This is a genomic window from Streptomyces sp. NPDC050508 (assembly GCF_040655155.1).
Lineage (GTDB): Bacteria > Actinomycetota > Actinomycetes > Streptomycetales > Streptomycetaceae > Streptomyces.
The window spans coordinates 1-57,671 of the sequence record NZ_JBFAJJ010000016.1; the positions used below are offsets into that span (position 1 = coordinate 1).

Annotated in this window: 46 protein-coding genes and 8 pseudogenes (1 of these 54 running past the window's edge); 35 read left to right on the forward strand and 19 right to left on the reverse strand. The window is 69.2% G+C overall.

Annotation, left to right across the window (positions count from 1 at the left end):
* The first annotated feature begins 328 nt into the window (after positions 1-328).
* On the forward strand, positions 329-1,519 hold the full coding sequence (locus AB0I69_RS35995) for an IS110 family transposase (protein WP_363099941.1): 1,191 nt from the start codon (positions 329-331) through the stop codon (positions 1,517-1,519).
* A gap of 17 nt (positions 1,520-1,536) precedes the next feature.
* Positions 1,537-2,049, forward strand: a pseudogene (locus AB0I69_RS36000) (transposase); the annotation flags it as partial.
* A gap of 22 nt (positions 2,050-2,071) precedes the next feature.
* Here AB0I69_RS36000 and AB0I69_RS36005 read toward each other — a convergent pair.
* On the reverse strand, positions 2,072-2,392 hold the full coding sequence (locus tag AB0I69_RS36005; RefSeq protein WP_363099942.1) for a hypothetical protein: 321 nt from the start codon (positions 2,390-2,392) through the stop codon (positions 2,072-2,074).
* Between the two features lie 742 nt (positions 2,393-3,134).
* Between AB0I69_RS36005 and AB0I69_RS36010 the strand changes: the two genes are divergently transcribed.
* From AB0I69_RS36010 to AB0I69_RS36035, 6 genes and pseudogenes are all read left to right on the forward strand, one after another.
* Positions 3,135-4,118, forward strand: coding sequence for a LacI family DNA-binding transcriptional regulator (locus tag AB0I69_RS36010; RefSeq protein ID WP_363100143.1), 984 nt, complete (start codon positions 3,135-3,137; stop codon positions 4,116-4,118).
* Positions 4,115-4,240, forward strand: a complete 126-nt coding sequence (locus AB0I69_RS36015; RefSeq protein WP_363099943.1) for a hypothetical protein — start codon at positions 4,115-4,117, stop codon at positions 4,238-4,240. Before AB0I69_RS36010 ends, AB0I69_RS36015 begins: the two co-directional genes overlap by 4 nt.
* Positions 4,241-4,300: 60 nt before the next feature.
* Positions 4,301-5,815, forward strand: coding sequence for a cytosine permease (locus AB0I69_RS36020; RefSeq protein ID WP_363099944.1), 1,515 nt, complete (start codon positions 4,301-4,303; stop codon positions 5,813-5,815).
* Positions 5,812-8,574: a hypothetical protein gene (locus AB0I69_RS36025; protein WP_363099945.1), complete on the forward strand. Its 2,763-nt coding sequence runs from the start codon at positions 5,812-5,814 to the stop codon at positions 8,572-8,574. The genes AB0I69_RS36020 and AB0I69_RS36025 overlap by 4 nt, the downstream gene beginning before the upstream one ends.
* Positions 8,567-9,055, forward strand: coding sequence for an RbsD/FucU domain-containing protein (locus tag AB0I69_RS36030; RefSeq protein WP_363099946.1), 489 nt, complete (start codon positions 8,567-8,569; stop codon positions 9,053-9,055). The genes AB0I69_RS36025 and AB0I69_RS36030 overlap by 8 nt, the downstream gene beginning before the upstream one ends.
* Before the next feature lie 14 nt (positions 9,056-9,069).
* Positions 9,070-9,471 (forward strand): annotated as a pseudogene (locus tag AB0I69_RS36035) (cytosine permease); the annotation flags it as partial.
* Positions 9,472-9,654: 183 nt separating this feature from the next.
* On the opposite strand, the pseudogene AB0I69_RS36040 reads toward AB0I69_RS36035, so the two are convergent.
* Positions 9,655-9,753: pseudogene (locus tag AB0I69_RS36040) on the reverse strand (IS5/IS1182 family transposase); the annotation flags it as partial.
* 535 nt (positions 9,754-10,288) lie between these two features.
* On the opposite strand from AB0I69_RS36040, the gene AB0I69_RS36045 reads away from it, so the two are divergent.
* Positions 10,289-10,885, forward strand: coding sequence for a hypothetical protein (locus AB0I69_RS36045; RefSeq protein WP_363099947.1), 597 nt, complete (start codon positions 10,289-10,291; stop codon positions 10,883-10,885).
* Between the two features lie 619 nt (positions 10,886-11,504).
* On the opposite strand, the gene AB0I69_RS36050 is transcribed toward AB0I69_RS36045, so the two are convergent.
* Entirely contained in the window at positions 11,505-12,392 is an 888-nt protein-coding gene (locus tag AB0I69_RS36050; RefSeq protein WP_363099948.1) for an arylamine N-acetyltransferase, read from the reverse strand.
* Positions 12,393-12,494: 102 nt separating this feature from the next.
* Entirely contained in the window at positions 12,495-13,430 is a 936-nt protein-coding gene (locus AB0I69_RS36055; protein WP_363099949.1) for a nitrilase-related carbon-nitrogen hydrolase, read from the reverse strand.
* A gap of 304 nt (positions 13,431-13,734) precedes the next feature.
* Between AB0I69_RS36055 and AB0I69_RS36060 the strand changes: the two genes are divergently transcribed.
* The 4 genes and pseudogenes from AB0I69_RS36060 (at position 13,735) to AB0I69_RS36075 (ending at position 18,538) form a co-directional block, all read left to right on the forward strand.
* Complete coding sequence (locus tag AB0I69_RS36060) at positions 13,735-14,310, forward strand: IS607 family transposase (protein ID WP_363099950.1); 576 nt, start codon at positions 13,735-13,737, stop codon at positions 14,308-14,310.
* A pseudogene (locus AB0I69_RS36065) lies at positions 14,303-15,949 on the forward strand (IS200/IS605 family accessory protein TnpB-related protein). The gene AB0I69_RS36060 and the pseudogene AB0I69_RS36065 overlap by 8 nt, the downstream one beginning before the upstream one ends.
* 550 nt (positions 15,950-16,499) lie before the next feature.
* Positions 16,500-16,934 (forward strand): DUF485 domain-containing protein, encoded by a 435-nt coding sequence (locus tag AB0I69_RS36070; protein WP_363099951.1) that lies wholly within the window; start codon positions 16,500-16,502, stop codon positions 16,932-16,934.
* Positions 16,931-18,538: a cation acetate symporter gene (locus AB0I69_RS36075; RefSeq protein WP_363099952.1), complete on the forward strand. Its 1,608-nt coding sequence runs from the start codon at positions 16,931-16,933 to the stop codon at positions 18,536-18,538. The genes AB0I69_RS36070 and AB0I69_RS36075 overlap by 4 nt, the downstream gene beginning before the upstream one ends.
* Positions 18,539-18,601: 63 nt before the next feature.
* On the opposite strand, the gene AB0I69_RS36080 is transcribed toward AB0I69_RS36075, so the two are convergent.
* The 4 genes from AB0I69_RS36080 to AB0I69_RS36095 form a co-directional block, all read right to left on the reverse strand.
* Positions 18,602-19,441, reverse strand: a complete 840-nt coding sequence (locus tag AB0I69_RS36080) for a lysozyme (RefSeq protein ID WP_363099953.1) — start codon at positions 19,439-19,441, stop codon at positions 18,602-18,604.
* Between the two features lie 105 nt (positions 19,442-19,546).
* A complete protein-coding gene (locus AB0I69_RS36085) occupies positions 19,547-20,491 on the reverse strand; it encodes a C45 family peptidase (RefSeq protein ID WP_363099954.1) in 945 nt (314 codons plus the stop codon).
* Between the two features lie 293 nt (positions 20,492-20,784).
* Complete coding sequence (locus AB0I69_RS36090; RefSeq protein ID WP_363099955.1) at positions 20,785-21,252, reverse strand: GNAT family N-acetyltransferase; 468 nt, start codon at positions 21,250-21,252, stop codon at positions 20,785-20,787.
* Positions 21,253-21,427: 175 nt separating this feature from the next.
* Complete coding sequence (locus AB0I69_RS36095) at positions 21,428-22,366, reverse strand: MerR family transcriptional regulator (protein ID WP_363099956.1); 939 nt, start codon at positions 22,364-22,366, stop codon at positions 21,428-21,430.
* Between the two features lie 169 nt (positions 22,367-22,535).
* Between AB0I69_RS36095 and AB0I69_RS36100 the strand changes: the two genes are divergently transcribed.
* Positions 22,536-22,757 carry a helix-turn-helix domain-containing protein gene (locus AB0I69_RS36100; RefSeq protein WP_052067739.1) on the forward strand — a complete coding sequence of 74 codons (222 nt, stop codon included), beginning with the start codon at positions 22,536-22,538 and terminating at the stop codon, positions 22,755-22,757.
* Positions 22,754-23,461 (forward strand): Clp protease N-terminal domain-containing protein, encoded by a 708-nt coding sequence (locus AB0I69_RS36105; protein ID WP_363099957.1) that lies wholly within the window; start codon positions 22,754-22,756, stop codon positions 23,459-23,461. Before AB0I69_RS36100 ends, AB0I69_RS36105 begins: the two co-directional genes overlap by 4 nt.
* Positions 23,462-24,178: 717 nt before the next feature.
* Here AB0I69_RS36105 and AB0I69_RS36110 read toward each other — a convergent pair.
* Positions 24,179-24,334, reverse strand: coding sequence for a hypothetical protein (locus AB0I69_RS36110; protein ID WP_363099958.1), 156 nt, complete (start codon positions 24,332-24,334; stop codon positions 24,179-24,181).
* Between the two features lie 331 nt (positions 24,335-24,665).
* On the opposite strand from AB0I69_RS36110, the gene AB0I69_RS36115 reads away from it, so the two are divergent.
* Together AB0I69_RS36115 and AB0I69_RS36120 are read left to right on the forward strand one after the other, a co-directional pair.
* Positions 24,666-25,040, forward strand: coding sequence for a hypothetical protein (locus tag AB0I69_RS36115; RefSeq protein ID WP_363099959.1), 375 nt, complete (start codon positions 24,666-24,668; stop codon positions 25,038-25,040).
* Positions 24,931-25,367: pseudogene (locus AB0I69_RS36120) on the forward strand (pyridoxal-phosphate dependent enzyme); the annotation flags it as partial. The gene AB0I69_RS36115 and the pseudogene AB0I69_RS36120, both read left to right, overlap by 110 nt.
* Here AB0I69_RS36120 and AB0I69_RS36125 read toward each other — a convergent pair.
* Entirely contained in the window at positions 25,353-26,000 is a 648-nt protein-coding gene (locus AB0I69_RS36125) for a hypothetical protein (RefSeq protein WP_363099960.1), read from the reverse strand. The pseudogene AB0I69_RS36120 and the gene AB0I69_RS36125 sit on opposite strands and share 15 nt — an antisense overlap.
* Positions 26,001-26,344: 344 nt before the next feature.
* On the opposite strand from AB0I69_RS36125, the gene AB0I69_RS36130 reads away from it, so the two are divergent.
* Positions 26,345-27,790 carry a NucA/NucB deoxyribonuclease domain-containing protein gene (locus AB0I69_RS36130; protein ID WP_363099961.1) on the forward strand — a complete coding sequence of 482 codons (1,446 nt, stop codon included), beginning with the start codon at positions 26,345-26,347 and terminating at the stop codon, positions 27,788-27,790.
* On the opposite strand, the gene AB0I69_RS36135 is transcribed toward AB0I69_RS36130, so the two are convergent.
* Positions 27,780-28,193, reverse strand: coding sequence for a DUF397 domain-containing protein (locus tag AB0I69_RS36135; protein WP_363099962.1), 414 nt, complete (start codon positions 28,191-28,193; stop codon positions 27,780-27,782). The two genes, AB0I69_RS36130 and AB0I69_RS36135, sit on opposite strands and share 11 nt — an antisense overlap.
* Between AB0I69_RS36135 and AB0I69_RS36140 the strand changes: the two genes are divergently transcribed.
* The gene (locus AB0I69_RS36140) at positions 28,081-28,380 is read left to right on the forward strand and encodes a hypothetical protein (RefSeq protein ID WP_363100155.1); all 300 of its coding nucleotides are present in this window, start codon (positions 28,081-28,083) and stop codon (positions 28,378-28,380) included. The genes AB0I69_RS36135 and AB0I69_RS36140 overlap by 113 nt on opposite strands.
* A 101-nt stretch (positions 28,381-28,481) precedes the next feature.
* Here the strand turns inward: AB0I69_RS36140 and AB0I69_RS36145 are convergent, their stop codons facing one another.
* Complete coding sequence (locus tag AB0I69_RS36145; RefSeq protein WP_363099963.1) at positions 28,482-29,789, reverse strand: DUF6348 family protein; 1,308 nt, start codon at positions 29,787-29,789, stop codon at positions 28,482-28,484.
* A gap of 309 nt (positions 29,790-30,098) precedes the next feature.
* Between AB0I69_RS36145 and AB0I69_RS36150 the strand changes: the two genes are divergently transcribed.
* Genes AB0I69_RS36150 through AB0I69_RS36160 form a run of 3 tightly spaced genes read left to right on the forward strand, consistent with a single transcriptional unit; the run spans position 30,099 to position 32,489 of the window.
* A complete protein-coding gene (locus tag AB0I69_RS36150; protein ID WP_363099964.1) occupies positions 30,099-31,019 on the forward strand; it encodes a hypothetical protein in 921 nt (306 codons plus the stop codon).
* Positions 31,016-31,693 (forward strand): glycerophosphodiester phosphodiesterase, encoded by a 678-nt coding sequence (locus tag AB0I69_RS36155; RefSeq protein WP_363099965.1) that lies wholly within the window; start codon positions 31,016-31,018, stop codon positions 31,691-31,693. Before AB0I69_RS36150 ends, AB0I69_RS36155 begins: the two co-directional genes overlap by 4 nt.
* Positions 31,677-32,489, forward strand: coding sequence for an inositol monophosphatase family protein (locus tag AB0I69_RS36160; RefSeq protein ID WP_363099966.1), 813 nt, complete (start codon positions 31,677-31,679; stop codon positions 32,487-32,489). Before AB0I69_RS36155 ends, AB0I69_RS36160 begins: the two co-directional genes overlap by 17 nt.
* A gap of 288 nt (positions 32,490-32,777) precedes the next feature.
* Here AB0I69_RS36160 and AB0I69_RS36165 read toward each other — a convergent pair whose 3' ends face one another.
* The 3 genes from AB0I69_RS36165 to AB0I69_RS36175 form a co-directional block, all read right to left on the reverse strand.
* On the reverse strand, positions 32,778-33,761 hold the full coding sequence (locus AB0I69_RS36165) for an NAD(P)-dependent alcohol dehydrogenase (protein WP_363099967.1): 984 nt from the start codon (positions 33,759-33,761) through the stop codon (positions 32,778-32,780).
* Positions 33,762-34,012: 251 nt separating this feature from the next.
* Complete coding sequence (locus tag AB0I69_RS36170) at positions 34,013-35,215, reverse strand: hypothetical protein (RefSeq protein ID WP_363099968.1); 1,203 nt, start codon at positions 35,213-35,215, stop codon at positions 34,013-34,015.
* Positions 35,216-35,342: 127 nt separating this feature from the next.
* Positions 35,343-36,719 (reverse strand): MFS transporter, encoded by a 1,377-nt coding sequence (locus tag AB0I69_RS36175; protein ID WP_363100144.1) that lies wholly within the window; start codon positions 36,717-36,719, stop codon positions 35,343-35,345.
* 337 nt (positions 36,720-37,056) lie between these two features.
* On the opposite strand from AB0I69_RS36175, the gene AB0I69_RS36180 reads away from it, so the two are divergent.
* The 11 genes and pseudogenes from AB0I69_RS36180 to AB0I69_RS36230 all read left to right on the forward strand — a co-directional run.
* A complete protein-coding gene (locus AB0I69_RS36180) occupies positions 37,057-37,794 on the forward strand; it encodes a fructosamine kinase family protein (protein ID WP_363099969.1) in 738 nt (245 codons plus the stop codon).
* Positions 37,795-38,154: 360 nt separating this feature from the next.
* Positions 38,155-38,850 (forward strand): hypothetical protein, encoded by a 696-nt coding sequence (locus AB0I69_RS36185; protein ID WP_363099970.1) that lies wholly within the window; start codon positions 38,155-38,157, stop codon positions 38,848-38,850.
* A gap of 513 nt (positions 38,851-39,363) precedes the next feature.
* A complete protein-coding gene (locus tag AB0I69_RS36190; protein WP_363099971.1) occupies positions 39,364-40,383 on the forward strand; it encodes a DNA-directed RNA polymerase subunit alpha in 1,020 nt (339 codons plus the stop codon).
* A gap of 313 nt (positions 40,384-40,696) precedes the next feature.
* Entirely contained in the window at positions 40,697-41,416 is a 720-nt protein-coding gene (locus tag AB0I69_RS36195; RefSeq protein WP_363099972.1) for a helix-turn-helix domain-containing protein, read from the forward strand.
* Between the two features lie 94 nt (positions 41,417-41,510).
* The gene (locus tag AB0I69_RS36200; RefSeq protein ID WP_363099973.1) at positions 41,511-42,065 is read left to right on the forward strand and encodes a dihydrofolate reductase family protein; all 555 of its coding nucleotides are present in this window, start codon (positions 41,511-41,513) and stop codon (positions 42,063-42,065) included.
* Positions 42,066-42,702: 637 nt separating this feature from the next.
* Positions 42,703-43,134: an acyl dehydratase gene (locus tag AB0I69_RS36205; protein ID WP_363099974.1), complete on the forward strand. Its 432-nt coding sequence runs from the start codon at positions 42,703-42,705 to the stop codon at positions 43,132-43,134.
* A gap of 336 nt (positions 43,135-43,470) precedes the next feature.
* The gene (locus AB0I69_RS36210; RefSeq protein ID WP_363099975.1) at positions 43,471-44,037 is read left to right on the forward strand and encodes a dihydrofolate reductase family protein; all 567 of its coding nucleotides are present in this window, start codon (positions 43,471-43,473) and stop codon (positions 44,035-44,037) included.
* Between the two features lie 108 nt (positions 44,038-44,145).
* Positions 44,146-44,589, forward strand: a pseudogene (locus AB0I69_RS36215) (glycosyl hydrolase); the annotation flags it as partial.
* Positions 44,590-45,402: 813 nt separating this feature from the next.
* Complete coding sequence (locus tag AB0I69_RS36220; RefSeq protein ID WP_363099976.1) at positions 45,403-48,267, forward strand: ABC transporter substrate-binding protein; 2,865 nt, start codon at positions 45,403-45,405, stop codon at positions 48,265-48,267.
* Positions 48,268-48,505: 238 nt separating this feature from the next.
* Positions 48,506-50,257: a hypothetical protein gene (locus AB0I69_RS36225; protein ID WP_363099977.1), complete on the forward strand. Its 1,752-nt coding sequence runs from the start codon at positions 48,506-48,508 to the stop codon at positions 50,255-50,257.
* 409 nt (positions 50,258-50,666) lie between these two features.
* Positions 50,667-51,005 (forward strand): annotated as a pseudogene (locus AB0I69_RS36230) (sodium-dependent transporter); the annotation flags it as partial.
* A gap of 4 nt (positions 51,006-51,009) precedes the next feature.
* Here AB0I69_RS36230 and AB0I69_RS36235 read toward each other — a convergent pair.
* Together AB0I69_RS36235 and AB0I69_RS36240 are read right to left on the reverse strand one after the other, a co-directional pair.
* Positions 51,010-52,872 carry a phosphatidylglycerol lysyltransferase domain-containing protein gene (locus tag AB0I69_RS36235; protein WP_363100145.1) on the reverse strand — a complete coding sequence of 621 codons (1,863 nt, stop codon included), beginning with the start codon at positions 52,870-52,872 and terminating at the stop codon, positions 51,010-51,012.
* Positions 52,873-53,273: 401 nt separating this feature from the next.
* A complete protein-coding gene (locus AB0I69_RS36240; RefSeq protein ID WP_363099978.1) occupies positions 53,274-53,711 on the reverse strand; it encodes a hypothetical protein in 438 nt (145 codons plus the stop codon).
* A 238-nt stretch (positions 53,712-53,949) separates the two neighbouring features.
* Between AB0I69_RS36240 and AB0I69_RS36245 the strand changes: the two genes are divergently transcribed.
* Positions 53,950-55,287, forward strand: a complete 1,338-nt coding sequence (locus tag AB0I69_RS36245) for a hypothetical protein (protein ID WP_363100146.1) — start codon at positions 53,950-53,952, stop codon at positions 55,285-55,287.
* A 243-nt stretch (positions 55,288-55,530) separates the two neighbouring features.
* Here the strand turns inward: AB0I69_RS36245 and AB0I69_RS36250 are convergent.
* Positions 55,531-55,836 (reverse strand): annotated as a pseudogene (locus tag AB0I69_RS36250) (GtrA family protein); the annotation flags it as partial.
* Positions 55,837-56,190: 354 nt separating this feature from the next.
* On the opposite strand from AB0I69_RS36250, the gene AB0I69_RS36255 reads away from it, so the two are divergent.
* Entirely contained in the window at positions 56,191-57,384 is a 1,194-nt protein-coding gene (locus AB0I69_RS36255; RefSeq protein WP_363099979.1) for a hypothetical protein, read from the forward strand.
* A gap of 43 nt (positions 57,385-57,427) precedes the next feature.
* Here the strand turns inward: AB0I69_RS36255 and AB0I69_RS36260 are convergent, their stop codons facing one another.
* Positions 57,428-57,671: the 3' end of a HAMP domain-containing sensor histidine kinase gene (locus tag AB0I69_RS36260; RefSeq protein ID WP_363099980.1), read on the reverse strand. 1,079 nt of this gene lie beyond the right edge of the window; the window shows 244 of its 1,323 coding nt (coding positions 1,080-1,323); its start codon lies beyond the right edge, outside the window; the stop codon is at positions 57,428-57,430.

Genomic DNA, 57,671 nt, shown 5'->3' on the forward strand with positions numbered 1-57,671 from the left:
CCTCCCGCGGAAGCTCCGCTCCAGCACCAACCGAATCACCAACGTAGTGAAGGCCGTCCTCGTCCTTCACCACCCATCAGCGTGAGGTTGGAAAAAGCTCCCTACGTTGCTCTGCGGGCCGTGGTGAGCCCCTCGTATGGTTCACCCACCCAGGGGCGCCGGGTGTGGTTCAAAAGGCTTTGCCGCTTGTGGCTTCCATTGATTGGCCGCCCGGCGCCCCACGACGACTCGGCTGCCAATTAGGAATTGCGAATGATCGCTGAGTAGGGAATCGACAGCGAGGTCGTCCGTCGGGAGGCACCAGCGGCACACCGCACGGAGGCACCACATGACCATGATCTGGGCCGGCGTCGACGCCGGTAAAACCCATCATCACTGCGTCGCGATCGACGAGAGCGGCCGCAGGCTGCTGTCACGACGCGTCGCCAACGACGAACCCGAACTCCTCGAACTCCTCGCCGATGTCCTGGCCTTGGGCAACGAGGTGACCTGGGGCATCGATCTAGCCGACGGCGGCGCTGCCCTGGCCATCACCATCCTGTTCAACCACGACCAGCCGGTGCACTACATCTCCGGCCGGGCCATCCACCGCGCCTCCGAGAGCTACCGCGGCGAAGGCAAGACCGATGCCAAGGACGCTGCCGTCATCGCCGACCAGGTCCGCATCCGGCGCGACCTGCACCCGTTACGCACCAGCGACGAGACGGTCACCGACCTCAAGATCCTCACGGGCCGTCGCACGGACCTGGTTGCCGACCGCACCCGCACCGTCAACCGCCTCCGCGCCCAGCTCACCGGCCTCTTCCCCGGCCTGGAACGGGCACTGGACCTCACCAATACCGGACCACTCGTGTTGCTGACCGGCTACCAGACCCCGGCGGCTCTGCGCCTGACAGGCAAGAAGAGGCTCGAGACCTGGCTGCGCAACCGCAAGGTCCTGCGCGCCGACCAGCTCGCCGCGACAGCTTGGGAGGCCGCCGCATGCCAGCACACAAGCCTTCCCGGCGAGAAACTCACCGCCCAGATGGTGCACACGCTCGCGCGGGAGGTGATGGCCCTCAACCAGCAGGTCGCCGAACTCGACAAGGCGATCGAGGCCCGGTTTCGTGAACATCGGGACTTCGAAGTGATCACCAGCATGCCGGGCCTGGGTGTCATCCTCGGCGCCGAGTTCTTGGCCGCGACCGGCGGCGACATGACCGCCTTCGGCACCGCCGACCGCCTCGCCGGCTTCGGCGGGGTCGCACCCGTTCCCCGCGACTCCGACAAGATCAGCGGCAACCTCCGCCGACCACGACGCTACAACCGCAGACTCCAACGAGTCTTCTACATCTCCGCGTTGTTCAGCATCCGCCACTGCGACGAGTCCCGCCGGTTCTACGACCGCAAACGCTCCGAAGGGAAGCGTCACATCCAGGCTGTCCTGGCCCTGGCACGCCGCCGCGTCAACGTCCTCTGGGCACTCCTCCGCGACGGACGGACCTACGAAGCCGTGCCACCCACCGCTCACGCGGCTTGACAGACCGCATTAGGAATCAGTGGGCCGCACTCGGCGACAAAGGCAAGAACCCCGACCGCGAACCGCGCCCGCGCCGCCGCGCGACCTACACCCGCCCGCACGGAGTCAGGCACCTGTTCGCCGCCTACGACCTGGGCAAAGACCAGCTCTACGGCCACATCAAGAAGACCAAGAACCGCTCCAAGTTCCTGGAGTTCTGCCGCTATCTGCGCTCCCTCCACCCGGTCGGCAAGCGCATTGCGATCATCTGCGACAACTACTCCCCGCACCTGACCACCAAACGCCGCCGCCGAGTCGCCGACTGGGCCGAGGCTAACAACGTCGAGATCGCCTACACCCCGACCAACAGCTCCTGGCTCAACCGGATCGAGGCCCAGTTCACTGCCCTGCGCTACTTCGCCCTCGACGGCACAGACCATCCCACCCACAAGGCCCAGGGCAGCATGATCCGCCGTTACATCATCTGGCAGAACAAGAACGCCACCGACAAGCGCCACAAAGCCCTCGTGAGCAGGGCCAACGCAGCCTGACCTGCAACGGCAACAGGCAGCGTCACCACAGGTGCAGGAAACTCCGGACGTCGTCATAGCCGTCCTGGGCCCGACCGTCTACGTCCGCCGGGTCCGCCTCGGCCCGCGCCGCCAGCGACTCCGCCAGAGCCAGGGCTTCACCACTGAGACGCCCGAAGCGCCGAGCGGTGTGTCCCAGGCACAAGCTGGCCAACCCAAGCAGCGGACTACCCGACACTGCCTGCGTCCCGACCTGCACACACCAGTGCTCGATGAACTCCGCGTCGTCGTCGTTCAACGCGGTCCCGACCAGGACTCCCGCCGCCTCGCCCTCCGCCGAGCGGTCACGCAGAGCCCGCTCCATCGTCTCAACCACCACCTCGTGAGGCAGCGCAGGAGGGTTCTCGAAGCTCAGATGAGAATGCACCCCGCGAGACTACGCGGACCGCATCCAACAGGTGCCTGCCACCGACCGTCCGGCAAGACAGGGCGAACGTTGCCTGATGCGGCACTAGATAAGTCCCATCGTTGCAGGCCAGGAACGCTCTCCGCATATTTGATCAAGGCATGGACGAGCACTCTCATGAAAGCGCGAGGCTAGGGGCCCGGCCGTTGCACCGGGTGGGCCTCCAGGTGCCCACCGACGCGTGGAGGAGCAGAAACCAGAGCCCGGCCGTCAAGCAGTCGAGCGAGCAGACACCCCGCCTGTGCCCGATCGTGACGGCGTGGCCCATGCGTGGCTGCGTTGTCACCGTGAATCCCGGGGTACGTATGCCGGACCTCTGGCGTCCCGGCAGTCGGATCACCGGACGGCCCCGCACCAGTCGGGGCACCTGCCAGGGCGTGCCGCTTCCCCGAGGCCGCGTCGATCTGCCGGCCACTGTCACGGAGGTGTGCCGGGGGCCCGTCTTCGGGGAGAGGCAGCCCGGCGAGGGCACCAAAACCACCTCTCCGGTCAACTCGGGGCACTCCACAGTCTCGATCGGACCCGGAACGGCCACTGCGGAAATTGGTGCTGCGTAACCGGTTGCGCACATACCCCGGACGCGCCTACTTTGACCTGCGCAACCGGTTACGCAACCTCTGGAGGAAGCGAATCCCACGTGGTGAACATCCGTGACATTGCGACTGAGGCCGGTGTGTCCGTGGCGACGGCGTCGCGTGCGCTCACCGGCAAGGGGCGGGTCGCAGCGGCGACGGTGGAGCGGGTGCGCGCCGTCGCGGATCGGCTGCAGTTCCAGCCGAACGAAATAGCTCGGAGCCTCTCCTCGGGCCGTTCACACTCCCTCGGCCTGATCGTTCCGGACATCACGAACCCGTTCTTCCCGGAGCTCATGGCCGGTGCGGAGAGCGCGGCGAAGGAACGCGGACAGACCATCCTGCTCGCCGCATCGCCGGGGGCGGAGTCGGCGCGGGAGGATCTGCGACTGCTGCGTGCGCGCGGGGTCGACGGCTTCATCGTCGTAGGAAATCCGTTCGACTCCGCCGCGCGGCTGCGGGAGGCGGCCGGGACGCGACCGCTCGTTGTCGTCGACCGGGCGGAGTCGATCACCGACATCTCGACGGTCGTCACGGACCATGTCGAGGGCGCCGCACTCGCGGTGCGCCACCTGCTGGCGCTGGGGCACACCCGGATCGCCCACATCAGCGGCCCGTCCGAGCTCGATGTCACCGCGCTGCGTGTCCGCGGATACGAGAGCGAGATGCGCAAGGCGGGCCTCGAACCGACCGTCGTCGAGGGCGGTTTCACCGCGGACTGCGGAGCAGACGCTGTGGGCCGGCTGCTTGACGGGCCCGAGCCCCCGACGGCCGTCACGACGGCGAACGACATCGCCGCCATCGGTGCCATGAACGCCGTGTTCGCCCGGGGCATGCGGGTGCCGGAGGATCTCAGCGTCGTCGGCTACGACAACATCGCCCTGGCGGCGCTCGTCCGTCCCGCCCTGACGACCGTCGCCCAGGAGATCGGGGAGCTGGGTTCGCGCGCCGTGGCGGAGCTCGACCGGCAGATGTCCGGCGATCACACGGCACGGACGGTCCTGCTCGGCACCCGTCTCGTCGAGCGCGGTACGACGAAGGCGGCGTCATGAACTCGGTGCGGGCCGTGGGAAGTGTCGACGAGACCTCCGGCCCGTGGTTGTCCCGCACGTGCGGTACCGGCCTCGGCAACCTCACCACCTGTCTCGCCGAGGACTGCCCCCATGCCCGCTGACCAGCTCGATCACGCCTGACGTTCACAGGAGAACGACATACAGACGAAGGAGTCCGAGGTATGAGCGTCGATGAGAAGAAGGGCCGCACGATCGAGACGAACGGGGTCAATCCCGTTTCGCTCGACGAGCGCCGGGGGAAGCCGAGCGGGCTCTTCGCGGTCTGGTTCGCCTGGAACGTCTCGATCCTGGGAATCAGCTACGGGATCTATGTCTTCGGCCTGGGCCTGAACGTCTGGCAGACCATCGTGGCCGGAACCCTCGGGTACGCGATCTCCTGCACGATGGTCGGCGTGCTCGCCGTCGGTGGTCCGCGCACCGGCCTTCCGACCCTGGTGCAGACGAGGTTCGCCTTCGGTATCCAGGGCAACCGCATACCGGCGTTCTTCGCCTATCTCTCCAACATGGGCTGGAAGATCACCATCATCACGCTCGCCTCGACCACGGGCGCGAACCTCTTCGGGAAGTTGTGGCCGGGCGTCTTCGCGGACTCCGACGGGTCGAGCTCGACCTTCACCATCGTGATCTGGTTCGTCCTCGTTCTGGCCGTCACGATGACCGTGTCCGTGCTGGGGCACGAGTTCATCATGCGGATCGAGGTGTGGGTCTCGTGGGTGACGGGCGTCATGACCGTCGCGTTCCTCGGGTTCGTACTCCCCGAGGTGCACTGGTCCCATCTCGGTGACTCGCCCGCGGGCGGACCGTTCGTCTTCGTCGGCGGTGTCGTCATGGCGATGACGATGGTCGGCCTCGGGTTTCTCAACTACGGCGGGGATTTCGCCCGTTACCTGCGGCAGGACACTCCGGCGCGCGGTGTCGTCGGCTGGACCGCCACCGGACTCAGCCTGCCCGTCGTGCTGCTGCTGATCGTCGGCGCCCTCCTGGTCGGCAGTGACCCCAAGCTCGGAGCGGCCGCCGCGGCCGATCCGATCGGCGCGCTCACCGATCTGCTGCCCATGTGGTTCTTCGTCCCCTTCTCCGTCGTCATCGTCGTCTCCCTCGTCTCCGCCGCCATTACCGGCATCTACAGCTCCGGGCTCGCCCTGATGGCCGTCGGTGTCCCCCTGCGCCGCTCGGCGACGACCGCGTTCAACGCGGTGGTCATCGCTCTGGGCGCGTTCTACCTGCTGTTCATCTCGAACTCGTTCCTGGACACGTTCCAGTCGTTCCTGTCGCTGATCGCCGTGATGATGGGGACCATGGGCGGCATCCAGCTGGTCGACTTTGTACGCCAGCGCCGGATGGGGTGGAACACGGACATGGCGCTGCCGGCCGGATACGGCGGGCGCAACGGCCGCTGGACGGCCCTGGTCAGCCTCGGCGTCGGGACCGTCGTAGGGCTCGGCCTCGTCACCAGTGCCGACCCCAACTTCGCGAAGCTGACCGGCTTCCTGCTCACGAAGGCGGGCCGCGACGGAGTGTTCGGCGCCAGCAGTCTCGGCGTCGTCATCGCGATGGTGATCGCGGCGTCGCTCTACGCCGTGCTCACGTACACGCTGGGGCTCGACCCGAAGCCCGACTATTCACGTGCGTCGGCCGATGGCCGCGCCAAGAAGCCCGCGGCGGTGGAGAGTTGACCGGCGCGACGGCACGCGGGCAGGGCACGTTCGCCGACCCGGACGCCTGGCACCGGCCGGCCGCGTACTGGTTCTGGCACGAGCCGCCCGACCCGGCACTGATCCGGCGTCAGGTGCACGAGATGTACGACGCGGGCATCCACAGCTTCCAGATCCAGGCCCGCCTGTCGTACCCGCGCGAGGGCTATCTGGACGAGGACTTTCTCGCGGCGTGCCGGCTCGCGGTCGATTCGGCGAGTGGGCTCGGCATGGTCGTCGGGCTCTACGACGACTACAACTGGCAGAGCGGCCACGCGGCCGGCCGAGCCGTCAGCGGCCATGACGAGCTGCGGGAACGCCATCTGTTCTGGATCCGGCTCGCGCCGGGCTCCCGCGCGGGCGGGGTGAGCGGCATCCGCTCGGCGACGCAGTCCCTCGGCCGGGCGGCGATGGAGTGGCACTACGAGGGCGGCAACGTCGCCTGGACGGACTGGCGTTGCGAGTACGTGGTGGCCGGCGGCGTCGAGCGCGACGCCGCGAGCGTCCAGGTGAACGGGCAGGCACAGGGCTGCCGGGTCACGCTGGAGGACACGGCGCCGGCCGATGCCGAGGTCGTGGTGTTCGTGTCCGCCCGCTGTGCGACGTCGCGACTGGTCAACCCGATGGATCCCGTCGCCGTCGACCGTTTCATCACGGCCGGCTACGAACCGTTCGCCCGGGCCCTCGGCGACCGCTTCGGCTCGACCGTCGCCTACCTGTTCTTCGACCAGCCGCACGCCGTCTTCTACGACTGGGCGGAGCGAACCGGTCAGCAGCGATCGGCGATCCCGTACCACCACAGCCTCGGCCGCGCATTGCGCAAGGAACTCGCCGATGACCTGCCGCGCGCCCTGACCGCCCTGCTCGGCGGCGCCGACACGGAAGCGCGCAGCCTGCGCACCCGCTTCTACGACCACTTCAGCCGGCACGCGCAGGAGACGTTCCTCGGACGCGTCCGGGACTGGTGCCACGGCCACGGGCTCCTCGTGTCCGGACACGAAGTGCTCGGACACGTCGGCGGCTGGAACCTCGACACCGCCTTCTCGCACTGGGACCTGCGGGTCAACTTCGGCCTCGACCACTTCGGCGTCGACGGCTACCGCGACGTGACCGCGGTGGACGCGCAGGACGCCGTAGACCAACTCAGCCCGGTCTTCGGCGACTCGGTGGCCCGCCACCACGGGCGCAGCGGCACGCTTGTCGAGCAGTACTTCCTCACCCCGCCACCGGGCGGCACGCCGTGGTCGGGGCACTGGGGCCTGAGTCTGCGGGAGCTGCGGGCCACCGCGATGACGCATCATCTGCGCGGCATGCGGCAGATGATCTTCCACGGCTTCTACCAGACCCATGGGCACGGCCACGACCACGAGTCCCTCGCCAACCCCCGGTTCGACTTCCCGCCGGGCATCAACTTCGAGCCGTGGTTCACCGGCCATCACGCCCGCTTCGCGCTGGAGAGCGCGCGGGTGAGCGAGTTCCTCGAACCCGTACGTCCGCGTACCGATGTCGCGGTCCTCTACCCGCTCCGTACGGTGTGGTCGGAAGGGCAGTGCGCACGGCAGGCGCGTGAACTGGGCCAGTGGGCGGCCGGGTTGTCCGCGGCGGGCGTGCCCTTCCTGCTCATCGACGAGCGTGATCTCGCCGCAGCGGAAGCCAGGGACGGCGCCCTGCGCATCGGCGACCGGAGTTTCGGCGCCCTCGTCCTGCCCGCGACGACCACACTGCGGTCGAGCAGGACGATGGACGCACTGCGCGACCTGCTCGCGGCGGGCGTACCAGTGGTGGCGAGCGGGCCGAAGCCGGAGGTTTACGAGTACGGTCCGCAGACGGCGAGCACGGACTGGGCGCGCCTCGGCGCGTCGGTCACGAGCTTCGACACGGTCCCCGTTGCCGCCGAGTTGTCCGGCCTCTTCCCGGCGCCGGCACAGGAGTTGTCGGTGCGGGCGCCTTCGGATTCGGTTCCGTCGGACTCCGCACTGCGTGTCCGCGCGGGGACGGACGGTCTCGGGGCGCTGCGCGTCGCGCTCTTCGCGACCGCCGGTACAGGTACGGAGGCGACGGTCGACCTCCCACCAGGAGACTGGATCGTCGAGGACTGGGAGCCGGCCACCGGACAGCGGCAGACGATCGGCACCGCCTCGTCCACGCTCACGATCGCCCTCGCCGACCAGGAGGTACGGCTGCTCCGCCTGCACGCGGCTGCCGACGTGCCCAGCACCGGGGCTAGCGGACCGGCGCACATCCCGTCGCCTTGCGAAGGGCCCTCGCTGACAGCCGCCACCGTGCTCGATTCGGGCTGGCACCTCGAACTCCCTCAGGAGGCCCACACAAGCCCGGGCACCAGCCGCCCCATCGCCGTGACCGCGGGATGGGAACAGCAGGGCCTGGACACCTTCGCCGGCATCGCGGACTACGTACGCGAGATCCCCGCCAGCGGGACACCACGCCACCTCGAACTACCGGCCGTCGCCGGCGCGGTGGAGGTTCTCGTCGACGGCATGAGCGTCGCAGCCGCCGGCTGGCCCCCGTACCGCTTCATCCTGCCCGGCCTGCCATCGCCCGGCGCCGAGCGCTGCGAACTGCGCGTACGCGTGGCGCCCCCGGCGGCAAACCGCTACTACGCCGGCACCGGCCTGCGAGCAGGCCCAGAGCCGTGCGGCCTGCTCGCACCGCCGGTCCTCGCCGACGCCGCCACGGAATCCGCCATGACGAACGACGACTCAGAGAGCCACCATGCTTAAGGGACTCAACCCGCTCATCACCCCGGACCTGCTGCACGCCCTCGCCGAGATGGGGCACGGCGACACGATCGCGATCGTCGACCGCAACTTCCCGGCGTACTCGCTGAGCGATCGCGTCATCCACCTGGCCGCGGCGGATGTCGTCGAGACCGGCGAGGCCATCTTCAGCCTGCTGCCCCTCGACACCTTCGTGCCGTCACCGCTCGCGCGGATGGAGATCGTCGGCGACCCGGACACGATTCCCGATGTGCAGGCCGAGTTCATCCGTGCCGCCTCGCGGTCCGCCGATCGCTCTCTTGATGTGGAGCCGATCGAACGCCATGCCTTCTACTCCCGGACGAAGGGCGCATTCGCGGTCGTCCAGACCGGCGAGACACGGCCGTACGGCTGCTTCCTGGCCGTCAAGGGCGTACTGCCGGAGCCAGTGCGCCCACCCGAGAGCTCTACCGGCCCATCGACCACGACTCCGTACAGACCCTGAAGAAAGGCAGGTCGATGTTGACGGAATTTCCGGGCAACGCGACCGACGGCGGCACCTCCGGCAGGCAGCAGCTCCAGGTGGAGGTGCACGGCCTCGACGTGATCGGGGACGCCGAGCGCAAGGGCACGCCACGCACGCTGTTCTGGCCCTGGTTCGGGGCCAACGTCGGGGTTCTGGGCCTCAGTTACGGCGCTTTCGCGCTCGGCTTCGGCATCTCCTTCTGGCAGGCACTGGTGGCCGGATCGCTCGGCATCGTGTTGTCCTTCCTGCTCTGCGGGTTCATCGCGGTCGGGGGCAAGCGTGCGTCCGCGCCGACGATGGTGCTCGGCCGCGCCGCGTACGGCGTCCGCGGCAACCGGCTGCCCTCGGCGATCTCGTGGGTGCTGACCGGCGGCTGGGAGATCGTGCTCGTCTCCAGCCGCACGTGCACACCAGGTCACCGTCTCCGGACCGCTCCGGAGCAAGCCCACCCGCCAACACCGCCGCCACGAGGGCTGCTGCTGCTTCGTCCAGCTGGAAGCGGGCTTCTTCCTCGTGAGCCGCCTGCCCATGAGGGTGATGAGTGCCCAGTTCAGGTGGGCTTCGCCGTGCTGGGGAAGGCGTTCGTAGTCCCGCGCGTTGCGGCGGGCGTTCATGATCCATCCCAGGGTGCGTTCGACGCGCCAACGGCGCGGGAGTACGACGAAGCCTTTGGCGCCTTTGGGTGGGAGACGGTGTTGAGGGTGATGTGGAGGAAGTCCTCGGCCCAGATGACGAGTTGACCGGTGTAGGCAGAGTCGGCCCAGACCTGGGTAATCTGCGGGTGCGTGGGGCGAAGGCGCCAAAGCAGTTCGCGGGCGGCGCCCCGGTCCTCCCCGCGGTATTCCTTCCGAACCGCTTGTAGTAGAGCTGAACGCGGAGGGTGGCTGGCGCCGAAGCGCTCGGGTGGTCTGGCAGCAGAGTGCGCATCGTCAGGTCCACGGCGTCGTAGCAGGAGTGCGTCGCCGCGCCGAAGATGGCGCCTGGATGACCGGTAGCCTCCGTAATCTATTGGCGCATCGCACCGATACCTATGCTGTGCCGGTGGACGAGCGAGATCGCGGGTGGCAGCAGGTCGAGACCGAGTTGGCCCGCAGCCGTCGACTCCTGGCGCGTGCCACACGCCGCACTAAACGCCGCTTGGCCGCCGTTGCTGTCCCTGGCCTCGTGGCGGCGTCAGACGCCCGCCGTCGGAAGCTGCAAGGAGCGTGCGGCGTGTCGGCAGCCTGGGCGATCGTGGTGCTCGTTGACGTGATCTTGATCCGTGCCCATGTGTTGAAGGACACCTACACGGGGATATCCACGCTGACCGGTGCCGTCGCTGGCCCCCTGCTTCTCGGCATCCACTATGGATGGGCCGGGCGTCCGTCTCTCGCCGTACGAAATGGTCAGCGCCTGGTGTCCGCCAGGACGCTCACCGGCGTGCGCACCTTGAATCTCAACGACCTGGTCAGCGTGCGGCGGTTCGAGACGATCCAGCGGACCGGCGGCTACCTCGACGAGTTCCACCTTCACGACCGGCATGGGATCCGGCTGACAGTCACCAATGAGCACGCGCTCAACGCAGCGCTCCGCCGGGCCGTCCCGTCGCCAGATTCACGCCTGGGCCATAACGGTTTGGCGACCGTGCAGGTGACCCGTCACGCCCGCACCGCACTTGGCACGGCACGTGGCTCCCGGTTCCCCAGGGCGATGCACAGGTTCTGGGGCTTTTGGATGATGATGGCAACGATGGGCGTCCCTGCTCTGCTCAGTTACGTAACAGCCTGCGTGCTCGCAGGAACAGACATACTCGGCAGGCCGGGACACTGAATTGTCGGTGCGTTGCAGTTAACGCAACATCGTTGAGTTGGTTACGCGGCCCACGTCAGAGCTCGCGCAGGGTCCCGGCCGAAAATGGACGTCCCTACCGAGCAGCACCGGGGCCGCGGAGAACTCACACCGCACGTTGCATTCGATGCAATACCGCCCGTTTGAGACAAGAGTGGATCGCCAACTTTCTGCCGGACAGGTCTGACCCGTCCGACGTGATGTGTCGCCAGAAACTGCCCTCCGGGTCAACGCCGCTGGACAACGGGCCGATCGGCGCCGAGGCCTCACCGCCCGGCCGGTCCGGGGCGACTGCTGGTACAGACAATGCGGTTGAGTGAACCTCCACATCCCCCACCACGGCCGCCCCCACGCCGTCGCCGGTCCGGCCCGGCTCGTGGGGACAAGGCCCTGCTTCACCCTGCCCTCGTCGGGGTGCGGCCGTGCTCCACACGAGGAGTTGACCCCGTGTCGATCTGTGCCCACTGCGCGTCAGTCAACGGCACACCCGAACCAGCGACCGGGTGATCCAAACGGAACTACCCAGCTCGGGGTGCCCGTCTGCGACCAGGGGGCTCGGCCAGGGGCAGGAGCAGCCCGCGACGCCGGAGTCGCCCGAACCTCAGCTCTGGGAGGTCTGCGACTCCTCCCAGCGGCGGTGGGCTGAGAGGACGTTCATCCAGAGTCGCTCACGCGTCTCAGCGGGCATCGTGTGCAACCGCAGATCGAACAGGTCGGCCAGCAGGTCGAACCATTCCGCGCGGCGAGTGACGGGCTCATCCGTGTGTGCGCCGTCGCCGATCCGGCTCAGCACCAGGCCGCGGATGACGTCCACCCCAGTCGCGTCGCGACGTTCGGCCATGGCCACCTGGACGAACCCCGACTCCGGCGACGTCGACAACCACTGATGCTTCGCCTCGAAGTCGGCCAGGCGTGCGTGAGCCATGGTCCAGGTCATTCCGGTGAATCCGCCGCCCGGGTCATGGGTCAGGTGCCACTCCGACCGCTCAGCGGCCTGCTCCAGACTGAGCACAAACGGTGGCTGATCATGCGTTCCCGCGACCAACGGCAGTGGATCGTGCAGAGCATCGCCCAACCCGTTGTCGACGTACCAGACACCGCCGGGATTCGTGTCGCTCGGCAACTGCTCCACCGTCAAGACCAGGTGGTTTCCCATCGCGGCGACCTGAGGGCTTTCCGGGCCGTGCACTCCCCCGACGTGGCCGCGTACCGCGTAACCGAGCGAACTGAGCAGCAAGCCCAGCGCCCCGTTCATGTGATAGCAGTAGCCGCCTCGGCCATCGAGAGCGATGCGCGCCGCGGACTCGTACGGGTCGATGTTCCAGGCTTCGCAGGCCTGAATCCACAGGGTTTCGTACGGCACGCGCTCAGCATGACGCCGCACCAACAGGTGCATGGCTTCCACCGACGGTGGTGCCGACTCGACGCCGAGACGCGCAAGGTACGCACGCTGGACATCCAGGTCCAATCGGTCCATCGACTCGAACATGGACCCATTGTTTCTTAGCCTGGCCGGCATTGGAGACGCTGTGCAGGACCGGAGGCGGCGGGGCCGGGCGCCGTCTGCCTGGCGGTGTCGGCGGTGGGGGTCTCAGCGGGCGGGCTGCAGGGTGGGGTTGAGGGCGAGGCGGTTGTCGGTGGGGTGGTGGCCTTCAGGGCTGAAGGGCGGGACGGCGGCGGGGATGCAGTCGGCGATGAGCAGGCAGTCGTGGTGGCGGTCTTCGGCGGTGGCGGCGATCAGGGGCTCGCCGTCGGGTGCCCAGATGCCGGAGTTGCCCTGGTATTGCCAGGCGCCGGCAGGGACTTGTTCCCAGCCGCGGCGGTTGGCGTAGGCGATGAACAGGCGCCAGATGCCGGCCATTGCGGGGATGATGTGGCGGGTGGCGTCCTGGTAGGGGACCTGACTCATGGTGCCGTCGGCCAGGCGGAAGTGCCCATCAGCCGCGGTGGGCCCGAGCACGACCTGGGCCCCGTGCCCGGCCAGGTACTGGTACAGCGGCGGGAACTCGCACTCGTAGCAGTTCAGCACGCCCACCCCGATGCCGTTCAGGCTGACCACGGGCGGCAGATCCTGACCGAAGGAGTAGTTGCGCCGCTCGGCGGCCCCGTACAGGTGGGTCTTGCGGTAGTTCGCCGCCACCAGCCCGTCTGCGGCGATGATGCTGATCGAGTCGTAGAACGTCTCCCCGTCCCGTTCGGGGTAGGGCAGCACCACTGCCAGGGCGTTCTCCTTGGCCGCCAGCCGCGCACGCTCGACGGAGGGGCCCTCGCGGTGCTCGGCCAGCTCATGGCACTGCTCGGGGCCGATCGCGTAGCCGGTGGTGTACTTCTCCGGGAAGACCACCACCTGACAGCCGTAGTCCGCCGCCAGCGCGGTGACCTCGACCAGACGCTCCAGGTTCTGCTCCACCGCCTGCCGGCTGCCGACCGGGCCCTGGCCCTGGTACAGCGCCACCCGAAGCCCTTCGCCGGCAGCGGGCGCGTCACGCGAGGCAGAGCGGAACACGACACGGACAGGCTGAGTCATCAACAGGAGATCCCCCGGTAAAGGGCGGTCCGGCTGACCGCCACCAGCAAGAACGACTCACCTCGCCCCCGGACACCATGATCCTCATCCGGCCCGACCCGGACCCGATCGACCGCATCTGCTGCTACTGCTCACGCATCTCCGGACCAGCTCACCAGCACCGTGGGAACTGTCTGTCGGCCTCCGCGAACACGGGCAGGCTGGCATACGTGGTCTTCCCCTTACTCGTGGGGTGCTCAACTGTTCGTCCTTAAGGTCGTTTGAGTGAGTGTTAGCGCGTTCAGGCGATGTTACGGTCTTGCTTATGAACCTTGCGGAGTGGGCAGAGGCGAACGGTGTGCATCGGCAGACCGCGTATCGCTGGTTCCGTGAGGGCACGTTGCCGGTCCCTGCTGAGCGGGTCGGGCCGCGCATGATCCTGATCAACATCGAGGCAAACTCCTCACCGACAGTGACGGGTGGTGTGGGTTTGTATGCCCGTGTCTCCTCTCACGACCAGAAGGCGGATCTGGAGCGGCAGACGGCCCGGCTTGCCCTGTGGGCGGCGAAGGCCGGGCATCGGGTGGTACGGATCGAGTCCGAGATCGCCTCCGGCATGAACGGCTCTCGTACGAAGGCGCGTCGGCTGCTGGCCGACCCGGACGTGACCACTGTCGTGGTGGAGCACAAGGACCGGCTCGGGCGGATGAACGTCGAGCTGGTCGAGGCCGCTCTCACCGCGACCGGGCGTCGTCTGGTCGTCCTCGATGACGGTGAGGTCGATGACGACCTGGTGCGCGACATGGTGGAGGTCCTGACCTCGTTCTGCGCCCGTCTGTACGGCCGTCGCTCGGCGAAGAACCGCGCACAGAGGGCTCTTGAGGCAGCAGCCGGTGAGTGAGCCGAAGAAGAAGTTCCGGACCATTGACGCGCCGTTCGTCGCCCTGGGGCCGTCCGGTGTGGCGATACGCGACCGGCTCAAGCACCTTACGACTGCGGACGAGAAGGTGCTGCGCCTGGTCGGCGAGCACCTCGGGCACCTCGCCTCGCTGGACCTCAAGGCCCGCTGCGCGGACGCGGGCGACCACAGCGCGGACACGTGGGCAGCCCGCAAGAAGGGCCTGACCGCAGACTCGTCGTCCCGCTGGGCCGGGGCGATCACGAAGGCCACACACGATCAGTGGGCGCTCTCCCGGCGTTGCCAGCTCGCCCACATCCAGGGCCTTGAGACCGGTGTCCGCACGTTGATGCACCGACTGTCCCTCCCGCTCGGGGAGAAGGGCACCAAAAAGGCTGCGGGCGGCTACCGCTCGAAGAGTGAGTGGTTCCAAAAGACCCGGCGTCTGCATGTGCTGGAGCACCGTCTCGACGTCGCCCGCGCCGACCGTGGACACGGTGTCGTGCACGTCGTGCGCGGCGGCCGGAAGCTTCTCAACAACCGGCACAACCTCGAAGCCGCCCGGCTCACCGAGGTGCAGTGGCGAGAACGCTGGGAAGCCGAACGCTGGTTCCTCGCCGCCGACGGCGAATCCGGCAAGAGGTTCGGCAACGAGACGATCCGCGTCACCCCGGACGGCGAGGTCAGTATCAAGCTGCCCACGCCGCTCGCGGATCTGGCCAACGGCAAGCATGGCCGGTACGTCCTCACCTCGAAGGTGGCGTTCGCGCACCGGGGCCAGGAGTGGGCCGACCGCATCACCGGCAACCGGGCTGTCGCCTACCGCATCCACTACGACGTGCAGCGCGGGCGCTGGTACCTCACCGCGTCCTGGCAGCGCCCCGTCGTCAAGACCATCCCGCTCGATGCGGCTCGGGCCAAGGGCATGATCGGCGTCGATACCAACGCCGGTCACTTCGCCGCCTACCAGCTCGACGTGCATGGCAACCCGGTCGGCGACCCGCGCCGCTTCTTCTACGACCTGTCGGGCACCGCTGATCACCGTGACGCGCAGATCCGGCACGCCGTCACCCAAGTCCTGCACTGGGTGAAGGACTGCGGTGTCACCGCCATCGCGATCGAGGACCTGGACTTCACTGCCGAGAAGACCCGCGAAAAGCACGGCCGGCGGAAGAGATTCCGGCAGCTCATCTCCGGCATCCCCGCCGGCAGGCTCAGGGCACGGCTCGTCTAGATGGCCGCCGAGCAGGACTTGGCGATCGTCGCGGTCGATCCGGCCTACACCTCCCAGTGGGGAGGCCAGCACTGGCGAAAGCCGCTGGTCACCCCACGACGCAAGATGACCCGTCACGATGCCGCCGGCATCGCGATCGGGCGACGCGCCCTCGGGCACCCGATCCGGCGACGGACGGCACCGCCCCCACACGACCAGAGTGATCGTGTGGGGCATCGGACCGTCCAGGCCGGAACGGATGCACGAGGGCGTGAGGGAACCCGCCCACCCGTCACGGAGCGTGCACAAGATGCACGTGCCCGAACGGGGACACAACAGGGAACGCGGGCAACCAGTGCATCCAAAACCGTTCGGGATGCGCGCAGTGCCAGGCAGTGGGTCCAAGACCCACTCCTGCCCACTGATTAGGAACGGTCTGTCCAGAGCCCGTGGCAGGCGGAATGACACCGTCCGGTCCCTGTGTCGGCTGCGGGCCAGAGTCCGGGCGGGAGTCGCCGGAGACGTCCGTTTCGTCGCGTGGCGTGGCGTGGCGTGGCGTCCGCTGACTTCCTCCTGGGAGCCCCCTGCACACACGACGCCCCTCACCTGCTCCGGCCCGCCCGGACACGGCCTTGCGTAACACCCTCCAGAGACCGGCCCGCCCCGCCTCCCCGGACCGCCGCGAGACGCCTTCGGCACACCGGAGCAGCCGGCCCCCGCCGGCCGCCCCGCACCGGGAACCGGCACGCTGCCCGATTCGACGCACCCACAGCCCACGGGACACTGCCGTGACGATCCGTCACACCCTCCACACCCACAACATCCGAGGTCAGCGCACTGCAGCAGTCCTCACCAGGGAGTTCACCGGAAGTCCTGCGCACGGTCCGGCACCCGCATAGCGTGCGGTGACCCGGACCGCTCCCCCGCACTCCCGCGGTCCGCGCCTCTTGGGCCCCACGACCCACTAGGAGACCTGGGAATGTCCTCCGACAGCTCCGAGTTACGCCCGCTTCAGCACCGACCCGCACGGCACGCCTCCCCCACCCCGACCCTGCCCCCGACCGCCCGGCAGGACGGCCGCCGGCCCGCCGCCCGGACTCGTTCGTGGACCGGGCCGCACCGCGACCTGCGTCTGCTGCGCCGGGCCTGCCGCCGGCAGCGGCGCGTCGCCGCACTCGCCGCACTCGGCTACTTCGCCGTCTTCCTCACCCTCACCGTCGCCTTCCCCGCGGTCATGACCCGCCCCGCCCCCGGCGGCCTGCCCACCGGCCTCCTCCTGGCCCTGGTCCAACTCCCCGTCACCTGGCTCGCCGTGCTCTTCTACGAAGCCACCGCACGCCGCTACGTCGACCCTCTCGCCCGCCGGGTCCGCCGCCAGACCCACCCCACCCACGACGGGGAGGCACGGCCGTGACGGACTTCGAGGGCGCCGCCCGGTCCTGGTCGCTCGTCGCGTTCTTCAGCGTCGTGACCCTCACCCTGCTGCTGTGCGTGGTCACCGGCCCCGACCGCGACGACCTCGACGAGTTCTACACCGGCTACCGCTACCTCTCGCCCCTGCGCAACGGCCTGGCCATCGCCGGCGACTACATCTCCGCAGCCACCGTCCTGACCGTCGGCGGCATCATCGCCCTGTGCGGCTACGACGGCGTCGTACTGGCCCTGAGCACCCTGCTCTCCCTGGTGCTCCTGATGTTCCTGCTCGCCGAACCGCTGCACCACACCGGCAGGTTCACCATGGGCGACGCCCTCGCCCGCCGTATGCCCGGCCGCGCGGTACGCATCACCGCCTGCGCCGTCACGCTCGCTGCGCTCGTGCCGATGATGATCGTCCAGCTCGCCGGAGTGGGACAGCTGCTGGCGTACGTCCTCGGCTTCTCCGACAGCACGATGCGCACCGGCTGCGTCGTCGGCGCCGGAGCGCTGATGATCACGTATGCCGCCCTCGGCGGCATGCGCGGCACCGCCCTGATCCAGATCCTCAAGACCGTGATCCTCCTCGGCTCGGGCCTGGTCGTCGCCGCACTCATCCTGCACACGTTCGGCTGGAGCCCCCGAACGCTGTTCCGGACCGCCGCTCACAACAGCGGGGCCGGCCCCGCCTACCTGCGCTACGGCCTCCAGTTCGCCGGCGGACAGCACCCCGCCCTCGACATGGTCAGCACCCAGTGCGCCATCGTGCTGGGCGGCGCCTGCCTGCCGCACGTCACCATGCGCACGTACACGGCCGGCAGCACCCGCCAGGTACGCCGCGCCATGTCCTGGGCCGTCTGCGCAGTCGCCCTGTTCATGGCCGTCATGACCGTCATCACGGTCGGCGCCACCGCCCTCATCGGCAGCAGGACCATCGCCGCCGCCGACCCGCGCGGCACCACCGCCTACCTCCTCGGAGCCCGCGCCGCGTTCGGAACCGGGCTCTCCCGCGCCGAAAGCCTGCTGTTCACCACCGTCACCACGGCCATCTTCCTCACCCTGCTGGCCTCCGTGGCCAGCATGACACTGGCCTGCGCCAACTCCCTGGCCCACGACGTCGTCGCCCGCACCCACACACCACCCCTGCGCGAAATGGCACTCGCCCGCCTCGCCGCCCTCGCCGTCGGCATTCCCGTGATCGCACTGGCCGTACTCGCCCAGCACCGCAGCCTCCAGCCCCTCGCCATCCTCTCTTTCTGCCTGGGTGCCTCCGCCATCGCCCCCGCCCTCGTCTACAGCCTTTTCTGGCGCCGCTACACCCGCACCGGCCTGCTGTCCACACTCATCGGCGGCACCCTCAGCGTCCTCGTCCTCATCACCGGCACCAACCTCGTCTCCGGCAGCCCCCAATCGGCCTTCCCCCACGCCGACTTCAACTGGTTCCCGTTCACCACCACCGCACTGGTCTCCGTCCCGGCGGGTTTCCTCTGCGGCCTGCTCGGCACCGTCCTCTCGGGCAGAAGGGCCGGCGCACGCGAACGCAACCGCTACGAATCCATCGAACCCGTACTCCTGGCCGGACCGGCACACCCCAAGAACGGATGACCACACACCACCCACCGGCACACCAACCCCGGCACCGAGGCGCGAAGGACGGCACACGGCCCGTCAGCCGGCCGCGAACTCCCGCAACACATCCGGCGAACCGCTGAACCGGTCGTGGTCACCGACCGTCTCCCCGGACGACGTGTACTGCCACATCGCGTACGCCGACCACCCCGCCGGCAACGCCCCCACCGACGAGGCATACCGCGCCACCCACAACGGGTTCGTGGAACCGAAACCCCGGTAACCGCCCGTACAGGAGGTCCACCAGCTCGTGGACGTGTAGATGACGGCGTTACGACCGGTGCGGGCCCTGTAACGGTCCAGGAAGTCGCCGATCCAGGCCGTCATACCGCTCGTGGACTTGCCGTAACAGGCGTCCCCGTAAGGGTTCCACTCGATGTCGAGCGCGCCGGGCAGCGTCCGGCCGTCGTTCGTCCAGGCTCCGCCGTGATCCACGAAGTAGTCGGCCTGCGCGGTGCCACTGCCGGAGTCCGGAGTGGCGAAGTGGTACGCCCCACGGACCATGCCGACGCCGTACGCGCCGTCGTACTGCCCGCCGAAGTAAGGGTTCCTGTACGAGGTCCCCTCGGTGGCCTTCGCGTACGCCCACCCGGTACCGCTGCTCCACAAAGTGGACCAGGCGACGTCACGCTGGTGACTGGAGACATCGACGCCCTCGACCTGCCCGGCCCTCCTTGTCGGGGACACCGCCTCGGCCCTGCCGCCGGTCCCGTCATGCGCCATGACGCCCATGCCCATGTAGGCACTCCCCCGCACCGGCACGGGCGCGGGCGCTGCGGGCGCGGGCGACGCGCCCGCCACGGTGACGAGGAGGCCGGACAGCACCACGGCCAGACGCAGGCGGAAACGGCCATAGCAGAACGGTATGAATATTCGCATACCGCCCATCTGACCCTCAGCGGTCCCGCACCGCACGTCATGTACCGCCAACGACGCCCCGCTCGGCCGGCGGCAGCGACCCTGAGCGGGGCTCCGGAAAGCCTCTCAGCCGGCCCGACTCAAGGTCACCGTGCGGGATCCGGGCGTGAAGTCGCCGAAGGACTGTTGCCAGGACGCACCGGGCCAGTAGTAAGTCACACGGCCCTCGACGGGCCGGTAGTGGGCTGTGTAGAGCGTCCTCGACCCCTGCTCGTCGACGGATTGGTACAGCGGCGGCTTCAGCATCGCCGCCACGTCCGCACCCGCGGCGCGAATGGCGCGCAGCCGCTCCTGCGTCCGCAAGGCCCGCTCCTGCCCGTCGGTCACCGGCAGGTGCTGGTGATTGGCGGCGCAGGCATCCGGCGCCACCGTCGGCGACATATCCGGCCCCACGAACACCGTCACCGCGTTCGCGGGATCGACAAGGGTGAGGTTCAGTGGAACGGCGACCGGCAGGGACCGCAGCCTGCCGACCGCCTCATCGACGGTGTCGCACGTCTCCAGCAGATAGCGCACCACGATGAGAATGGCGAAGCCGCGTCCGTAGACGGAACGTCCGCCCCAGGTGAGCGAGACCGCGAGACCGGCGTTGTTCATCCCGTCCTGCAAGCCCCACAGCATGTCCTGCATCCCGATCACCGGGCGCAGGAAGCAGGAGGAGACGATGGTTCCCTCGCACTGATCGGGCCGTAGGTCATAGTTGCGCAGCAGAGTGCCGTCCTGGCCGATCTGGGTGCAGGACTGGGAGAACGGCCGCAGTGCCGCGTGGGTGAGGAAGGCTTCCGCCTCGGGCCGGTCGAGTTGGCCGGCCAGGCGGTCCAGAATCGGGACCAGTTCCGGCATGTGCGTACGGAACAGCGCCTGAACACGGTCCGCGCCCTGCGGAGTCCGGCCCTCCTCGGTCAGCAGGCCCTCCATCTCCTGCCACAGGAGCCGGGTGTAGGCGGCCCACCGCCCGTCGCGCCCGTCGCCGACCTCGATCGCCTGGAAGGTCTTGTGCTCTTGCCGCACGGCTGCCGCTCCCCCTGTGAGATTCGGCCGAGGTGAGGGCAACCTAGCCAATTGCGGGGTGAATCACCAGGTGGCCGCCATCGGCGATGGCCAGGCGCTGGATCTGGTTGAAGCCGCTGAACGCGAGCGTGGCCGATTCCAAGCAGGCGACGGTGTTCCGCGTTGGAGGAGCCGGGAGTCAAGAAGGCTGGGAGGCGGAGCAATTGTCACTCAGTGTGGTTCGGTGACGTGTGATCAGGCTGCGATGGTCTCGGCGTGAGCAGCCTCAGCCGATCCGCAGAAGCCGGGAGATCTCAGGCATTCGTGCGCCGTATGTGCAGGTGGCCGTCGCGGGGGAAGGAAGGCGGCGCCGCGGGCAGGACGCTGTCCAGGTCGTAGCGGCTCTTCTGCGCGACCCGGCACGATGCCAGGTTGTCCACCTGGTGCAGGAGTTCGAGCCGCTCCAGCCCGTCGGCTTCGAAGGTGTCGAAGGCCCAGCCGGTGAGTGCCTCCAGAGCGCGCGGGGCCACCCCTCGCCCGCGAGCGTGCGCCGCGGTCCAGTAGCCCACCTCGGCCGCCGGCTTGCCGGAGGTGACCCCCTTGAGAACCACGTTGCCCACCAACTCCTCGCGAACCGAACCGGGTTGCGCCTCAAGGACGGCGAAGCCGAACCGCTCCCCCACCGCCCAGCCCCGCTGCTCGGCCTGCACCCACCGTGCCCCGTCAGCATCGTTGTCCGCGACAGAGCTCGCCCAGTGGCGCAATGCGGGATCCCGGCTCACCTAGACCAGTGCGGCAACGTCCTCCATACGCCAGGGGCGAAGAACGAGAGCGGGAAAGGCCGGCGTCACGGCCACCTGAAGTACGACGGGGGCGTTCATGAACCGATTATGCGCGGCGGCGATTTCACACCCCACGTCAGCCGCGTCCAACCCACGCCGCCTCACGACCGCCCCGTCATTGCGGTGTCCGGACGCGCAGAGCCTCGACGGACCAGTCGAACACCGGAGCCAGACTCTCCGGGGCCGGCCAGCCGTTGACCACGGCGAGCAACTGGAGATACCGCTCCCTGCGTGGATCGTTCACGCTCTCCAGCCGAGTCACGAGTCGGCGGCGAAGCCCCACGTCGTCGGGGCGGCCGAGGAGATGGGCGTAGTGCGCGGTGAACGCCGCGACGAACGGTTCGGCCTGGGGCGAGGCCGGGTCGATGCCGGCGGCCAGGGCCGGGCCGGCCTGGTCACGAACGGCGGCGGTGATGTCGCGGCGCGGGCCCATCATGTCGCTTCGGGTCTGCTCGGCCGCCTGGTCCTGGGCCATCCGCCGCACGGAGGCGCGGAATTCCGGGTCCAGGGACATTTCAGCCAACTCCACCCACGCCTGGACCTGTTCCGCCTCCGGGTTGTCGGGCAGCTCGGGAGTCATCGAGCGCATGACCCCCGCGAACGCGGGGACGCCGTCAAGACCACCGAAGACGGCGTCGAGGAACTCGCCGACCAGACGTCGGCGTTCGTCCTCGGAAAGCTGGGCCAACCGGTGCATGAGTTCCGTCTCCTCAGGTGTCGCCCCGCGCTCGGCCACCGCCGTCATCACCGCGCACCGCAGGCACAGGACACGAATCTGCACGGCCAGCGCTTCGGCGTGCGCCGCGGCGACCTCGGGCAGCGAGAGCTCGCGGTCCACGACCTTGCGGATCGTGGAGAGGTCAAGTCCCAGCTCGCGCAGGGTCCTTACGAAGTCCAGGCGTGCGACGGCGTCGACGCCGTAGAGGCGGTAGCCGGCCAGGCTGCGGTCCGTCGGCGCCACGATCCCGCGATCGGAGTAGAACCGAACGGTCTTGACCGTGAGACCGGTCCGCCGAGCGAGTTCACCGATCGAGTAGAGCGTGTCGCCGTCCATGCCCCCACCTTTGTGTCTCCCCCTACGGGAGACTCAAGTCCCTTCGCGTACCAACAGGCAACCACTCCTCATCCACAAGTCTTGACAATTCCTCTTGCGGATCTCGAACTCACCACGCATCGTCAGCATATGTTGACGCGACCTCGGTCGTCAGCATATGCTGACGGGCATGCAGAACACACTCGAAATCGCCGAGGGTGCCGCCAGCAACGACCCGGACGTCGGGCTCCGCGCGGTGGCCGCCCTACGAGAACTCAGCGAACGGCTGGAACTCCTCCAGGTCGACAACGCGCGGAAACTGGGATGGTCCTGGCAGGACATCGCCCAGCGGCTCGGCGTCACCAAGCAGACCGTGCACCGCAAGTACGGCCCACTGATCGGGAGGCGATGATGTTCGAACACTTCACTCCCGACGCCCGCACCGTCGTAGTTCATGCCCAGGAGCACGCACGCCGGCTCGGGCACCACCACATCGGCAGCGAACACCTCCTGCTCGCCCTCGTCCTGACCGACCAGCCGGCGAGTGCCGTCCTGCGCGAGCACGGCCTCACGCCGCAGCGCGTCGAGGAGGAGATCGTCCGCCAGGTCGGGCTCGGCGCGGGGTCCCTCCTGTTCGGCACCCTCAACCGGGATGCGCTGGCCTCGATCGGGATCGATCTCGACGCCGTCCGCGCCAGGATCGAGGAATCCTTCGGACCAGAAGCCCTCGCCCGCGCCGGCCGGACCGTACACCGGCCACCCCGCCCCTCCAGGCTCAACCCCCGGCGCGCAGTTCCCCCGCGCCACTGGCGCAGCCAACGCCGCGCCCGACGCGCCGTCCTTACGGCACCCACCTCCGCTCCGGCCGGCCTCTACCAGACCGACGGCGCCCGCCCCACCGGGCACATCCCTTTCACCCCGCACGCCAAGGAGAGCCTGTCCAACACGGTCCATGAGGCGCAGGCTCGGCACGAGACCGACATCGGCACCGAACACCTCGCCCTCGGCCTCATCTCCATGAACAGCGGGCTGGTGCCCTCCGTACTGTCAGCACTCGGTGCATCAGCCCCGGCGCTGCGCACTGCAATCGTCGACCGCTACGGCCAAACGAGCTGATCCCACTCCCCGTCCATCGTCAACTTCCGCATCGGACATCACCTCGCCCAGGACCAGATCGAGCGAGATTTCACCAGGACGGCCAAGCCGCGTGTCCGGGAGGCCACATGAACCGGCGCACCGGAGATATCCCGCGGGCACCGGGAGCGTGGCCCCTGCTCGGCCACACCCTGCTCCGCGACCCGCGCCGATTGGTTCAACCCGCCTGCCGCAAAGGCCGCTTGCCCGGCTACGCCATCGCCCACGGCGGCCGTGTCATAAAGTCCTGGGCGCAGCGGACGGACAGACAATCAACGTCACCGACCGGTTGGAAAAGATCCTGGCCCGTGAGCCTCACCGTCGTCATTCTCTGCACGAGTTTGGCCGGCGGAGCGGAGTCTGCCCGCTGCGGCCGCTCCACGTTCGCCACCCCGCAGAGGCGTCCGCCGTGGTAGGGCCGGTGGAGTGGAGTGATGCGAGACCCATGTGTCGGAGGGGCAGCCCGCACATGGGGGCGGGCACGATTCCGAATATGCAAGATCCGTTCGATTGCGCTGTCGCCCTCTCACCTGCTGTTCGCCCTGGGGTGTACGGCGGCACATACGGTCCGGAAGGTGACGATCCGTCAGGCGATGGCTGTTCACCGGGCCGGGCTGGTCACCTCTGTGATGCGGTCGAGGAGGTCGCCGTGTTCGAGGGCCTCGCGCAGGGCGGCGGAGATCTCTTCGAGGAGCAGGTTCACGTCCGCGATGGCGTCGGTGGTGAGGGGAGTTCGTCGAGGAGGTACTCGCCGCGGTCGTCGCGCTGGAACTCGGGGCCGCTTCGGTCGGCGAAGTTCCACTCGTGGCTGCGGGCGAGGTAGACGTACTCGGTGTCGCCACTGGCGTGCGCCATCTGGTGGAACGGGCGGACGAAGTCGGCCTTGCCGGCGATCTCCTCGTGGATCTCTGGCAGGAGCGCGACCTGGCGGTCCGTGTTGGGGGCCGTAGGGTGAGGGGATGCTGCTGCTCACCGAGTCCTTTGCCGAATTGGCTTCTCCCGCAGGCCAGTTGAGTAGGGCGCTCGCCGAGGACCGGCATCAAGAGGCTGGCACCCTGCTCGACACGCTCATTCGGGAGGGTCGGATCGGGGCATGCCGGTGGTGCGGGCGGATCTAATGGCCCTCGTCCGGCCGAGGGGCCAGGACGCCTTCGATGAGGCCGAGCAGAAGGTGCCGCGGGGGGGCTTGGACCTGGCGTGCGGCATGCCGCGCCTGCTGGACTGCGCGGCGCTGCACCATGCCTGCGCAGGCCCCCAGTTCACCGACCCGCTCCGCGCCCGCCTCGTCTCCGAGGCGGCCTGGGCGATCTGCGCGTACGTGGCCTCCTCCTACGAGGCCGCCAACGAGCGTACCGCCACACTGGTCGGCAGCGGCCCGGGCGCCCTGGAGATGCTCATCGGGCTGTGGGTGCAGGTCACCGGTGCGGTGACACGAGACGGCAAGAAGGCCAGCACCCGAAGTCGAGGTGATCCGCGTCCAGCTGCTGGGCGCACCGGCGCTGACACACTCGTGGCGCGGGCGGCGCGTCGTCACCACCGACTCCGCCGACACCATTGGTGACGGGGTCGCCGGCCGGCGACCCATCCCGGCTGTCCTGGACGACCTCCTCCTGGTCGCTGACGACGCCGTCCTGGTCCAGGAAGCGTCGATCATCGCCGGTATGCGGATGCTCCTCGAACACGTCGGCCTCGTCGTCGAACCGTCGGCCGCGCTCGGCGTCGCAGCGACCTCGAAGGCCGTGTCCGCATCGCCGGCCGGCACGTGGTCACCATCGTGTGCGGCAGCAACGTAGACGCGGTGCGGTGCCGCCCGTCCGTGACGTCCGTGAGGTCCATGACGTCTGCGAGGTCTGTGAATGCCGTCGGACAACGCTCAGCCGCGCGGTAGCGTCCAGTGCCCCACCCTCATGGCCACGGCTTCGTTCGCGTCGAGGGACTGGAGGCGGTCGGCCACGTCGGTCAGCATCTCCGTGATGCCCGGCCAGCGGGGCGCCCGGTCGTGTCCGGTACGGGTGAAGGGGACGACGCAGCCGTGGAGTTGCCCCGGCCGCAGGTCGGTGAACAGGCCGCCTCCTCCGCCGTCGACGGCCACGGGCAGCCACTCCGGCAGCCATACGGGGACTGCTTCCGTGGGGTACAACGTGCCCGCGGGATCGGCGCTGCGGGCACGGGTGTGATGTTCCCAGGCTGCCGCGAGCGGCGGGGGCACGATGTCCTGTGCCACCTGGAGGTGGATCGTCCGGCGTTCGTCGGCCTCGGCCGCGCCGCAGGGGTCGTAGAAGTCGGGGATCAAGTGGCCTGCCGGGGACGGTGATTCGGGGGCCGGTGCACGGTCGAGGCCGTCCGTCCGGGCCCACCAGCACAGCAGGGCCGGGGGCAGTTCGGCGCCCGCGGAACGCTCCGCGACCCGGCGCAGCAACTCGCTTTCGGCGGGCGGGCGCAGGCGGGCGCGGTAGCCGGGGGCGTGGTCGGACAGCCAGCGGTCGATCCGGTCCCAGGCGTCAGCCGGTGCATGTGTCACGGCCACCGCCTCCTCTCACATCGCAGTTGTGATCGCCGGCCTCACAGGTAGGTCACAACATCTCCCCGCGCATATCGGGGGTTTCAGCCAGTGTGTCCCTGTGCGTCATCGCAGGTGCCTCTTGGATATCTGGTGAACCGTATGGTCACAGCGGACACGTACCTTGCCTGGTAATCGTGGGTACCCTCTCCGGCCCAGCCGTAATGATGGCCGTGTTCGGTCAAAAACGGGGGCCGCTCCATGCGTCACATCTGTACGCGAGTGCACAGCCTTGCCCTGACGGGGTGGCCCCTCTTACGTCGAGGGGGAACACCCGCATGTCGTTGTCTCGCATCAGGAGGCGGTTGCGCTGGTTCGCAACCGGGCTGCTGATACCGCTGGCCATCGGTCTGTCCGGCCCTGCGGCACACGCACAGGACGCCAGGACCGCAGCCACCGCGTCCACCGCCGGCACGAAACTGATCGGCGAACCCGTCCTCCTGCCGTACAAGCTCGGCAAGGTCCGTCCGGGCGAGAAGGTGGGCAGGCCCGCGCCCGCCGTGCAGCCCGACCGTACGTCCGCGCTGTCCGCGAAGACCGTCGCGAACGCGCTGCTCAACGCGGGCAAACAGGACCAGCACAGCTACGCCGACACCTCCAAGGTGCCCCTGACCAAGGACGCCACGGTGCCGAGCTCCGAGGCGGCCGCGGCAGCGGCACCGCCGACCGGCTGGGGTGACGAGCCGCCCCCCGACAGCGCGGCGTGCCTGGACCGGGACGGTTCCGAGACGGCCGCGGGGGAAACGTACAACCGCTGGCTGTGGTGCAAGAAGGGCCGGCTCGGCATCGACTACTACACCGTCAACAGTGACGGCACCCGTGAGTTCCATGGCACCGCCAGCGTCGCGTACGACGCGGTGACCGTGGGCAACGGTAAGGAGCGCGCGGTACGCACCTACTTCCAGGCGCAGTACGGCTCCGTCTCGTACGACGGGTGGAACCCCCTCGACAGCTGGATCTGGGAGGTCGACGACCTGTCGATGTACGTCCTGTCCGACTGCACCCAGGACGCGACATTCTGCTACGGCACCGGTAGCGGGATCGAGCACACCTGGGACGAGTGGGACTACCACGACGAGTGGCTGCACTGGGACATCTACTCCAACGAGACCGCCTCCACCGCCGCTGACAAAGTCCTGTACCACCAGTGGCACTTCCGCTTCAGCGGCAGCGGCGGCGACTACGTCTACCCCACCGGCACCACCGAGAACCACACCATCCGCTGCGACTCGGCCAACTACTTCACGTTCTTCCAGGACTATCCGAAGGCGTGCGTGAACTACGACGTCATCCCACATCTCCAGTACAGCGTCGGTGACAGCCGGGTCACCTCGGTCGCCCAGCACATCCGGTTCGCCCAGAACGATCCGACGCGTACCTATCCGATCGAGATCGAACCCAAGGACATCCCGGGCAAGTACACCGGCTCCCGCGACGAACGCGGGCTGCACCGGGTGCCCGCCGGGCCGATCACCAGTACCAACAGGTACTACAAGGACGCGGCCTGCAACCGCACCACCCCGTACAACGACCAGACGGGCATGCCCGCCTACGACACGGCGACGCGGGACTGCGACGAGTACCCGTTCCAGTCCACCGACGAGGGTGCGGGCAGTCCGGTGTGGGACTTCTCGGTACGGGCCGTGCCACGGACCGAGAACCAAGCCGCGGGCGGACTGCTGATCTGGTACTACTTCAGCGACCGCATCCTGTACAACACGGACGAGTTCTGGGTCGACATCACCGACTGACCGCCGACGCCTCCACGGCGCCGACGAACTCCGTCCACGCGACAGCCCCGATAAGAAGGACGTGCCCGTCCGGCACCTTGCTGTCCCGGACGGGCCCTACGCCGGGGACTCCGTCGATTACTTCGAGGCAGCTGGCGCCGCTGCCGACCCCGTAGCTGCTCTTGCGCCAGCGGGCGTTGCTCAGGTCGTACTCGTGCGTCGTCCGAAGTCCTCCGCCGCCGATTCGATCAGGGCAACGCTCGCCCGAAAAACGCCTGGCTGGATGGCAGTGTGGTCGACAGTCCTTCGCCGTGGACGAAGTGCTGCCGCAGTTGAACGAGCTGCTGTTTCCCTCGGTCGAGGGCGTGTTGGTGGAATCGGTCGAGGTGATCGACACGGTCGTCCGGGCCGAGGCCCGTACCACCGCAGGGCGGGCGGTCGTCGCGGCCCGGCTGCGCGCCGCCGACCAGGCGCTGCCGCTGGGCGGGGCGATTACACGGCTCCTACTTGCTTCGCGGGACGCCTCCCAGCGTGCGAAGTGCGTGCACGTGTCCTTCGAAGAAGGCTTCCCGGCCGCACGAGGCGAAGACCCTTCTCTGCACTTCACCTGATCGGTTGCACGGCGGGTGTTTGATCGTGCCTGGCGAGCGCCCAACGCCAGCCCTGTTCGGTCGAGCTTCGCACCCTCGGGCCCACCTCCCCTGACGGCACCTCAGCTTGACGGTGAGCGGGGAAAGCGGTCGCCGATGACGAAGGCGGCGGGCCAGGTCTCCGTCAGCACCTTGCTGAGCAGGGGGTCGCTGGACTCCAGAACCTCGCTGTAGCGGACCGAGCCGTCCTCGTTGATCCGTTGGCCGCCGAGGACGACGGGGGCGCGCAGGACGTCCTCGCCCCAGGGGCCGATGGCGTTGCACAGCAGGCCCTCGAAGCGGTGGCCGGCCAGGTTGTCGTTGCGGGCCCGCTGCACGAAGTCGTCGATCACGGCTGGCTGGAGGTAGGTCCAGGCGAGGTAGACCACCGTGCTTCCATCGTCCAGACGGATCGGGAGGCGGACCTTGAGGAAGTTGCCGACGCCCTCCGCGATGATGATCGCGCCCGTGTCGGACTTCACGCGGCGCCTGCGCTCCTCCTCCGAGAGCTCGGCGACCAGGTGGGGCAGGGCCAGGTCGAAGCCGGGGTGCTCCGGGTCGAGGTGGCCGCCGCAGGCGCAGGTGGCCTCGTGGGTGTGGGCTTTGGCTTGCCCCGAGGGGGGAGCGAGATCGAGCCGGGTCGCCGGGTAACTCGGCTCGCCACCACCCGCCGGTACCGGAAGCAGCAGCGCGTAGAACCGCACTGCCGTGGATGTCGTTGGCTCGGGCAGTCCCAGCGCCGTCATCGCTGCCGAAGCGGCCTCGTGGCGCTCACCGTTGACGCGGATCTCGGCCTGCACCGCGCCTGGGCGACCGCCGTAGAAGACCTTGACGCCGTTGAAGAAGGGCGATTCCAGGTCCGCGGTGAACGAGCCCGCGATCCGGTGCAGCACGTTCGCTTCCAGCAGCGCGCCCTGCAGCCGCCGGTTCTCGTCGACGTCGCTTCCGAGACCGACCGCACCCGACGTGATCACGTGCCAGCCGGGCACGCCGCCCTCGTCGTCGGGACCCGCGTGGTCTGCGAAGTGCTCACGGCGGTCGAGAAGTTCCAGCAGGCAGGCGCCCGCCGTCTGCACCCATGTGTTCGCTGCGTCCTGCGGATCAGCGGACATCGACACGACGCAGTCCAGGAAGCACGGTACGTCCGGCTGGAGACCGACATCCGGCAGCGCGACGAGGTCGTAGTGGTGGCCGCCCCCGTGGTGCGGCGGGGCTACGGCCACGGCCCAACCTTGCGGGCTGATCAACGAGTTGCCCTTGAGCTGGGCGCCCTGCGTCACTCCGGGCGCGAACTCTTCGAGCCCGGCCCTGACCAGGGCGAGGAACTCCAGGTCGGGCAGCCGCTTCGCCGGCGGCTCCTCTTTGCGCGTATGACGTCGTATCCAGGACACCCGTGGATGGCACTGAGCCCGGCCTACCGGACAGTGTTCGGGTTTGGGGCCCCTGCAACGGGACCGCGATCTCCACGGACATCTGACATCTACCCCCGGCCTCTGAAACGCCGGCCGTCCGCGAGAACCTGAGCCGGAATCAACAACCTCGGACCCCCGTTGCGTCCTCTCCCCCACCGTGGCGTGACCGCTCCCCGCCCCTTCTCCGGCATTCCGGCATGTCAGTCGAGAGCACACCGCCGAACTGTCGTCGTAAAAAAAGTTCCCGTTCATCCCAGCGTCCCCCACCCCACCGGCCCCCTGCCTATCGTGCGCCGGATCAGATACTTCCGCGTCGAACCCGAACTGACCGGACCCATCACCATGCCCATCCGGATCCATGTCCGCTCCCCGCGGAACACCGACTCGCCGCTGTGGGAGGACATTGTTGTCCGCGCCCTCAAGGAAGAAGACTCGGGCTATCAGGTCAAGGTCGTCTTCTCCTCGCACGGCACCGCGAACATCGCGACGGCGGCAGGCGATCCGTCAGGCCCGACGCTGGACGGCCGGACGGTCGTCGTCGGTACCGACTACGCGGCCGTTCCGCCGGAGCGCCACCCCACCGACATGGTGTTCCGGAACTACGCTCTGCGGCCGCATCTGACGGTTCGTCAGAGTTTCGGTTTCGGGCCGGGGATACACAAGGTGCCGCGCGGCGAGGCCGACCGCCGGATCACCGAGACCTTGGAACAAGCCGGCCTGACCCGCCATGCCGACGGCCGCCCGGCCGCCATATCCGGTGGCGAACAGCAACTCACCGCGTCAGCACGGGCGTTGCCCCTGCGCCAACGAGTCCACGAAGAGATCAGGGACATCCGGCAACTCCTCTGCATCACCGCCCAGTTCGTCACCGACCTCAACCGCCTGGCCGATGCGGCAGCCATGCCGGGCGCACTGCTCCCGAGCCAAGTCACCGTGCCGTGCGTGGAGTTGACCGGCCTGGCGGGGTCCGGCATCCGTCCTGAAGGGGTGCGGCTGGACGACGTTCCTGAGGGGGGCGCCGACCCGGGCGCAGAGGTACTCCCGCGCGGCCACTTCACGGAGGTGGTCGTGCCACTGGAGAGCAACCCCCGCCTGCGTTCGTACGTCTCCGGCACGGCGACGCCGGCACGCGGCGAGGTGGTGCAGGTGAGGGTGGGGCGGCCGCTGTCGTACGCGGCTGGTCCTGTCGTCGAAGTGGAGGCGGCATGAGTGCGCGGCGTCCGCTGGCCGTGGCGCATCGGGGCGACCCGTGGGCCGGGGTGGAGAACACCCTGGACGCCGTACGGCGCGCGACGGGCGCGGGAGTCTCCGCGATCGAGGTGGACCTGCGGCGCACCGCCGACGGCTTCGTCGTCCTGCACCACGACGACGACCTGCGCCGTCTGTGGCGCCGTCCCGAGGCGGTCGCGAACCTGACCCTGGCCGAACTGCGGGCGCTCGCTCCGGCAGTGCCGACCCTGGAGGAGGCACTCGACGTCACCGATGGGATTCCCCTGCTCCTGGACACCGGGGACCCGGCTGTCGCGGCGGCGGCTCACGCGGAACTCGGCCGCCTCGGGGCAGTGGCGATGTTCTGCGGCGCGGCACAGGCCATGGCGGCGGTGCGGGAACGCGACGAGCAGATCACCCTGTTCCTCAGCTGGTACGGCGACCGGCCGCCGCCCGAGAACGTGCTCGCGGCCGTACGCCCGCAGTACTTCAACCCCGAACACCGCTTCCTGTCAGCGGAGTCGGTGGCGCACTGGCATGCGCGGAACGTGCTGGTGAGTTGTTGGACGGTGGACGACGCGGACCGGCGCGCCGAACTCCTCGGCTGGGGTGTGGACGCGATCATCAGTAACGACGTGAACGGGGTGGTGAAGAGTTGTGGCGAACGGGCATGACCTGGACGGCGCACTGCGGGTGGCCGTGGAGTTGGCCGAGTGGGCCTCGGAGTCGATCCGCGGCGGGAACGCAGGGGCCGCGGGGCCGGTCCGGCAGAAGGCGAGCCCGGCCGACATCGTCACGGACACGGACGAGGCGGTCGAGCGGCACGTACGGTCGGTGCTGCGGCGCGAGTTCCCCGGCTGGGGAATCGACGGCGAGGAATACGGTGTCGAGGAGGGCGCCTCCGACGCCCCGCACTGGGTGATCGACCCCGTGGACGGAACGACCAACTACGCCCACGGGCTTGGCTGGTGCTCCTTCTCCCTGGGCCTCGCCGAGCCGGACGGCTCCCCTCTGCTGGGCCTGGTGGCGGATCCGTGGCGGCGTGAGGTGTTCACGGCGGTACGGGACAGGGGCGCGCATCTGAACGGCGTCCCGATCCGTGCGGCGGACCATACGACGCTGACCGGACACGTGTTCATGACGGAATGGGCGGCGCACGCCCACTGGCCGGGCCTGGACACGCTGCTGGCCGCACTGGCCGCCCGGCACTGCACAGCACGCGTGATGGGCTCGACTGCACTGTCCCTGGTCCAGGTCGCGGCGGGCCGGGCGACCGCCGCGGCGATCGGCGAGTTCCACCCGGTGGACGGTCTGCCGGCGCTGCTGATCGCGACGGAGGCGGGTGCGGTGGCGATGCCGCAACTACCGTCGTACGACGAGCCGTTGTTGCTGGCGGCGCCGGACGTGGCGGCGGAGGCTTGGGAGTTGTGGCAGTCGACGGTCGGCGGGGACGCGCTCGGGCCCCAGTGACCCTCTGCGGCAGGTGCGAGGGTGGGGAGAGATCGACGCTGCCGTACGCGGACGGCCCGGATCTGGCGCCGGTTTGTTTGCCCTGATAGGAGGCGGGGTTGCCGGAGTCTGCGGGCTCGGTGGCACCGCCGATCTTCCCGGCTCGGATCGATCGGCCGCTCGATGTTGTCCTCGACTCGGCATCCCCCTACTGCCGACTCCGTCCGCGCACCGCGTCGATCGAGCAGCACTCCAGTGCAGCCCGGTCCACACCCGGCTCCGGGTGCGTCGGCGTAGCCGCCGGTTCGCTCAGGCTCCGCCGGTCGCCACGGTCACGACGATCTTGCCCTGGGGGTGGCCGTGCTCCAGGTGGCGGATGGCGTCGGCGGCTTCGGACAGTGGATAGGTGCGGGCGACGGCGGGAGTGAGATCGCCCTTGTCGATGAGTCCGTTGAGAGTCAGGAGGTCCGCGCGGCGTGCGACCGCGAGCATGCCCCGGAGTTTCTGACGCCGGAACAGCGAGCGCAGCCCCATCTCCAGTTGCATGCCCGCGTCGGCGAACCAGCGGCTCCCGCCTTCGCCGCCGACATGGACAAGGGTGCCCTCCGGGGTGAGGACGCTGCGCATGAGGGAGACGCTGCGGTTGCCGGCGACATCGAGGACGACGTCGTAGCGGCAGGGACGGTCAGTGATTTCTTCTCGGGTGTAGTCGATGACGTCGACGGCGCCCAGGGAACGGACGAAGTCCGCCGCATCCGGCCCGCAGACCGCGGTCGCCTCGGCCCCGTGCGCGGTGGCGAGTTGAACGGCGAAGCTGCCCACCCCGCCCGAGGCTCCGATGACGAGGACTTTCTGGCCCGGCCGCAGACCGGCCTTGGTGTGCAGCGCCTGCAGGGCGGTGACCCCGGAGCAGGTGATGGCGGCAGCCTGATCGAAGGTGAGGCGGTCGGGTTTGGGGGCGAGCTTGTCTGCCTTGGCAAGGGCGTATTGGGCGAAGGAGCCACGGCATTCGCCGTAGACGGCGTCCCCCGGTTCGAGGTCGTTCACGTCGGCACCGACCGCTTCGATCACCCCCGCGCCGTCCCAGCCCGGGACGGGGTTCTTGGGCCTGCACAGTCCGAAGACGAGACGTGCCGGATAGGGCAGGCCGGTCATCAGGTGCCAGACGTCGGGACCGGCGCCGGCGGCATGCACACGGATCAGTACCTCGCCGGCGCCGGGTGCGGGGCGGTCGATGTCCCGCAACTCCAGGACGTCCGCCGGGCCGTAGACCTCCTGCACGATGGCTTTCAAGGTGGTTGCCTCCCGTTCGGTCAGCCGGATTCCGGAGAACCGGCTCGGTCGATCAACGTGCGGTCCGCACAGGGGAACGGAATGGGCCTTCGTCGCAACCCACTCAGCATCTCGCGACGCGGTGCACACGCCCAGCAATCGAACACTGTGCGTCAGAAGAGGTGTCCTGACAGGTGCCCGGAGGTTGATGCGCCGGTCATGCCCAGACACCACGACGGCATGGGCAAGGTCCGTCGGCTCCCGGAGTCGCGTCAGCGTGGCACGGCCTCGACCACGCTGATCCGGTGCATCTTGCGCCGACGGGGACTGCAGTGCACGTCGACGACGTCCCCCACTCTGAACTGGTCCTTGAGCGAGGGGTTCGGGTCGGGCGAGAACATCAGCCGGCTCGACTGGTTCACCTCGAAGGACCAGGCTTTCCCCGATGCCAGGTGTTCGACCGAGCAGCAGTAGTGCGTGACGATGGTCGGTGGATCGTCGTAGTGCGTGCGGTAGTTCCAGACGGAGATGACGGCACCCCGGAACGTCATCTCCGCGGGCACCGCACGGAACCGGCGGTGGGCGGGCAGCCAGAAGGCCGAGAGGAGCGCGCCCACGAGGACCGGGCTCGCGCCGAGTGCCACACCGAACGGAAGGGGCACTGCCAGGGCCAGAACGATGGTGACGGCGCAGGCGACGGGGGCGATGAGCACGACATTCCACACGCGGCCCCAGCGCGGAGCATCGAGCGGGGCGGTGTCCACGACATGCCAGGCGTTCTTGTACGAGGACCAGATCCGCAGTGGTCCACGTACGGGTAGGGCCGACTCGGGTCCCGTCGCGCCCACCTGCCGTGCCGGAAGGCGGTGTTCGGCTGCGGCGCTGGCGTCCGGGTTGTTCCGCCACCGCCTCGCGGCCCTCCGACCTGCGGCCGTCAGCCAGGGGCCGGACCGGCGCGGACGCGACCGCAGCATCGCCACCACCAGGCATGCGATGGTCAGGTTCACGGCCACGGCGAACACGCGCCGGTCCAGCGCGAAGCACGCGAGCATGAATCCCAGCCAGGCCCCGGCCGCCGAACCCCACACAATCAATATTCGGGACTTCACACGTCCCGGTTGTGTCAACCCCAGCGCCAACGCCTCGTCACAGACGCTCTGTTCGAAGCTTTGCCACCACGTCCAGTACTCGGCGCCGTCCCCGGGTCCGAGGGCATCCATCGGTACGCGATCAACACCTCCTCGGCAGCGGTGGCGGACGCGCTCCATCACCAGTTCCTGGGGAGCCGACAGCGGCGGCATGTCGCCCCTCTCAGGGGTACATCGCACGGTCAGGGTGCCGTCGGCCTTCCGTTCGGAAACCAGGCGGCCCGCTCGGATCAGTTCGACGGCGGTTGTCTGGACGGCCTTCGGGGTGACCTGGCCGTCGCCGAGGATCAGGTTCACCACGGCCGCGGACAGCTCTTTGTCGTTCACGGACACCCCCTCGGCTTTCCCCGATGCCAGTCGGACGATCATTCCAGATCGGGTTCGAGAAAAGTCCGGGTCCATGTGCGAAATCCCGCGTCCGGGTCGGAACTCCCAGCGAGATGATCCGCCTTGTCTATGTCTCGTCGACGGGCTCGGCATGGTGGGAAGTGGTGGCGGCCGGTTCAGGGGCGCGTTGCTGATCCGGGCTCGTCATCCGCGTCCGGGCTGCCAGGCAGACCGTCCCCGCTACCGGCAGCACCAGTAGGGCGAACGCCCAGACGAACGGCGCGAGTTGACCAGTGGTCGCCGTCGACACCGCGCTGAACAGGGCCGAGGACAGGGCCAGGACGACCGTCTGGCCCAGGTTCTGCGAGGTCTGCATCGCGCTGCTCGCGTATCCCTGCCCGCCGGCCGGGGCGTGTGTGAGGGACAGCAGGGTCAACGACGGCGTCGCAAGTCCCATGCCGACAGCGGCCAGCACCATCGAGGACACGGCCGTGGCTGCGGGCACTGCGGGCAGCACGCACAGTACGGCCAGGGCAACCGCGGCTGCCATCACCCCGGCGCCGACGGCGACGAGTTGGTGCCGCGGTACCCGGTCCTGCAGGCGTCCCTGCAGCCAGGACGCCCCGGCCCAGGCGAGCGCGGCCCCGGTGAAGGCGAGCCCGGTCACGACGCCCGGCACCCGTCGCGCCGTACTCAGCATCAGCGGTACGAACGCCTCAAGCGTGAAGTACGCGCCCGAGGTCAGCGCCCGCAGCAGCACCGTGGCGGGCAGCCCGCGCTCGGCCCGCACGGTATGCGGCGGCAGCAGCCGCGGGGCGAACAGCACGAGCAGTGCCAGTCCGGACACCGTGCACACCACATGTCGTACGTCCCAGGCGGAGACGCCGTACTGCGTGAGCGCCGCTGCCGCGCTCACCGCCAACGCGGCGGGCAGGGCGGGCCGCCGCACAGGTGTCTCCGGCTCTTTCGTCCCCTGTGCTGCTCCGGCCTGCGGCGCCTGCCCGCGAAGCAGGAGCACCGCGGCCGCCGCCGGAAGCAGGGTGAGGCCCGCGAGGCCGAAGAACACCGCCCGCCAGGACCACCACGCGGCCACGAGTCCGGCGAGCGGCGGACCGGCGAGTGACGGCACGATCCAGCAGGCGCTCATCAGGGCCAGGGCGCGGGCGCGCACGTGATCCGGGTAGGACTCACCGATGGCCACGTTGACGGACACCGCCACCAGTCCCGCCGCGATGCCGTCCGCGAAACGTCCGAGGGCCAGCTGCCAGATAGTGGTACTCGTCGCGGAGACGAGCAACGTCACTACGGTCAGGACCACCCCGGCCGTCAACGGCCGCCGGGCTCCGGCACGGTCCGCCCACGTCCCGCCCAGCACCCCGCCGAGCAGACTCGCGGCGACGAACGCCCCCGCCACCAGCGGATACAGAACAACCCCGTCGAGATCTCTGGCGGCCACCGGCAGCAACGGCATCACCGCCAGTGCGGCGAACCCGGTCAGGAACATCACCGCCGCGAAGCTTGCCGTGGCGGTCAGATACGGACGGGAGAACAGCCCGGGCGGAGGAACAGAGGCGGCGAGTACAGAGCGGCGGCGGGGCACGGGCAGCAAGGTACGCACCAACTCCGGCCATAGCCAACGCTTTTGATCCCCACGGGCTCGGTCTCAGATGCCGCCCGCGTATTCCTCGCACCGGTGGCATCGCCTGGAGCCGACGCCACGTTCTTCAGCGATGTACTGCCGAAGTGCAACGGTTCGATGTGACCGACGTGGAGGGGAGGATCATGAACGCGATGTTCTCTTCCGCCCCCGCCCTGCGGAACGCCCTGCCGGAGTTGATCCCGTGAACGCACGCTGGAAGAACCTGCCAAGCGCAGTCCTCCCGAGGGTTGTCGACGCCCTGCCGCTCTCCGGCGGCGCGGTGAACGACGTCTGGCGCGTGACCCTCGCGGACGGAACGGCGTACGTCCTCAAGGGCTCCCTCCACGCGCCGGCCGGCCTGTTCCCGCTGGAGGCGGCCGGCCTGCGGGCACTTCATGAACTGGCGGGCACCCGGACTCCCCGGGTGTTCGAGGTGAGTGCGCACCACCTCCTCATGGAGGCGCTCCAACCGCGACCGGACACCGACGAGTTCTGGGAGTCGGCGGGGCGGGCCTTCGCCGCACTGCACTCGGTGAGCGGTGACCAGTTCGGCTGGGACACCGACGGATGGCTGGGCCTGCTCCCGCAGGAGAACGGCTGGGCCGCCGACGGCCACGAGTTCGTCGCCGAGCACCGAATCCTCCGCTACCTCCGCGAGCCCAAGGTCCGCAGCGCCCTGGAACCGGCCGACCTGGCGGGTCTGGAGCGGATCTGCGAGCGCCTTCCTCAGCTCGTCCCGGTGTCCCCCAGCGTGCTCAACCACGGCGACCTCTGGCGCGGCAACGTAGCGGCGGACCCGGCGGGCCGGCCCGTTTTCATCGACCCCGCAGTCTGCTGGATGTGGGCCGAGGCCGACCTCAGCATGATGTACTGCTGCGATCCTCCGCCGGACTGCTTCTTCCGTGCCTACGAGGAGGTCTCCCCCCTGCCCGACGGCTGACGGGACCGCATGCCGCTGCTGCACCTGCGCGAACACCTCAGCGTGCTGGCCCACTTCGGGGCCCACGGTGACACCGTGGCACAGGTCCGGGACGTCGTCCGTACCTGGCTGTGACGTTGTTCAACGGCCCCGGCATGTTGGCCTCCGCCGGCCCCGGGAAACGGGTCGCGTGGACGCATTGAGGAGTCGTGACGGGTTGAAGTGGCCCCACCTCGGCTCGTGCGGTGAGACGGTTCTTGGGCTGTCCGGTAGGGGCGGTGCTGTCGAGATCGGCTCCGAGTCATTCCGTTTGGCTCGCGCCAAGGTGAGTGGGCGCAACCCTCCTGGGCTGTTCCGAGTCGAACCTCCCAGGGAGGCGCGATGGTCGGCAGGACTTGGGAAACTGGGCGACGGGCGTGGGGGCTGGCGGCCGCGGCGCTGCTCCTCGTCCTCGGCGGAGCTGCCGTGCTCGCCGTGCCCTATCGCCACAGCCTTTCCACCGTGCGAGCCTACGAGGCCGCATCGCGAACCCGGGGTATCCCTGCCGTGGTCAGGAAGCTGGAGGACCACTCCAACGGTCATGGCGGCGACTACTGGTTGGAGGTCGCGGGTCCCTCGTCGGTGTCCGGCAGGATCAGCCTCGACGACTCCGGCCCCGTGCTGTCGAGGCTGCGGAAGGGTGACCGCATCGGGGTGGTCGTCTGGCACGGCCGCCGCACCGACATCACCTTCGACGGGCGCGTTCAGCAGACAGTTGAGGCGCCGACGATGACTCCGGGTCTCTACCTGGGCGCCGGCCTGAGCATGCTGGCCGGCGGGGTCCTCGCGCTGTACGCCGCCGTCTGGCTGCGCCGCGGGATGCATGAGCCGGCCCGGCGCCGCGCCACAAACGGGCTCCCGCTCACCGGCAAGATGATCGCCGGAGCCTGCGTGGTCACCGTCGTCTCCGGCATCGCCACTTCCGACGAACACGAGAGCGACCCCCTCGGATTCGTCGTCACCTGGCTGATCCTCGCCCTCGTCAGCCTCGCCGTGTGGGCGGTGAGACGCCGGATCCGCAACCGACGGCCCGGCTGATGGTCCCAGCGCAGGTCAATCCACCAACTGGGGCCGCTGAAGGCCAACATGCCGGGGCCGTTGAACGACGTCACAGCCATCCGTGCCTTTTCTTCGGCTGTCGGTGGTGGCCGACGGGAAGAGGCTGATCGGGTATTCCGGGTCGGTGTTGTTGCGCCGGTGCGTGGACCGCACAGGGCTCACCGAGGCGCTGGCGAGGGTGCTGCCGTCCAGGACGGCAGTCGGCAGTCGGGACCGTGTGGGGGTGCTGGTCCAACTGGCGTGGCGATCGTGCTCGGGGCGGCGAACTCACCGGAGGCCGAGCAACTCCGGCTCTGTCAGCGGCCGTTGGTCGTGGCTGCGGCCTTGGTTTCCACCGCCCGGCTGCAGGAGGAACGGGGCCCGAAGTCTCCTCGCCGGGTTGGAGTCGGGCGGTTCGGCCTCTGCGGAGACCGCATCACCTCGTATCGCCCCGTACCCTTCGTGGTGTCTACGGCGTCAAATAGCGGGCGCCGAAAATGGAGGCAACACCCCGTGCTCATCGCTCAGCGTCCGTCCCTGACCGAAGAGGTCGTCGACGAATTCCGTTCCCGGTTCGTGATCGAGCCGCTGGAGCCGGGCTTCGGCTACACCCTCGGCAACTCCCTGCGTCGTACGCTCCTCTCCTCGATCCCCGGTGCGGCTGTGACCAGCATCCGGATCGACGGCGTCCTGCACGAGTTCACCACCGTGCCGGGCGTCAAGGAGGACGTCACCGACCTGATCCTCAACATCAAGCAGCTCGTCGTCAGCAGCGAGCAGGACGAGCCTGTCGTGATGTACCTGCGCAAGCAGGGCCCGGGTCTGGTCACCGCCGCCGACATCGCGCCGCCGGCCGGTGTCGAGGTGCACAACCCCGACCTCGTCCTCGCCACGCTCAACGGCAAGGGCAAGCTGGAAATGGAGCTGACCGTCGAACGCGGTCGCGGCTACGTCTCCGCCGTGCAGAACAAGCAGGTCGGGCAGGAGATCGGCCGTATCCCAGTCGACTCCATCTACAGCCCCGTGCTGAAGGTCACCTACAAGGTCGAGGCGACCCGTGTCGAGCAGCGCACCGACTTCGACAAGCTCATCGTCGACGTCGAGACCAAGCAGGCCATGCGTCCCCGTGACGCCATGGCGTCGGCCGGTAAGACCCTGGTGGAGCTGTTCGGTCTCGCCCGCGAGCTGAACATCGACGCCGAGGGCATCGACATGGGCCCCTCCCCCACGGACGCCGCCCTGGCCGCCGACCTCGCCCTGCCGATCGAGGAGCTGGAGCTCACCGTCCGCTCCTACAACTGCCTCAAGCGCGAGGGCGTCCATTCCGTGGGCGAACTCCTGGCCCGCTCGGAGGCCGACCTGATGGACATCCGCAACTTCGGTGCGAAGTCCATCGACGAGGTCAAGGAAAAACTCGCCGGCATGGGCCTGACCCTGAAGGACGCCCCGCCCGGATTCAACCCGACCGCCGCCGCCGACACCTTCGGCGCCGACGACGTGGACGCGGGCTTCGTGGAGACCGAGCAATACTGAACGCTGCACAGCGCCAGGCTTAGTGGTCGGCTCCGGAAGTCCTTCGGGGGTTGATCATGCGGCGAGGCGGAACGAGGATTCTTCCTGATGATCGACGGCGTGCCGGTCGAGCCCTGCCAGCAGATTGTCCAGGCCGGAGGTGGTGAACTTCCCTGATGCGGCTGGGCTTCCACACGCGCCTTGCGGGCCTCGGGCCACTGGCCGCGGTCAGGTCGAGCCGCGCCGATCTTCCGCGCGCATCTCGCGCGCTCTGGCCGTCCGGACGACGTGGCACACTGGCGGCTCAGGCAGCGGTGAACGGGGGTTGATCCGGTTGGGTCTGGAGATCGAGAGCCGGCCGTCGGAGCTGCCGTACATCGAGCGGGTATGGCGCAGCCGCAGCATCGAGGTCGGCCGGATGACGTCGATCGCGGCGTCGCACTGGGAGCTTGTCTTCTGGGAGCACGACGGCAAGGTGCAGGCGGCCGTGCTGGGCCCGGAGCCCAGGGCCTGTCCGGCTCCCGTTCCCAAGGACGCCACGTTCTTCGGTATCAGCTTCGCTCTCGGCACCTCGATGCCTCACGTGCCGATCGGCCCGCTCGTGGGTGGCAGCGCGGAGATCCCCGACGTGACGCGGCGCTCGGTGTGGCTGAAGGGTTCCGCCTGGCACGTGCCCGATTACGACAATGCGGAGGCGTTCGTGCGGCGCCTGGTGCGTGAAGGCATCGTGGACTGCGACCCGATCGTGCCCGCGGTGCTCGGCGGCGCGGCCCCCGATGTCTCCGAGCGGACCCTCCAGCGGCGTTTCGTCGCGGCGACGGGCCTCACCCGGGGTGCCATCCGGCAGATCCACCGCGCCCGCGAGGCGGCGGTTCTGATCCAGGAGGGGGTGCCGGCGCAGGACGTCGTGCACGAGCTGGGCTATTTCGACCAGCCGTACCTGGCGCGTTCCTTGACCCGGTTCATCGGCCGGACAGCTACTCAGCTGAGTGCTCCGGACAGGGCGGAGCCACTGTCGCTTCTGTACAAGCCCTCCTCCCCTGTGCCCGCATAGCCTTCCGGACGTAGCCGACGGTGTCGGTCCGCCCGGCCGGAGTGCTGTTCGCCCGGGACCGGGCAGAGGACCCCGAACTCATCACGGAGGAATCATGCGCAAGGTCGTTTCGGGTCTGTTCGTCTCGCTCGATGGTGTCGCCCAGTCGCCGAACGAGTGGCAGTTCGCTTTCGACGAGGAGATGGGTGCGGCGCTGGGAAAGACGCTGGAGACGGCCGACACGATTCTGCTGGGCCGGGCGACCTTCACCGAGTGGGCCGGGTACTGGCCGACGGTGACCAGCGGCGAGGACGCCGGCTTCGCCAAGTGGATCAATGACTCGCCCAAGTACGTCGTCTCCTCCACACTGGACAGCGTGGACGACTGGGCGAACAGCACGCTCATCAACGGTGATCTGGCGGCCACGATCGAGGAGCTCAAGGCGGGCGAGGGCAAGGACATCACCGTCGCGGGCAGCCCGACGCTGGTGCGTTCGCTGCTGGAGCAGGACCTGCTGGACGAACTGGTACTGCTGATCCACCCGGTGGTGGCCGGCGAGGGCCGCAAGAAGCTGTTCGCCGACGACGCCCCCCTGAAGAAGTTGCAGCTGGTGAACGCCCTGCCGACCAGCAGCGGAGTGATCATCGCGACCTACCGTCCGACGCGCTGAGCGTTGCTCGGCGCGGGCGGGAGCCCACGAGACGCCCCAGCAGCAGGAAACGGCAGACGGAAACCCGGTGCGCCAGGCTTTGGCCTGTCCTGATCCACTTCTGCCGATCGGCCTGCCTGCCTTGCCCGTTGCCGCCGCCCGCCCGATAGTCCTGCTCACCTCGTGGTTGAAACAGGTGAGTCGTCACACTTTCGGCCCTGATTGGCTCTCGGTCCCGCCCGCGGCGACTGCTGGTACGAGCAGTCGCTGCACATGGTCGGCCTCTTCGCCTCAGACCGTGTCACTCCCCATTCTGGCCGCTGCACTGCAAGCCGCCTGCAGGGCACAACAACGAGCAGCCGGACCGCAGAGGTCTGTGGGCCAGCCCTTTGCCAGCGCCTTCGGGTCGCCGCACAGCGACCGTAGAGCTGACGCAATGGATCGGCGTCGACCTCCGCATGGAGTTTGCCGCGAACAGGCTGACCGGCTCAACGGGGCCGAGCAGCACGGGGCTTGGAGGCCGGCGAAGGCCCACGGGGCCATGTCTCACCGGATATAGCTGATACAACGGCACGAACCTTTCGTGAACCCGGTTCAGGTTCCTGGTCGGTGCCAGACGGCAGTTCCCTGTCCGCGCGGACAATCGCCCCCGGCTGTCGTGCCGCCCACGACGACCACCACGCTGAGCAACGTGGACTTCAACGCACCGATCCAGAACCGCTGTTTCGAGGACTACGTCCCGGGTTCGGTGTACGTCTACGGCAGCATCACCATGACCGAGCAGGACATTCTGCGGTTCGCCGGGGAGTTCGACCCGCAGAACATCCACAACGCCGACCACTTCGTCAGCAAGGTCGCGAGCCCGGCTTCCCCGGGCGTCGACGAGCTGCGCTGGGTCCGGCCGGTCCGACCCGGTGACAGCCTCTCGATCCGTACGACGATCCAGGAAGCCCGCGTCTCCCGCTCCAAACCGGACCGCGGCATCGTGCACACCGCCGTCGAGGTGCTCAACCAACGCAGTGAACCCGTGCTCACCATGACGGCGATGAACATCCTGCTGCGGCGCGTGGGTGTGACCGCGCTTCTGTGAACCCTCGTACGGGCTGCGGAGTGCCCGGTCGTCAACGTCCGTACTCATTGCCGATGCGCGGTCACAACCGGGTCCTGGCCGGGACGGGCCGGGACCCGCGAGCGGGAGAGGCGGCCGGGTGCCGGGGCCGCGGGTCCATGATCTCGTTGTGGGAAGGATTCTTCGGCAGCGTGTCGATCGATGGCCCTCCCGTTCGACGCTTGGGTAGAGGCGCGACCCGCGGAGCAGAATCCGGACGGGCCGCGGCTCTGTGATCAGCACGTGCTGTCTATTCGTCGACCAGTGGTTCGGGTTGCCGGCTGCGTAGCCGGCTGCCGGACGTTCCGAGGAGAAATCATGCAGATCCGCGCCCGTATGAGCATGAGTGCCGATGGCTACGTGACCACACCGAACGGGTGGCCCGCCCTGACTGCCGACCCCGCGTTCGTCTCCGGCGAGAGCCACGGCATCCGGGAGTTCCTCGAAGGCTGCGAGGCGGCGCTGATGGGCCGCACCACCTTCGAGCCCGCGCTGACCAACAACCGCTGGCCATGGCCGGACCTCGACGTGTTCGTGCTCGGCTCACACTGTCCGGACGGCACCCCCGATCACGTCACCACCGACAGTGATCCGGCGCGGCTGCTGGAGAAGCTCCGCTCGGCCAACCGGGGCGGCGACGTCCACCTCATCGGGGGCCCGCAGACGATCGGGACGTTCCACTCCCTTGGCGCACTCGACACCCTCGAACTGGTCGTACTGCCGCTGCTGTTCGGCGGTGGGACGCAACTGACACCCATGCTCAGTCCCGACACCGGGCTGACCTTCCAGCGCGAGTGTGCCCTCCCCGGTGGCTCGGTGGAGATCGTCTACTCCTGCCGGGGCAGCCGCACTGAACTTCCAAGCAAGCCTGCCAGCCAACGCTGATCTCGGCCAAGACACAGGCCGCACAGGTGGGAGATGCCGAGTCTACGACCGCCGGTGGACCGCGGAATCGCCCACCGACGGTGCCAGGAAGCGGCCCTTCTGTACGCGGACGCCACCGGTGAGGCCCGCTTCATCGCCCCCATCACGGCCGACGCGAAGAACAGCTCGACCTGGATCGCGGGCGGCCGGCACATCTGGGTCCAGACCCACGGCTACGCCATCCGCAGCGGCGACGAGTGGACCAGCGTCTACGACCTCGACGCCTGGCGTACCGCCACCGCCGTCGCGGCCTCGGGCGGCAAGGTGTACGCGGCCTGGTGCGGCCCCTGCAACAACCAGGGCTTCGCCCGCGCCATCTCCGTCGGCAACGCGGACGGCACCGGCTGGCACGACATCACCCTTCCGGCCACCGGCACGGACGGCACCGTACCCAACCGCTACCTCAGCGGTTTCGCCATCGACCCCAAGAACGCCGACCACGTCTACCTCGCGGTCAACGGCTTCTCCCGGCACTGGACCAAAGGCCCCGGCGCTGGCGTCGGCCACGTCTTTGCAGCACCGCGCACCTGGCGCTGGCGTACTACTACCACCCGGTCGCCAACTGCAGCGCCGCCACCTGCCAGTTGGACGTCGGGTATCTGTCCTCGACCAACGGTCTTCAACGAGGCGATGTACACGCCGACTTCGGGCCTCACCGCAGCGGCAGGCACCGCCACCGCCACGACCGCCACCGCACGTGACAACGCCCTCTCGGCCCGTCTGACCGCGATCGCCTACGCACAGTGGCTGGCCAACGGCGGCACCGGAGGCGGCGAGGACAGCCCCTGACCGACACAACAGACCATGAACGCAACGGCTGCCCCGGCAGTTTGCCGGGGCAGCTCCGCGCCACGTCTCCTGGTCCGACAACACCCTGGGCGCACGCGCAGCGCCCCGAGCGGCGGCTTCGGCGGCCGTACTTGGACGAGGATCACTGAAGGGTCAGGGACCGATCACCCCACCGGGATAAGGGAGTCGAGAATCGCACAGGACCCGCATGAACGTTGAGGACGGCTTTTCCGCTGGTCGGGCACAGGGGGCGATCCCGTGTGGAAGTTGCGAGAAATGTCGGTCGTTGAACTGCTGGAACAGTGTGAGCTCAGGAGGCTGGCCAGTATGCGCCAAGCACCCCGCAACGACCCAGTCGGGACTGCCGTTCGAGACGCATCCTTCAAAACCGGAAAGTGTATAGCCGCTCGTATGCGCATAACGCAAAGGTAATAGCCATACTTACTCAGTAACTAATGAATGCCCGGATACCACCCGGGGCTCTCTCCGTCCGCCTCTAGGCTGCTCGCCCCTTGCCTGGATGCCCGGAGGTCTTGAGTGCTGCAGCGGCTGCCCGAGGACGAGCAGAATCTCGTCCTGCCCAGTGGATTCGACGAAATCGTCCGTGTGGTCGACCTCTATGCTGCCGACCGGCAGAGCGGGGTACCACGGCTACGGCGGGCGTCGAGCCGCCGGCTCCCCGCGCTGCTGTTCGCACGCGCGCCCCAGGAGGTCGACACCCCGCCCTCGGTCGGCTCGCCCCCCGAGGGCGAACCCGACCCGAGCGCCCTGGTCCGGGCCTATCGGAAGCGGCTGCTACGGCCCGGTCCGGGCGAGGCGCGCCACCTGGCAAGCCTCGTTCCCCACGCCCTGGTCGACGAGGCGCAACTGGCCTGCGAACCCGTACCTCAGGACGGTTCGCCGGCGGAGGACCCGCACATCGTCCTGTTGGACAAGGTGGCGCGCCGACTGCGCGCCACGATGCCGGACGGGGCGGGGGCCCTCCGCCTGGGCGAGTTCGAAGTCTGCCTGTCGGTGCTGCGCTGCCAGCTACCGGCCGACGCGATGGACGAACGCACGGCCGTACGGAACCTGCTGTACGGCAGGCACGCCTGGACCTTCGGGCTGGGCGCGGAGGTCACTCGCCTCAGCGAGGATCTCGGTCCCAAGAAGGGCGCGGCCCTGCTGCGGGCGGCGGCCGTGCCGGTGGCACTGCTGTGGCGCTGGTGGTACGGCGTACGACTCAACCACGGCCCCCGCCGCCGCTGGGTGTCCGGCATGCTCGGCGAGACCGGGCACAGCTTCCTCGATGCGGCGGTTGCCCTGCGCGAGGCGCACCTGCGCGCGCGGGCCGCGGCCACGGGCGAAGCACTGCATCCGGCCGCGGGAGCCGCCGGGGCCCGTGACGCCGCGGCGGTCCGGCAGATCCTGCTGACCGCACTGATCCGCGACCTGGCTCGGGCCTCCCGGCCCCCGTTCTGGAGCCGGCGCAGGCCACGGCGGCCCTGGTCCTTCGTCGTCCTGCTGCCCGACGTCGGCGCCGCGGGAACACCCAGCCGGAAGTTCCTCGACACCTTTGCCGACGTCGCCGAGGACAACCCCGACTGCCCGCTGCTGGTGCTGGGCGCCGCCACCGCGGACGTCCCCCAGTACGTCGTCCGGCACGCCGGACAGGACGATGTTCCCGCTCCGGCCCGGGAGATCGCCGCGCTGTACGCGTCCGGAGCCACCGGCCGGCCGGGCCAGGCCGTTCACGCCTTCACCCTGCCCCGCACTCCCGACGGCGGCAGCGCCGCCGACCGGCTGGCCGTGCGCCCCACCGTCCGGGTACGGGGCAGCCGTCACCAAGGCTGGGCCCGCCCGATCGCGGCCGGTACCGCGCTGCTGCTGGTGGCGGCCGGTAGCGGCTACGAGCTGTGGCCTTCGGGGGCACCTGCCCCCGTCGACGACAGCAAGGCCGCCCCGGTCGCGTCCTGCCATCGCGTCAGGACCGGCGAGGTCGTCGGCCTGACCGACGGCACCGACGGCTGCGACCTCGCGCACGGCCTGTACGCCTCCCAGCTGCGGACCCTCGAACACACCATGGGCAGTCAGAACGCACAGGTCGACCCGTCCAAGCCGTACCGCACCCTCGTCTTCTTCGCACCCCTGAGCGTGGGGTCGCAGTCCCGCCGCACCGTGCCGACCGGCCTACAGATCCTGCGCGGGGCGCTGCTCGCACAGAAGGAGGTCAACTCCCTCAACCTCAAGCACCAGGTGCAGGTGCGGCTGCTGGTGGCGAACGCCGGCGAATACTTCCACTACGGCTCGCTCCACGGCCTCAACACCAAAAACCTCAGCCACACCGACGTGTCACGAATGATCGTCGACCGGGTCGCACGGGACCACATCGCCGCCGTCTTCGGCCTCACCCAGAGCCGCCCCGAATCCCTGCAGGCCGCCATCGAACTGGGCACCCGGGGAATCCCCGTCCTCGGCACGGGCGTCACTGGGCAGCCCATGGTCGAGGACTCCCCCGTGTCGTACTTCCAGCTCTCGCCACCCGACGAACGCGTGGCCCAGATCATGGCATCATTCGCCGGCCGGTCCCCCCAGCTGCACACCCTGACGAAACCCGCTCCCGGCCACCCCGCGCCGACCGCGATCGTCGTCTTCGACCCGGACGACACCTATTTCAGCGCCGACCTCAAGGACAAGTTCACCTCCGACTACGCCACGGCAGGCCCGGTGCGGCTGGTCCCCTACCGGGAATCCGACGGCGGCAGCCAGACACCCGCCGTCGCCGCCAACGTCTGCACCCTCGTCCGCCAGACAGGCGGCTTCGTCCTGTACGCCGGCCGGTCCAGCGTCATGCACGACCTCTTCTACTACCTCCAGGGCGACAAGAACTGCCGTACACGCGGAGGTCGTGTGCCGGTGCTCGCCGAGAGTCCGGCCCCGGACCTCGTCCTCCACCCGGAGCTGATGTCGCAGAACTACGGCTCACTCACGCTGTTCTACAGCCAGTTCAGCCTGCCCGACGCCAACGGCCCCTTCGCCCAGGGCTTCCGCAAGGCATTCGCCGTCCACACCGACAGCGACGCGGCGGCGGGCTACGACGCCCTGAAGATCCTTTTCGGGGTCATGACAGATATCTCCGGAACCGACCCGGACTTCAGGCCCAGTTCGGTCGTCACCTTCCTCCAGTCACCCGGCGTCAAGGACTACGTCGGCGAGTCAGGCATCATGACGCTGGGCAACGGCGCCAAATACCCGCGCGGCAAGGAGGTCCACATCCGGGAGATCACCTCGGCGGGTACCACGGTCACCGACCTGACGTGCGGAGCACTGGCCGCGAGCAAGGACCCCGTCACACGCTGGGGCCCCTCCGACCAGTTCGCGTGCCCACCGGAGACCGAGCCGGGCGTCGGTCCCACCTCGTGATCGGTACCTCCCCGTGCCGGGAGGCGCCCACGCGACCTGGCCGCCGCCCATGACGTGTCAACCGCCCGGCGGCCTGATCGCCTTTCAGGGCCTGACCATCTGGCAGGCGCCGCTCGAGGGCGGCTGCATGGTGGAGCCGGCCATTCCTGAACACCAGGCCACTTTCTTATGACGCTCTCACCTCATCCGGCCGAATCTGGAGCGCCAATCTTTCTTCTACATGATGTAGTAGCTGAGTATGGAGAAGGTGGATACGGCCGCCCATACCGTCGACACGCGAGTGCGGTGGCACCACACACGCCCGCCCACCACCGGCCGGCCGCGAGCTGCCGACGACGCCGACAACCCCCAGCAGTGGCACCGGGGCATGACGCTGATCGGCACGATCAGCCTGTTCATCGGCACCCGCTCGGCCTGGACCCAGGCGATGCTCTCCGATCCGCCCGTCGCCGCGGTCATCTCCGTCTGTTACGCCGGGATCCTCGTGTGCGGGGTACTCGCGCTGACCGTACGAGGTCGGCGCGCCCTGGTCCGGGTGGACGCGGGAGTTCTCGTCCTCGCGGTGGCCCTGGTGCTGTGCGGTTACTGGCTGAACCACATCGGCACCGACGAGGGCGTACTGACCGCGCAGGCCGCGAACCAGATCGCGCACGGCCGCCCCGTCTACGGACAGCCCTGGCCCTGGCTGTTCGGCACATCCCATTCCGGCCTGACCAAGACGATGTCCGGCTCGGCCGACTACACGTACGGCTATCCACCACTGACCGCCCTGCTCACCGCACCGGTCCACGCCCTCCTGCACACTCCGGCAGCCGCCACCCTGGTCACCACGGGGGCGCTCATCGCCGGAACGGTCACGCTGTGGCTGCTGCTACCCGCCCCCTGGCGGTCGGCGGCCACCGCCGTGTGCCTCGGCTTCGGCGTCCTCCCCGGCTACGCCCGCTCCGGCTACCCGGCGATCGTCGCCCTGGCCCTGCTCATCCCGGTGACGGTCTACTGGCCGACCACCGGAGCGGGCGGACGCCTGGGACGGAGCGGGACCCTGCGGGCCGTGTGCCTGGGTGCCGCCTGCGCCGCCCAGCAACTGGCCTGGTTCTTCGCCCCGTTCCTGCTGATCGGCCTCTACGCGGTACGGCGCGGCGAACTCGGAGCCCGCCCCGCGGCGGCCGTGCTGGCCCGTTTCGCCGGAGTAGCCGCACTGACGTGGGCGGGCATCAACGCCTACTTCGCCGCCCAGGGCTTCTCCGTCTGGCTGCACGGACTGCTGCTGCCTCTCACCCAGAAGGCGATCCTGCACGGCCAGGGCCTCATGGGCATCTCCTACTACTTCACCGACGGCAGCAGCCGCCTCGACTACTACTCCTACGCCAGCGAACTGCTCCTCGTCGGCCTGCTCGCCGCGACCCTGCTGTTCGCCCGCCGCCTGGGAACGGCGCTGACCGTCCTGCCCTGGTTGTCCTTCTACCTCGCCACCCGCTCCCAGGACGGCTACTTCCTGATGATGACCCCGCTGTGGCTGGCCGCCGCCGCGACCGTTCCCGCCTCGGCCCTGGCCCACGCCTGGCAGCCCCGTATCCCCCGCCTCACCGGCCGCCCGGCCAAGGCCGCCGTAGCGATGGCGCTGGTCACCCCGGCACTGCTGTGCGCCTGCATCGCCGCCGCCAGCCCGCCACCCCTGCGTATGGCCCTCACCACTCACCTCACCGGCCGGTCCCACCCCTCCGTCACCTCCGTCACGGTGCGCGCGGCCAACACCACCGGCACCGCACTCACCCCGCACTTCGCCAGCCGACTCGGCCAGGGCGCCTCCAACTGGTGGACCATCACCTCGGGCCCCGCCACCCTCGCCCCGCACAGCACAGCCGTGTACGTCGTACGACCGGCCGGCGGCCACCGCGCCCTGCCCGGCGCGAATGGGCGCCTGTACCTCATCGCCGTGACCGGCACCCCCATGACGATCAGCACCGCACGCATCGACGTCACCACGTAGGCCCTGAAGCAGTGAGGAGCAGCCGAACGAACAAACTCGGCGCCGGCCGGGGAAGCAGCGATCCACATACGGCTGCCGCGGGCGGTGACAGCGCACACGATCGCCGCTCCCAGTCCCGCTCCGCCGGAGTTGTGGTCGGGTATCCGGCTCACAGGGGTTCCGGTCTCGGGCGGACCGGGCCCGGAAGAAACGGTCGAAGACATGGTCACCGCCACTGGCACCACGAAAGCCGACCCACCCGCCGGGCCGAGGTCGAGGCCGCCCTTGGCACCACTCACGTCACCCGGCCGATGGCGCTTTCCGGCCGGGTGACGGCCTTTCGCGTGACGGCCGGGCGCGCCGAACTCGCACACCCGAACAGGTCAGTGCGTCCGCCGAGTGCCTCAGTCGCGCCCGCCGGGCCGCGGAGACCTACGTCAACGCCAGCGGCGCCCTCGGCTCCTTCCTGGCCCATCCACGTCCGCTGCTGTTCACCGCCGCCCTCGCCGTGGCCGCCCTGGTGTGCGTGCTGTCCTTCGTGCTGGGCCGTCTGGCCGCCCGCATCCTGCGGCTGGAGGCCCCGGTGGCCTCGTCGCTGACGCCGGCCTGCGGCAGGAACAACAGCAGCGCCAGCGCGGTACTGATCACGACCTCGCTGCCCGACAAGCCCCACCTGCTGCTGCCGGTGCTCGCCTACGGGCTGCTGCAGAAGACGGCCGCCAACCGGGTCGTCGCCCGACTGCGGCCCGCGTCCCCCGCGGTGTCCTAGCGCGTCACGCTCGGAGCTGGGCCGAACCGGTCGCACGGGCCGAACGGGATGCCCCGTTCGGCTTTGCGGCCGGGAGACAGCCCACTGTCGAGCCGCCGTACATGCTGTGGGCCGCCGGGGCCGGTTCTCCCCCGGAGGCGGAGGAACGCCTGCGGCGCCGGAGGGCGGGCAGGGGTGGCGGGGTGAGGAAGCCCTCGGCGCGGGCGCTGGCCAGGCCGATGCGGGGGATGTCGCTGCTCTTGGCGAACAGCAGGAAGCGGGGCTCCCAGACGGGCCGGTATTTGGCGTTGGCGCGGTAGAGCGACTCGATCTGCCACCAGCGGGAGAAGAAGGTGAGCATCGAGCGCCACAGCCGCAGTACCGGGCCTGCGCCGAGGCGGGCGCCGCGTTCGAAGACCGAGCGGAACATGGCGAAGTTCAGCGACACCCGAGGTACGCCCAACTCCTCGGCACGCAGCAGCAGTTCAACGACCATGAACTCCATCAGGCCGTTCTCGCAGGCGCGTTCCCGGCGCATCAGGTCCAGGGAGAGGCCGTGCTCGCCCCAGGGGACGAAGCTGAGCAGGGCGCGCGGTTCGCCGTCGGCGTCGCGGCATTCCAGCATCACGCAGCGGCCGTCGCCGGGGTCGCCGAGCCGTCCCAGCGCCATGGAGAAGCCGCGTTCGGTCGGTCCGTCGCGCCAGTGGTCGGCCTTGTCGATCAGCAGGGCCATCTCGTCGTCCGTGATGTCCTCGTGGCGCCTGATGCGCACCGTGTATCCGGCCCGGCGCACCCGGTTGTGGGCCTGTCGTACGGCCCGCATGGCACGTCCTTCGAGGGTGAAGTCGGCGATCTCCACGATGGCCTCGTCGCCGAGCTCCAGGGCGTCCAGCCCATGCCGGGCGTAGATGGTGCCGGCCTCCTCGCTCGCGCCCATCACTGCCGGGGTCCAGGCGTGCCGGCGGGCCTCTTCCAGCCACGCGTCGATGGCACCGGGCCATGCCTCGGGATCGCCGACGGGGTCGCCGGAGGCCAGGCTGACGCCGCCGACCACCCGGTAGGTGACGGCCGCCTTGCCGCTGGGCGAGAACATGGCGGCCTTGTCGCGGCGCAGGGCGAAGTAGCCGAGGGAGTCCCGCTCACCGTGCCGGGCCAGCAGGTCGCGCAGCCGCTGTTCGTCGTCCTCGCCGAGCAGGGCTCGGCCGCGCGGGGCACGGAAGCAGGCGTACAGGACGAGCAGGAAGGTAGCTGCGATCAGGATGTTGATGAGGACGTCGACCCAGCGCGGCGCGTGCACGGCGTCGACACGGTCGGCGAGCGGACCGACGCTGATACCGCGCAGCAGGGTGTAGGCGATCTCGTCGGTCAGCGTGGCGCCGGGCAGCTTGTTGGTGGCGGCGACCAGCAGCGTGCCGATCGTGCCGCTGACGAGGAGCCCGCCCGCTCCCGCGGCGAGGGCCAGCTTCGGATTGGAGCGGTCCCCGACGGCCTTGAACTCCCCGCGCCCGACGAGCAGCGCGGCCACGAACAGGCCGGTGAGCAGCAGGGAACCCCAGTTGGTGACGTGCTCGCGGTACGCCTCCTGAGTCATGGCCAGCGTGTAGAGCGCGAACAGCCCGCCGGCCAGCAGCAGGTTGAAGATCCACGCGGCCCGTTTGCGGCGCCGCATCACCATGGCGAGGAAGAGTGCCAGCGCCGCCGAGATGAGCCCGGCGGTGGCCAGATACGGGGTGAAGTACTCACCGACATTGTGCTCCTGGACCTCGTCGCGGAACGACAGCGAGACCACCGCGGCCAGGTTGAGCACGGCGAGCAGCCGCAGGTACCAGACCGTGGCCGAGGCCGCGCTCCCGCGCAGCCGTGTGCGTGGGCGCGGTGGCCCGGTCAGGGAGGGAACGCGGTCCGTGGGCGTGTGCTGTCGGAGGTTCGAGGGCGAAAGGTGTGCGGGCACCGTGGGGGTTCACCTCGGAGGGAGGCCGGGGTCACCGGCGTGGACGGGGACGGAAGAGAGGCCGGGTCGGCGGGGGAGGCTATGCGGATCTGATGCATGACCTGGGCTGTTCGTCCGGCGACGCATCGTACGGTTCCCAGGCGCCGAGGTCGTCGTCGGCGGGGTGGAACAGGTCGACGGGGACACCGCTGCCGACGTCCTCCTGGATTTCGACCGGTGCCAGGGCCTGCCGGTGGCCCACGGTGCGTCGGGGAAGTCGCGCTCAAGCCGTCCTGTTCGCCGAAGGGGCGTCACACCGGGCGGAGTCGGGGGCGCTGGAGCCGGCATGGCGGCTGGTGTCACCGCTTCTCCTCCCGCGCGCAGGCGATCGACACGTTGTCCGAGACCGTGCAGTACAGCTGCACCCGCACCCCGGCCGCATGCTGCGCCGGGCAGAGGAAGACGTTGTTCTCGCCGTTGATGCCGTCCGGATGCCTGCCCAGCCGCAGCGGCTCTCCCTCCGTCCCCGTGTCCAGGTAGATGTCCCAGATCCAGTCCCGTGCGGTGCACGCGGTGGCGAGGGCGTCCAGCGGAAGACATACGTGGAACCGGCCGTCGTAACCGTCGGCGGGCAGCCGCATCTCGGCTTGGCCTCCGTCGCGGGCCCGAAGCAGGAGGGTGGCCGTGTCGGCGACGGCTCCGACCAGGCACAACCGCAGCACGATCCGTCCCCGGCGCGGCCGGACCTCGTCGACCTCCGCGGTGCGCTCCGGGGGTGTGCGGGCTAGTTTGACCATGGTTGGCCCGGCTCCTGCAGGTGACCCTACAGCCTGTAGGGTAATGGACACTCTACATGCTGTCAGGGGCGAGGGACGGACGATGACCAGAGCCGTGCAGACCGTGACACTCGACCGCATCGGCGGCCACGAGCCGCCGCTCGGCCCGGCCGCGGGATGGAGCCGCAAGGGCCAGTGGTGGCTGGCGGCGGTGGCGGGCGCCTTCGTCCTGGCCCAATTGACCCTCGTACGACCGGGGATGGGGCTGGGCTGGGACGAGTCGGTGTACGTCAGCCAGGTCAGCTCCCACGCCCCGGCGTCGTTCTTCAGCGCCCCGCGGGCCCGCGGCATCTCGCTGCTGGTGGCACCGGTCGCCGGATGGTCGTCGTCCACCCCGCTCCTGCGGGTCTACCTGGCCCTGCTGGCGGGCCTCGGACTGTTCGTGGCGCTGCGCGCCTGGCGCGGCCTGTTCCCGGTCCGGGTGCTCGCGCTGGGCGGCGCCCTGTTCGCGAGCCTGTGGGTGACCCTCTTCTACGGTCCCCAGGCCATGCCCAACTACTGGGTGGCGGTCGGCGCCCTGGCCGGTGTCGGCTGCTTCCTGCAGGCCCAGACCGACCGCACCCGACGCGGTCCGGTGTGGGGGCTGGCGGCAAGTGCCCTGCTGATGGCGTGGATGCGGCCCACGGACGCAGTGTGGGTGGCCTTGCCGCTGCTCTTCGTTCTGGTGGTTCTGCGCCAGTGGCGGCACGCGCGGCTGCTCATCGCTCTGGTGGGTGGCCTGGTGGCCGGGGCGGCCGAATGGGTGATAGAGGCGTACGTCCGCTTCGGTGGGCTGAGTCAGCGGCTGTCCGAGGGATCCGACATCCAGGGCGGTCTGGGCTGGCACATCGCCATCGGTGACCAACTGCGCAGCCTGAGTGGGCGTTCGCTCTGCCGCCCGTGCACCGGCGCGATGCCGAACCCCGTGGTGACGGCCTGGTGGTTCACCCTGCCGGTGCTGGCGGCCATCGGGCTGGCAGTCGCCATGCGGGGCCGGCGCACGCCGTCCACCGCGCTGCCGTTGGCCTGCGCGGTGACGGCGGCGATCCCGTATCTGTTCCTCATCGGCTACGCCGCGCCCCGCTTCCTGCTGCCCACCTACGCACTGCTGGCCATCCCGGTCACCGACGCGCTCGTCTGGCTGGTCACCGCGCCGGGCCGGGCCTGGCGGCCGGTCGCCGTGACGCTGGTGGCGGTGGGCCTTGCCGGGCATCTGGCGGTGCAGTACGCGGTGCTGGCACACACCGTCCAGCGCACCACCGCCGGCCACAAGGACTGGGAGCGCACCGCCGCGGCGCTGCGCCGACTGGGTGTACGCCCGCCCTGTCTGCTCACGGGGCCCTCGACCATCCCGATCGCCTTCTCCGCCGGGTGCGGCTCCGCCAGTACCGACGGCCCCAACGCCAACACCGACGCTACGGGCATCGCCCAGGCGGCCCGGCGGATGCCGGTCGCCGTCCTCACCACCGGCGCGACTCGTCCGCCGTCCTACGCCCGCGGCTGGAGACTCGTCCGGCTGGAGGGTGCCGTGTATGCCTACATCGCCCCCACCCCATGACCGCTCCAACTACGCCCCGCCCGCGCCTCAGGGCGACACGCCCGCTGGCCCTTGTTGCTGCTGGTCGCCGCGACGTCCGCCTCGGCTATACCGAATGTTTTTCCCGCAGCTGCGGGAAACTCGGTCGCCTTGGCGCGGTGCGCATGCTCGTTGTGTACGCCGTCGCACAGATGTCGGTGACGGCAGGTCCGCGAAATCCGTCGAGTGTCAGCGCGTGACACCGGTTCGGCGCACGGAGCCGTCGTACAGCACCCCGTTCTCGATGACCAGGCCGCCGACGCTGAATAAACAGAAGAGAGCGAACTCCGCGGTACTCCCCTGCGGGTCACGGTGCCGATAGGTGAAGTACCGGAAACCCAGGTAATTGAAGACTATTGCCACGCTGGTCGCAATGATGCTGCATCGCACCACGGGCAGAGAGGTCACGGCTCGGCCGAGGTTGAACACGGCGAGATTCACCCCGATGCCCAGCCCACCGACGGCACCGAACCTGGCGACCTCCCGAAGCAGCGCGGAAAGATCCGTGCGCTTCGCGTCTGGTTCATCCACGGATTTCACCGGGCGCGCAAACCTCCAGACGTTCGGGTTTCGCACTGTCGTGCTCCGAGGTCGTCGGCCGGACCGCGGGTACGTACGCGGTTCACTGGCCGTCGGATCGGTGTCCAGCCGCGACCGAACCGCCCGGCTCGTTGGGATTCAAAGCCCGTTCCGACGCGTCTCGGTGCGATCTTTCTCAGCACCGTAACCCGGCCGCCTGCGTGAGGTGGTGATGTCGCGAGGGCGACATTAACTATAAACATCACTGATTCTCATGAAGTAAGAGATTTCCCGACATTGGAACCCGGCCTCCCGTTCGCTCCCTCCTACAGGGCGGAGAAGGAGGTCGAAATCGGTGACAATGCCGTGAAGACCATCGACGCGTTCACGCGGCGGTTCGCGCCGATACTCGATCCACGGTCTCAGCGGCGGGGGTGGCGTTTCGCGCTGGGGAAGGCACTGCCGGCACTGATGTCGTTCGCCGCCGTGCGGCTGACCGGTGTGGTCATGGCGACCTTGTGGTCGCTGCACCTGGGCAGGCACCCGCGCACCGTGTTCGGCCTGGAATGGGACGGCCGCTGGTACTGGCACATCTCCCAGTACGGCTACGGCCTGATCGTCCACGGCAAAGGGGGCCACAGCGTCTACAACGACCTGGCGTTCTTCCCTCTCTTCCCAGGTCTGATCCGCGCCGTGAGCACGGTGACACCGATCGGCCCGGTCAACGTCGCGCTGCTCATCGCATGGAGTGCCGCCCTGGTGGCGGCCTGGGGCGTGTACGCGATCGGCGAGCTGCTGCACGGACGACACGTCGGGATCATCCTCGTGGTGCTGTGGGCGCTGCTGCCGCACGCGATCATCCTGACGATGGCGTACACGGAACCCCTGATGACCGCCTTCGCCGCATGGTCGCTGTATGCCGTGCTGACGCGTCGCTGGCTGACCGCGGGGACGCTGGCGGTGCTGGCCGGGCTGTGCCGTCCCAACGGCCTGGCTGTGGCGGTCGCCGTCGTCACCGGCGCGGTCGCTCACCTCTGGCAGCTGCGCCGCACCGGGGAGCCCACCGCTCCACGCGCCTGGGCGGCTGCTGTCACGGCTCCTCTCGGATGGCTGGGCTACATCGGCTGGGTGGGACTCAGGACCCGCAACCCGGCCGGCTACTTCCACGTGCAGAGCCTCTGGGGCTCACGCTTCGACTTCGGCCACTACACCGCCCATACCTTCAGGCATCTGATCGTCGGGCACGACACCCTCGTCGTCTACGCGACCGCCGCGATCATCCTTGGTTCCCTGCTGCTGTTCCTCTTCTGCACACTGAACGGGCAGCCCCTTCCCCTGCTCGCGTACTGCGCCGTCCTCATCGTGATGGCCGTCGGCGGCAGCCACTTCTTCACGAGCAAGCCGAGGTTCCTGCTGCCGGCCTTCCCTCTGCTGCTCCCGCTCGCCTTGCATCTGGCGCGCAGCCGCCTGCGCACCATCGCCGTCCTGCTCACCGCTCTGGCCGGCGTCTCCCTTTTCTACGGCACCTACCTGCTCACCGTCTCCCATCGGGCCCTGTGACGGGAGGGCCGCTTGCCCGGTCCGGAGGAGCAGCCCGGCGTCCTCAGCCGTCGCCGTCCCCTGCTCTGTCTCCGGTCCCGTCCTGACGGACCGGTACCAGCACGGTGAAGGTGGTGGTGCGACGGCCGGTCAGGGAGAGTCTGCCGCCGAGGGTGACGGTCAGGTCCCGGGCGAGGGCGAGTCCGATGCCCTCTCCCTCTCCGTCACCGGTGTGTCCGCGCTCGAAGGGCCGGGTCGTCTCGATGCCGCCCTCGTCGGCGACGTCGAAGGCGAGGGCGTCACCGAGG

Bases quoted from the DNA above. Each gene is read 5' to 3' on its own strand.
- AB0I69_RS35995 (WP_363099941.1), top strand. From the start codon at position 329: ATGACCATGATCTGGGCCGGCGTCGACGCCGGTAAAACCCATCATCAC.
- AB0I69_RS36005 (WP_363099942.1), bottom strand. From the start codon at position 2,392: ATGGAGCGGGCTCTGCGTGACCGCTCGGCGGAGGGCGAGGCGGCGGGA.
- AB0I69_RS36015 (WP_363099943.1), top strand. From the start codon at position 4,115: ATGAACTCGGTGCGGGCCGTGGGAAGTGTCGACGAGACCTCCGGCCCG.
- AB0I69_RS36020 (WP_363099944.1), top strand. From the start codon at position 4,301: ATGAGCGTCGATGAGAAGAAGGGCCGCACGATCGAGACGAACGGGGTC.
- AB0I69_RS36030 (WP_363099946.1), top strand. From the start codon at position 8,567: ATGCTTAAGGGACTCAACCCGCTCATCACCCCGGACCTGCTGCACGCC.
- AB0I69_RS36050 (WP_363099948.1), bottom strand. From the start codon at position 12,392: ATGTTCGAGTCGATGGACCGATTGGACCTGGATGTCCAGCGTGCGTAC.
- AB0I69_RS36055 (WP_363099949.1), bottom strand. From the start codon at position 13,430: ATGACTCAGCCTGTCCGTGTCGTGTTCCGCTCTGCCTCGCGTGACGCG.
- AB0I69_RS36060 (WP_363099950.1), top strand. From the start codon at position 13,735: ATGAACCTTGCGGAGTGGGCAGAGGCGAACGGTGTGCATCGGCAGACC.
- AB0I69_RS36070 (WP_363099951.1), top strand. From the start codon at position 16,500: ATGTCCTCCGACAGCTCCGAGTTACGCCCGCTTCAGCACCGACCCGCA.
- AB0I69_RS36080 (WP_363099953.1), bottom strand. From the start codon at position 19,441: ATGCGAATATTCATACCGTTCTGCTATGGCCGTTTCCGCCTGCGTCTG.
- AB0I69_RS36095 (WP_363099956.1), bottom strand. From the start codon at position 22,366: ATGGACGGCGACACGCTCTACTCGATCGGTGAACTCGCTCGGCGGACC.
- AB0I69_RS36100 (WP_052067739.1), top strand. From the start codon at position 22,536: ATGCAGAACACACTCGAAATCGCCGAGGGTGCCGCCAGCAACGACCCG.
- AB0I69_RS36105 (WP_363099957.1), top strand. From the start codon at position 22,754: ATGATGTTCGAACACTTCACTCCCGACGCCCGCACCGTCGTAGTTCAT.
- AB0I69_RS36110 (WP_363099958.1), bottom strand. From the start codon at position 24,334: ATGGCGCACGCCAGTGGCGACACCGAGTACGTCTACCTCGCCCGCAGC.
- AB0I69_RS36155 (WP_363099965.1), top strand. From the start codon at position 31,016: ATGAGTGCGCGGCGTCCGCTGGCCGTGGCGCATCGGGGCGACCCGTGG.
- AB0I69_RS36175 (WP_363100144.1), bottom strand. From the start codon at position 36,719: ATGTTCCTGACCGGGTTCGCCGCACTGGCGGTGATGCCGTTGCTGCCG.
- AB0I69_RS36185 (WP_363099970.1), top strand. From the start codon at position 38,155: ATGGTCGGCAGGACTTGGGAAACTGGGCGACGGGCGTGGGGGCTGGCG.
- AB0I69_RS36200 (WP_363099973.1), top strand. From the start codon at position 41,511: ATGCGCAAGGTCGTTTCGGGTCTGTTCGTCTCGCTCGATGGTGTCGCC.
- AB0I69_RS36210 (WP_363099975.1), top strand. From the start codon at position 43,471: ATGCAGATCCGCGCCCGTATGAGCATGAGTGCCGATGGCTACGTGACC.
- AB0I69_RS36225 (WP_363099977.1), top strand. From the start codon at position 48,506: ATGGAGAAGGTGGATACGGCCGCCCATACCGTCGACACGCGAGTGCGG.
- AB0I69_RS36240 (WP_363099978.1), bottom strand. From the start codon at position 53,711: ATGGTCAAACTAGCCCGCACACCCCCGGAGCGCACCGCGGAGGTCGAC.
- AB0I69_RS36245 (WP_363100146.1), top strand. From the start codon at position 53,950: ATGGGGCTGGGCTGGGACGAGTCGGTGTACGTCAGCCAGGTCAGCTCC.